51 protein-coding genes (1 of these 51 only partly in view) are annotated in these 57,671 nt (G+C 44.5%); 46 read left to right on the forward strand and 5 right to left on the reverse strand.

Annotated elements, in window-relative coordinates:
- The first annotated feature begins 213 nt into the window (after positions 1-213).
- The 5 genes from KYS23_RS02185 to KYS23_RS02205 are packed head-to-tail and all read left to right on the forward strand — an operon-like array spanning position 214 to position 4,721.
- Positions 214-936: a cytidylyltransferase domain-containing protein gene (locus KYS23_RS02185; protein ID WP_218417986.1), complete on the forward strand. Its 723-nt coding sequence runs from the start codon at positions 214-216 to the stop codon at positions 934-936.
- On the forward strand, positions 933-2,000 hold the full coding sequence (locus tag KYS23_RS02190) for a polysaccharide pyruvyl transferase family protein (protein ID WP_159529353.1): 1,068 nt from the start codon (positions 933-935) through the stop codon (positions 1,998-2,000). Before KYS23_RS02185 ends, KYS23_RS02190 begins: the two co-directional genes overlap by 4 nt.
- Positions 1,997-2,986 (forward strand): N-acetylneuraminate synthase family protein, encoded by a 990-nt coding sequence (locus KYS23_RS02195; protein ID WP_159529355.1) that lies wholly within the window; start codon positions 1,997-1,999, stop codon positions 2,984-2,986. The genes KYS23_RS02190 and KYS23_RS02195 overlap by 4 nt, the downstream gene beginning before the upstream one ends.
- Positions 2,983-3,915: a glycosyltransferase family protein gene (locus tag KYS23_RS02200; protein WP_159529357.1), complete on the forward strand. Its 933-nt coding sequence runs from the start codon at positions 2,983-2,985 to the stop codon at positions 3,913-3,915. The genes KYS23_RS02195 and KYS23_RS02200 overlap by 4 nt, the downstream gene beginning before the upstream one ends.
- A 35-nt stretch (positions 3,916-3,950) precedes the next feature.
- Complete coding sequence (locus tag KYS23_RS02205; protein WP_159529359.1) at positions 3,951-4,721, forward strand: class I SAM-dependent methyltransferase; 771 nt, start codon at positions 3,951-3,953, stop codon at positions 4,719-4,721.
- A gap of 19 nt (positions 4,722-4,740) precedes the next feature.
- Here KYS23_RS02205 and KYS23_RS02210 read toward each other — a convergent pair whose 3' ends face one another.
- Entirely contained in the window at positions 4,741-5,784 is a 1,044-nt protein-coding gene (locus tag KYS23_RS02210; RefSeq protein ID WP_159529361.1) for a glycosyltransferase family 52, read from the reverse strand.
- Positions 5,785-6,132: 348 nt separating this feature from the next.
- On the opposite strand from KYS23_RS02210, the gene KYS23_RS02215 reads away from it, so the two are divergent.
- From KYS23_RS02215 to KYS23_RS02385, 35 genes are all read left to right on the forward strand, one after another.
- Positions 6,133-6,930 carry a flagellin gene (locus tag KYS23_RS02215; RefSeq protein ID WP_218395592.1) on the forward strand — a complete coding sequence of 266 codons (798 nt, stop codon included), beginning with the start codon at positions 6,133-6,135 and terminating at the stop codon, positions 6,928-6,930.
- A 155-nt stretch (positions 6,931-7,085) separates the two neighbouring features.
- Entirely contained in the window at positions 7,086-8,537 is a 1,452-nt protein-coding gene (locus KYS23_RS02220; RefSeq protein ID WP_159529363.1) for a sigma-54 dependent transcriptional regulator, read from the forward strand.
- A 131-nt stretch (positions 8,538-8,668) separates the two neighbouring features.
- Positions 8,669-9,832: a sensor histidine kinase gene (locus tag KYS23_RS02225; protein WP_159529365.1), complete on the forward strand. Its 1,164-nt coding sequence runs from the start codon at positions 8,669-8,671 to the stop codon at positions 9,830-9,832.
- Positions 9,833-9,850: 18 nt separating this feature from the next.
- A complete protein-coding gene (locus KYS23_RS02230; RefSeq protein ID WP_013785108.1) occupies positions 9,851-11,191 on the forward strand; it encodes a sigma-54-dependent transcriptional regulator in 1,341 nt (446 codons plus the stop codon).
- A 441-nt stretch (positions 11,192-11,632) separates the two neighbouring features.
- Positions 11,633-11,962: a flagellar hook-basal body complex protein FliE gene (gene fliE, locus KYS23_RS02235; RefSeq protein WP_159529367.1), complete on the forward strand. Its 330-nt coding sequence runs from the start codon at positions 11,633-11,635 to the stop codon at positions 11,960-11,962.
- A 12-nt stretch (positions 11,963-11,974) separates the two neighbouring features.
- Complete coding sequence (fliF, locus tag KYS23_RS02240) at positions 11,975-13,669, forward strand: flagellar basal-body MS-ring/collar protein FliF (protein WP_159529369.1); 1,695 nt, start codon at positions 11,975-11,977, stop codon at positions 13,667-13,669.
- Between the two features lie 13 nt (positions 13,670-13,682).
- Positions 13,683-14,723: a flagellar motor switch protein FliG gene (fliG, locus tag KYS23_RS02245; protein WP_013785105.1), complete on the forward strand. Its 1,041-nt coding sequence runs from the start codon at positions 13,683-13,685 to the stop codon at positions 14,721-14,723.
- An 87-nt stretch (positions 14,724-14,810) separates the two neighbouring features.
- Positions 14,811-15,596, forward strand: a complete 786-nt coding sequence (gene fliH, locus KYS23_RS02250; RefSeq protein ID WP_218417987.1) for a flagellar assembly protein FliH — start codon at positions 14,811-14,813, stop codon at positions 15,594-15,596.
- Positions 15,589-16,923, forward strand: coding sequence for a flagellar protein export ATPase FliI (gene fliI, locus KYS23_RS02255; protein ID WP_159529373.1), 1,335 nt, complete (start codon positions 15,589-15,591; stop codon positions 16,921-16,923). Before fliH ends, fliI begins: the two co-directional genes overlap by 8 nt.
- 6 nt (positions 16,924-16,929) lie before the next feature.
- Positions 16,930-17,376, forward strand: a complete 447-nt coding sequence (gene fliJ / locus KYS23_RS02260; protein ID WP_013785102.1) for a flagellar export protein FliJ — start codon at positions 16,930-16,932, stop codon at positions 17,374-17,376.
- 268 nt (positions 17,377-17,644) lie between these two features.
- Positions 17,645-19,921, forward strand: a complete 2,277-nt coding sequence (locus KYS23_RS02265) for a flagellar hook-length control protein FliK (RefSeq protein WP_159529375.1) — start codon at positions 17,645-17,647, stop codon at positions 19,919-19,921.
- A gap of 150 nt (positions 19,922-20,071) precedes the next feature.
- The gene (gene fliL / locus KYS23_RS02270) at positions 20,072-20,608 is read left to right on the forward strand and encodes a flagellar basal body-associated protein FliL (protein WP_159534395.1); all 537 of its coding nucleotides are present in this window, start codon (positions 20,072-20,074) and stop codon (positions 20,606-20,608) included.
- A gap of 13 nt (positions 20,609-20,621) precedes the next feature.
- Complete coding sequence (gene fliM, locus KYS23_RS02275) at positions 20,622-21,680, forward strand: flagellar motor switch protein FliM (protein ID WP_159529377.1); 1,059 nt, start codon at positions 20,622-20,624, stop codon at positions 21,678-21,680.
- 17 nt (positions 21,681-21,697) lie between these two features.
- Entirely contained in the window at positions 21,698-22,099 is a 402-nt protein-coding gene (gene fliN / locus KYS23_RS02280) for a flagellar motor switch protein FliN (protein ID WP_013785098.1), read from the forward strand.
- A 28-nt stretch (positions 22,100-22,127) separates the two neighbouring features.
- The gene (fliO, locus tag KYS23_RS02285; RefSeq protein WP_062087066.1) at positions 22,128-22,547 is read left to right on the forward strand and encodes a flagellar biosynthetic protein FliO; all 420 of its coding nucleotides are present in this window, start codon (positions 22,128-22,130) and stop codon (positions 22,545-22,547) included.
- Positions 22,540-23,298, forward strand: a complete 759-nt coding sequence (fliP, locus tag KYS23_RS02290; RefSeq protein WP_159529379.1) for a flagellar type III secretion system pore protein FliP — start codon at positions 22,540-22,542, stop codon at positions 23,296-23,298. Before fliO ends, fliP begins: the two co-directional genes overlap by 8 nt.
- Positions 23,299-23,306: 8 nt before the next feature.
- A complete protein-coding gene (fliQ, locus tag KYS23_RS02295) occupies positions 23,307-23,576 on the forward strand; it encodes a flagellar biosynthesis protein FliQ (protein ID WP_218395510.1) in 270 nt (89 codons plus the stop codon).
- 1 nt (position 23,577) lies between these two features.
- Positions 23,578-24,357: a flagellar biosynthetic protein FliR gene (gene fliR, locus KYS23_RS02300; RefSeq protein ID WP_218395508.1), complete on the forward strand. Its 780-nt coding sequence runs from the start codon at positions 23,578-23,580 to the stop codon at positions 24,355-24,357.
- Positions 24,358-24,375: 18 nt separating this feature from the next.
- Positions 24,376-25,506 carry a flagellar biosynthesis protein FlhB gene (gene flhB, locus KYS23_RS02305; protein WP_218395506.1) on the forward strand — a complete coding sequence of 377 codons (1,131 nt, stop codon included), beginning with the start codon at positions 24,376-24,378 and terminating at the stop codon, positions 25,504-25,506.
- 185 nt (positions 25,507-25,691) lie between these two features.
- Positions 25,692-27,791, forward strand: a complete 2,100-nt coding sequence (flhA, locus tag KYS23_RS02310) for a flagellar biosynthesis protein FlhA (protein WP_013785092.1) — start codon at positions 25,692-25,694, stop codon at positions 27,789-27,791.
- Positions 27,792-27,820: 29 nt separating this feature from the next.
- Complete coding sequence (gene flhF / locus KYS23_RS02315; protein ID WP_218395503.1) at positions 27,821-29,212, forward strand: flagellar biosynthesis GTPase FlhF; 1,392 nt, start codon at positions 27,821-27,823, stop codon at positions 29,210-29,212.
- On the forward strand, positions 29,209-30,075 hold the full coding sequence (locus KYS23_RS02320; protein ID WP_159529387.1) for a MinD/ParA family protein: 867 nt from the start codon (positions 29,209-29,211) through the stop codon (positions 30,073-30,075). Before flhF ends, KYS23_RS02320 begins: the two co-directional genes overlap by 4 nt.
- A complete protein-coding gene (locus KYS23_RS02325) occupies positions 30,072-30,803 on the forward strand; it encodes an RNA polymerase sigma factor FliA (RefSeq protein WP_013785089.1) in 732 nt (243 codons plus the stop codon). Before KYS23_RS02320 ends, KYS23_RS02325 begins: the two co-directional genes overlap by 4 nt.
- A 36-nt stretch (positions 30,804-30,839) precedes the next feature.
- Positions 30,840-31,223, forward strand: a complete 384-nt coding sequence (cheY, locus tag KYS23_RS02330; RefSeq protein ID WP_013785088.1) for a chemotaxis response regulator CheY — start codon at positions 30,840-30,842, stop codon at positions 31,221-31,223.
- Positions 31,224-31,257: 34 nt separating this feature from the next.
- A complete protein-coding gene (locus KYS23_RS02335; protein WP_159529389.1) occupies positions 31,258-32,022 on the forward strand; it encodes a protein phosphatase CheZ in 765 nt (254 codons plus the stop codon).
- Positions 32,023-32,034: 12 nt separating this feature from the next.
- Complete coding sequence (locus KYS23_RS02340) at positions 32,035-34,254, forward strand: chemotaxis protein CheA (protein WP_218417988.1); 2,220 nt, start codon at positions 32,035-32,037, stop codon at positions 34,252-34,254.
- 30 nt (positions 34,255-34,284) lie between these two features.
- A complete protein-coding gene (locus KYS23_RS02345; RefSeq protein WP_159529393.1) occupies positions 34,285-35,415 on the forward strand; it encodes a protein-glutamate methylesterase/protein-glutamine glutaminase in 1,131 nt (376 codons plus the stop codon).
- Between the two features lie 71 nt (positions 35,416-35,486).
- On the forward strand, positions 35,487-36,251 hold the full coding sequence (locus KYS23_RS02350; RefSeq protein WP_057793285.1) for a ParA family protein: 765 nt from the start codon (positions 35,487-35,489) through the stop codon (positions 36,249-36,251).
- 6 nt (positions 36,252-36,257) lie between these two features.
- Entirely contained in the window at positions 36,258-37,109 is an 852-nt protein-coding gene (locus KYS23_RS02355; protein ID WP_159529395.1) for a chemotaxis protein CheW, read from the forward strand.
- On the forward strand, positions 37,084-37,575 hold the full coding sequence (locus KYS23_RS02360; protein ID WP_013785082.1) for a chemotaxis protein CheW: 492 nt from the start codon (positions 37,084-37,086) through the stop codon (positions 37,573-37,575). Before KYS23_RS02355 ends, KYS23_RS02360 begins: the two co-directional genes overlap by 26 nt.
- A gap of 89 nt (positions 37,576-37,664) precedes the next feature.
- Entirely contained in the window at positions 37,665-38,105 is a 441-nt protein-coding gene (locus KYS23_RS02365) for a DUF2802 domain-containing protein (RefSeq protein ID WP_159529396.1), read from the forward strand.
- Positions 38,106-38,205: 100 nt separating this feature from the next.
- Positions 38,206-39,144 carry a homoserine O-acetyltransferase MetA gene (metA, locus tag KYS23_RS02370; protein WP_159529398.1) on the forward strand — a complete coding sequence of 313 codons (939 nt, stop codon included), beginning with the start codon at positions 38,206-38,208 and terminating at the stop codon, positions 39,142-39,144.
- Positions 39,145-39,147: 3 nt separating this feature from the next.
- The gene (locus KYS23_RS02375; RefSeq protein WP_159529400.1) at positions 39,148-40,215 is read left to right on the forward strand and encodes a homocysteine S-methyltransferase family protein; all 1,068 of its coding nucleotides are present in this window, start codon (positions 39,148-39,150) and stop codon (positions 40,213-40,215) included.
- Between the two features lie 8 nt (positions 40,216-40,223).
- A complete protein-coding gene (metH, locus tag KYS23_RS02380) occupies positions 40,224-42,848 on the forward strand; it encodes a methionine synthase (protein WP_218417989.1) in 2,625 nt (874 codons plus the stop codon).
- On the forward strand, positions 42,841-43,437 hold the full coding sequence (locus KYS23_RS02385; RefSeq protein WP_159529404.1) for a DUF938 domain-containing protein: 597 nt from the start codon (positions 42,841-42,843) through the stop codon (positions 43,435-43,437). Before metH ends, KYS23_RS02385 begins: the two co-directional genes overlap by 8 nt.
- A 25-nt stretch (positions 43,438-43,462) precedes the next feature.
- On the opposite strand, the gene KYS23_RS02390 is transcribed toward KYS23_RS02385, so the two are convergent.
- Together KYS23_RS02390 and KYS23_RS02395 are read right to left on the reverse strand one after the other, a co-directional pair.
- Entirely contained in the window at positions 43,463-44,353 is an 891-nt protein-coding gene (locus KYS23_RS02390) for a LysR family transcriptional regulator (protein WP_159529406.1), read from the reverse strand.
- 107 nt (positions 44,354-44,460) lie between these two features.
- Positions 44,461-45,405, reverse strand: a complete 945-nt coding sequence (locus KYS23_RS02395) for a hydrogen peroxide-inducible genes activator (protein WP_159529408.1) — start codon at positions 45,403-45,405, stop codon at positions 44,461-44,463.
- Between the two features lie 137 nt (positions 45,406-45,542).
- On the opposite strand from KYS23_RS02395, the gene KYS23_RS02400 reads away from it, so the two are divergent.
- The 4 genes from KYS23_RS02400 (at position 45,543) to betI (ending at position 51,119) form a co-directional block, all read left to right on the forward strand.
- A complete protein-coding gene (locus KYS23_RS02400) occupies positions 45,543-46,190 on the forward strand; it encodes a carbonic anhydrase (RefSeq protein ID WP_159529410.1) in 648 nt (215 codons plus the stop codon).
- A gap of 35 nt (positions 46,191-46,225) precedes the next feature.
- Entirely contained in the window at positions 46,226-47,863 is a 1,638-nt protein-coding gene (locus KYS23_RS02405) for a SulP family inorganic anion transporter (RefSeq protein ID WP_159529412.1), read from the forward strand.
- A gap of 185 nt (positions 47,864-48,048) precedes the next feature.
- Positions 48,049-50,463 (forward strand): TonB-dependent receptor domain-containing protein, encoded by a 2,415-nt coding sequence (locus KYS23_RS02410; RefSeq protein WP_218395498.1) that lies wholly within the window; start codon positions 48,049-48,051, stop codon positions 50,461-50,463.
- Positions 50,464-50,537: 74 nt separating this feature from the next.
- On the forward strand, positions 50,538-51,119 hold the full coding sequence (betI, locus tag KYS23_RS02415) for a transcriptional regulator BetI (protein WP_232370582.1): 582 nt from the start codon (positions 50,538-50,540) through the stop codon (positions 51,117-51,119).
- A gap of 164 nt (positions 51,120-51,283) precedes the next feature.
- On the opposite strand, the gene KYS23_RS02420 is transcribed toward betI, so the two are convergent.
- Together KYS23_RS02420 and KYS23_RS02425 are read right to left on the reverse strand one after the other, a co-directional pair.
- Positions 51,284-53,362, reverse strand: coding sequence for a M13 family metallopeptidase (locus KYS23_RS02420; RefSeq protein WP_159529416.1), 2,079 nt, complete (start codon positions 53,360-53,362; stop codon positions 51,284-51,286).
- On the reverse strand, positions 53,359-54,633 hold the full coding sequence (locus tag KYS23_RS02425; protein ID WP_218395495.1) for a GNAT family N-acetyltransferase: 1,275 nt from the start codon (positions 54,631-54,633) through the stop codon (positions 53,359-53,361). Before KYS23_RS02425 ends, KYS23_RS02420 begins: the two co-directional genes overlap by 4 nt.
- Before the next feature lie 104 nt (positions 54,634-54,737).
- Here KYS23_RS02425 and KYS23_RS02430 point away from each other — a divergent pair, with 104 nt between their 5' ends.
- Both KYS23_RS02430 and alaS read left to right on the forward strand, forming a co-directional pair.
- A complete protein-coding gene (locus KYS23_RS02430) occupies positions 54,738-55,187 on the forward strand; it encodes a regulatory protein RecX (RefSeq protein WP_159529420.1) in 450 nt (149 codons plus the stop codon).
- A gap of 231 nt (positions 55,188-55,418) precedes the next feature.
- Positions 55,419-57,671, forward strand: partial view of an alanine--tRNA ligase gene (gene alaS, locus KYS23_RS02435; RefSeq protein WP_218417990.1) — the 5' portion only. Its footprint extends 345 nt past the window's final position; the window shows 2,253 of its 2,598 coding nt (coding positions 1-2,253); its start codon is at positions 55,419-55,421; the stop codon falls past the right edge of the window.

Below are 57,671 nucleotides of genomic sequence, written 5' to 3' on the forward strand. Positions count from 1 at the left end.
CTTACCTGCCACCTCATCCGAAGCCCAAAATTCGTCCTCGCATTTAAAGCAAAAGAATTTTAAAAAGCTGTCGATATAATAAAACAATTGAACGCGTTTTAGGGGGGATGTATTCCAAAAGTCACTTTCATTTAGAAACGAACTTTACGAAGCCCTAAAGTTGCTGGCATAACTTTTGCTGAAGTCGATTATGAAAAATAAGGCGTCAAAAATATGAGAATACTGCCAGTCGTATTTGCTAGAGCCGACTCTAGCCGGCTTCCTGGAAAGGTATTATCGCCAATTTTAGGCAGTCATTCCGTCATTGATTGTATTATTACGCAAGTTCGCGCTCTGGCCTATGAAGAGAGTGCAATAGCAGAGCCAGTAATAGCCACATCAACTCGCTCTGTGGATGATAGTATTGCACGATATGGAGAAGGCAAGGGTGTGCAAGTTTATAGAGGCGCCTTGTCGCCCATGCTTAGGTTGTGTGAGTTAGCGAGTGCAAATGTGGATGCGTGGCTATGGCGGCTTAATGCTGATAGTCCGCTCATTTTATTCCCTCTCATTAAGCACATCGTTTCAAAATTGAGCGATATGGATGACGCCACGCAATTGATCACTAACTTGAATAAGAGGACATTCCCTTATGGGATCTCTTTAGAAATGTATTGTTCACGATGGCTACGTGAAATAGTTAACAGCAGCCATACAGAAGAAGAAAGAGAACATATTACGCCAATTTGTAAGAGGCTAAATAACGACAATATTTGTAACATCGAGGCCAATGATTTAAGCATTCCAGATTTTGACTCAACCGTACGCTTAACCATTGACTATGAAGAAGACGCCGACTTTTTTGGTTCGCTCTGGCTACATCCAGTATTTGATAGTACTGAGGTTGGAAGTATTGAGCGAATTACTATGGCATACAAAGAACGAATTAAATTATGAGATATAATATTTACCACATTTGTCCATTTGGACATGGCTTTAATATAGGTAACTTCCTGATTCAGCAGGCGGTTCGACGAATGGTGGAGCGACAATGTAACGGCGCGGTGAATTTCATTACCATACCTGCTGCGGGGTTTGGTGCAAAGTCAGGCCTAACCAAAAAAACAATATACGATATAAATCAAACGGCATCAGGCGTCATTATCGGTGGCGGCAACCTCTTTGAAAATGGCGAAATAGAATTTGATAAAGGGGCATTAAGAGCGCTGAGAAAGCCTATGATGGTTTACTCAACGTCTTACGGAAATATTTACGGTTCAGATTTATCGTATGTAAGGCGAACAGATGCAATCAATGACGGCGACTTGGTGACGCTGTTGGAGCATGCTGATGTCGTTCTCTCAAGAGATGCAGCAACGTATAATCATATCGAATCGCTCATGCGCCATCCCGATCATCTTGTCGGTGGGTGTCCTTCAGTCTACATTTCTGATTTAGCTAACAGAGAATTTTCAAAAGATGGTCAGCAAGAAGCGCGTTTCCCGTTGCTTGCGGTACGTAATCCCGATCAGATGAATATTCCCCTATCTCAAAAAATGAAGATGCACCATCTGTCAGAGCGGTGTCTTGATTTACTTGAATCACGAACCAATAAACCGGCGCGCGTACTGTGCAACGATCAAAGAGATATTGAATATGCTATGTCGTTTGGACGAGATATCCTATACACAAGCGACGTGTATGAATACTTCAATATTTTAAATAGCGTTGAAGCCGCTATCTCATTTCGTGTACATACAAGTCTACCGCTTTGGTCGCTTAGAAGACCTACTCTAAACCTTTCTTATGATGAACGTTCGGAAAGCCTGATTAACACACTGGGAATGGAAGCGTGCGACTTAAATATTATTGAGCGCCGAGAAACAATCTTCGAAGATTTAAAAAATCATGTTGAGAATATGCCAGAATCTGTCGCGATCCCCCCTTGTTGGGATACCCTTCATGATATTCAAGTCGAAGGAATCAATCGTTTCTTGACTAAATTGAGGCCGGTAAAATGAAAATAATTGCTGAAGCGGCCATGAATCACTTTGGTTCAGTTCCTTTGCTGTGGACCAATACAGAGGTTGCGTTAAATGCTGGTGCTGATTACGTAAAATTTCAACTAATACGCGATGAAACCCTATATGCCCCAGGTGATTACGAATATGGCACCTACGATATTGATGATGTTCGTTGGTTAAGGCACCACTCTCGAATTCCTCATGAACAATATAAAAGTATTGTAGAGCGTGCATCCACTAAAAGGGGATATCGCTGTGTTACATCAACCCCTTTCGATTTGTTATCGCTTGAAGAGCTTATCGAAACAGAACCTCCATTCATAAAGATTGCGAGCGGTGATAACAATTACAATGATCTTCTTGATGCTGCTGGATCCAGTGGCTTTCCAGTAATTCTCTCCACCGGTATGTCAACCATTGAGCAAATAGATCAATCGGTCGAACGGTTATTGAGTCATACTTCCAATATCGTTCTCATGCACTGTGTGGCGGAATACCCCCATGATTTGTCTAACGCCATGTTGGGCACTATTCCTTGGTTACAAAATCGATACGGTATTCCTATTGGTTTCTCTGACCACTCTGACGGTTACGCCGCCGCAGTTTTAGCGGCTTCTTTAGGGGTCGAATGGATAGAAAAGCATTTTTCATTATCACCCGCAAATGGCGGTCTTGATGTAAAGCACTCCCTAGACGGGGAAGCGCTCGCTGTGTTTTGTAAAATGGTAAAAGATACCCAAAGTGCGATGCAAAGTGTACGCTCAGAGCCAACTGAAGCGGAACTTTATACCGCAAAAAGAGCGCGCAGAGGACTTTACTTCAGGCACGCACTGCCTAAAGGTCACGTTATTACCAAAGAGGATATAGCTTATTTGCGTCCAGAAAGGGACTTTCCTCTGGAGTCATTAGATGTGGTTGTTGGTCAGACTCTGCTTACTGATGCCACTGCAGGTAAGCCTATAGACAAAACAGATATTAAATGAACATTGTTGCAAGCGTACTCATCGTTGCCGAAATAGGAAAAAATGTGGGGTGGGGCCATGTTGCTCGCGCTCAACTTTTGAGAGAAATACTTTCGCCTAAAATGGCTGTAACGTTAAAAGTCGTTAATCGAGAGCCGTGGGGTGATCCCTTGCTCGAAGATGAGTACGCGCTGCGCAATATTGTTGATGCCGATATCGTTTTTCTCGATGGATTATCTCTAAAGAAAGAAACTGAATGCTACGTAAGGGCGCCGAAGAAGATATCGCTGTCTTATATTTCAGATGTTAATGAAGATGTCGATTACGTTGTTGCACCTAGCTTAAATGGGATGACTGCACCAGCTCACTTTCTCACGGATTTGTCTGCTGTGCTATGCAACATCCCTTCGTCGAAATGGATGGAAAGTGCTTCGAAGCCTATCAAAGCCCGTAATACACGACTGATAGGTGTTTGTATGGGGGGAGGTGATGCAGATGGAGTGGCGCCTTCTATCGTTGATGCGTTAGCTGAGCAAGGATATGAGCCACTTGTTTATCCACCTCAGAAAAATAAATCGCTATCGCTTAACGAGTTTTTACACCGTAAGCTGAAAGATAAAGAATCGCAAGCTTTCTCCTATAGTGACCTAAAGGCGTGCAACGCAGTTATATGTCAAGGTGGTCTTAGTGCTGTTGAATTAGCGTTAATGGGAATGCCGACCGTGATTCGTCGGCGAACAAACTTTAGTGAGGCATATCGCTTTTTGTATTCATATGGGTGTGCACTGCCATCAACAGAAAATACTATTCCATCGCTGATAAATGCTATTGAGAAAATTGCCGATGACCCTCAATTGCGTCAGCGTATGTCGTTGGCGGGTAAATCGCTTAACACACACGTAGATAAATCGTTTTGGTTCTCGTTAACCAATAGACTGATGAGTAATTAATTATGAAAATATGCCGCTTCTGTCAGGGTAGTGATTTGAAAATTTGGACGGGTAATTATTATCGGTGTAATGACTGCCTGTATATTTGCACGGTACCTGTACCAACGCCAACTGAAATTAGTAACCATTACGCGCATTACCATGAAAAAAATCATCAGGCTTCGGAAGTAAAAAATAAGGCGCGCGCAGTATCTTACATACAAGAAGTGGATTGGATTAAAAGCCAAATTACCGATCCATTAGAAGGGCCTGTATTTGACTATGGTGCCTCTGGTGGCTACTTCCTAGATGCCTTGGTTGAACACGGTGGAATTAAAAACGTACGGGCCTTTGGAGATGACTTATCCATTGGCGCGGTAGAGACATTGACACAGAAAGGATATCACTTGAGTGTTGATAAAGTAGGAAAGGGGACGATGAACCTTGTCGTTCTGCGAGGAGTGTTAGAGCACTTGGTGGACTTTAGGGCGTTATTAAAACAGCTTACGGATTTAGTGTCAGAAGAGGGATATTTCTTTATCACTGCAACACCAGATTCGAGCTCTACGGTCGCCAATTTGTATCGGGATGAATGGGTTCAACATCATTATCCTAGCCATTTTCAACATTTTTCAGCGGCATTGGTTGATGAATTGTTTGCTGAGCTAAATTTTGTACTTGCTGATCATGTGGATCTCTATCGAGACTCTGTCTACCGTTCAGATCAGGACAATGAAAACTGGTTATCTTCCGTGCACAAACGAGATTCACAAAAGCGACACGCTTATTGGGGATCTATGATGACCAGGCTTTATAAACGCGCATAATTTCTGTTGTTTTGCAGCTTTATTTCAATAAATGTACTGGCAAGCGTTTTTCGTAATAGTCGTAAATAAGATTAATAAATTCTAAATCTGTTACATGACTGCTTCTCGAACGATTTTTTGCCAGTTTTTCGTTAAATCTATGTGCTGGTATTTTGAAAGCATGAACGTCTATCCCTTTCTGAAATTTAACAATATTCCAAAGCGACGTAGATAAAAAACCACACACTGTTTTAGGCGCGTGGGTTTGACTTATCAGGAAATTCTCGGCTGTTAGTTCAGTGTGTATAATCGTAATTTTTCCCGTTGCTGCAAGTGATTCGATCAAAGTATGATCTTCTCTCGGGTGTGGCAGGTAGAGCATTCGCTTACCTTTGAACTGGTCACAAATCTCATTTAAACATATTTCGTAATCGCTAGCGGTCATGTGATTTATTTTTACAAACGGTTGACCCAAAAAAAGAACGGAATCAGATTTCTGGTCATCATGGGTAAAACACAGTTGCTTCATCGGGTTGTTCACGACGTTAAAATAATCACAAGCTTCATAATCAAACACGGTAAAGAGGTCATATCTAACGGGCTTTAAGTTCCATAGACCATATTTTATTTTAACAGCTTCAATAGTGCGTTGCCTTTCAATGTTGCGGCTAACTGACATGTCATAATAGAGGCCATACCTCGTTAAACTGTGAATTGCTAATAATGTTCCAGTGCCATCATCCATGAGGATGGTCGAGGGATTTTGAAGAGAGTTGACGATATCCACAAAAATGTAGAGGCGTGCATCAGCAAAAAAGACAAAGTCTAAAGACTCTGCTTTCAAGGTATCTAAATGTTGAGCATATGCCTTAGTACCTTCTTCAATATCGTGATCATTACGAGTACAAAATATAGTTTTTGCATGGGGAGGCAAAAGTTGTTTTATCATTAACCGCCATTTAGGGTTGTGATCGCTTGCCACGATAAAAAAGGTACTTTGTTCAATATTAAACTCTGTTATTGCTTCTAGCGCATTAATAACATGTAGCGGAGTTTGAACTAAAAATAGGGCAGTGCGTGCCATCAGTATTTTACCTTTCGTATATTTATAGTGTGACTTAGAAGGTCTTTTCAGAACACGCTCGACGACTGATAAAAACCGCCAAAAAATCCTTCATTATTAACTATACAACTATCTGTGAACAGAATAATAATTATAGCGGCGTGGTGGTGTCCTACTTTTCATTACGAACGCCTTTATTTCCTGCACTTCTCGTGATTCATTGGCAAATATTTTATCAATAAATCCTAGGTAAAAGGCAGGTTTATAGAAAGTGATATCAAGGTATGTCGGTTTATACGCTTAACTGGTTAGATGTTGAGCAGTATCATGCTATAATACATCATGGAAAAGTTTAAAATGGTGGCAATTATGCAGGTAAATAACAGCAGCACATCATCCTTATTCAATCAAATTCAAGATAAACAGACTGATCTGTTTGAAAAGTTAGCGTCTGGCAAAAAGGTCAATAATGCTTCAGACGGCGCAGCGGCCCAGCAGATTATTGACCGTTTAACGTCTGAGGTTGAAGGCAATCGTCAGGCTGTGAACAACGTTTATGATGGCATTTCGTTAGCTCAAGTCGCTGAAGGCGGTTTAAGCAACATTAACGATGATGTAAATCGTATACGCGAGCTTACTATTCAGTCTGGTAACGGTGTGTTAAGCGACGGCGACCGTCAAGCGCTGCAATCTGAAATATCACAGCTTCAAGAGAATATCAGCTTTACCATTGAGCAAACCAATTTTGCCGGTAAACCTTTGTTGTCTGACAATGGCGCGTTGAGTTTTCAAGTTGGGGCGAATGGTGGCAACTCAGTTGATGTCAAAACCCAAGATATTGGTAGCCAACTATCTGACGTACTTTCTATCGATTTAACTTCTGGTAGCAGTATTGATGATGCGTTAAATGCTACCGACGAAGCGATTGAAATTTTAGGTGGCGCACGTGGCGATTTAGGTGCTACGCAAAATAGTTTGGCTAGTACTGCTCGAAATTTAACCCAATCCAATGTGAACACGGCAGAAGCACGTAGTCGAATTCAAGATTTAGATTACGCTCAAGCAAGCTCTCAACAAGCGGCAAATAATGTCCAAGGGCAAGCGGCTTTAACGGTTCAAGCCCAAGCGAATCAGCAGCAAGGGCAGGTTTTGGCACTGCTCAGTTAAACATTAAATTTGAGTGAGTTATTCGAAAGAAGCAGGGAAACCTGCTTTTTTTATTGCTACATTTCCGAAAACACCAGTTGCGCTGCGATCTTTTGTCGTTACAATTTACAAATGCGCTAAACTGTAAATAATAACAAAGCGTTCTCGGGGATTTGATGAAGGATATTTTGCTGGTTAGTGATAGCCAGGAACTAATTCATAGCTTAGAAACCATAGTCACCTTTTTGGGAGAGTCGTGTCAGTCACGAGGGCTTTCTGACTGTGAAAGTTACCTGAAAGAAAAGGGTGCAGATGCCGTACTTATTGAGTACGCGTCGTCGTCAGTGGTGAATTCACTGGTTGCTCGTTTTCCACACATACCATTCGTCGCCATTTTACATTCAAATGGTGAAGTGGCCGCTTCGTGCAATTTAGTCAGCGTGATCACCTTACCGCTTACTTACCCAGTACTTACGCAATCAATTCACCGATGCCAAGAATATAGCCGCAGAAAGCCGGGTAAAACCCGCGCTGGTGGCTCTAAAACCCGCCTGTTTAGAAGTTTGGTGGGCAAGAGCGATGAAATTCAGGTTGTGCGTCGTTTGGTAGAGCAAGTGGCTCCTACAGAGGCAACGGTGCTAATTTTGGGGGAGTCTGGTACGGGAAAAGAAGTGGTGGCACGTAATGTACACTTCTTGTCAGAACGTAAAGATGGCCCTTTTATTCCCGTTAACTGCGGTGCTATACCCGGCGAGCTTCTTGAAAGTGAATTGTTTGGTCACGAAAAAGGCGCCTTTACCGGTGCGATTAGTGCTCGAAAAGGCCGCTTTGAATTAGCTGAGGGTGGAACATTATTTCTAGATGAAATTGGCGACATGCCGTTGCAGATGCAAGTCAAACTGCTTCGGGTACTGCAAGAGCGTATTTACGAGCGAGTAGGTGGTAGCAAGCCTCAACAATGCAATGTTCGTATTATTGCGGCTACCCATCGTCATCTAGAAACTATGATCAAAGAAGATAAGTTTCGTGAAGATCTCTACTACCGCTTAAACGTGTTCCCTATCGATAGCCCTGCATTACGTCAACGAAAAGACGACATCCCGTTACTGCTGCAAGAACTCAACAGCCGTATTCAAGGGGATGGTGTAGATAGTGTGAGGTTCACTGAACGCGCAATAGAATCGTTAATGGAGCATAATTGGGCGGGTAATGTTCGTGAGCTATCGAATCTAGTTGAGCGCCTGAGTATACTTTATCCCGGTCAAATCGTTGATGTGGCCGACCTTCCAGAGAAATACCAGTACGGTGAAATTCAAGCGTACGAACCAGATTACCCCGAAGAATTGCTAGAGCGAGACGCGTTTAATGCGCTTTTTGCAGAATCAGCTTCGCAAGATCACTTTGATGAACCTGAGGAAGAGAACAGTTTACCTCTTTCTTCTTCGCTGCCTGAGGAAGGGGTTAATCTAAAAGAATACTTGTCTGAACTTGAAATTACCCTCATTCGCCAAGCCTTAGAGCAGCAAGAATGGGTCGTTGCTCGCGCTGCGGATAAGCTCGGAATGCGCAGAACCACCCTTGTTGAGAAAATGCGTAAGTACGATATTCAGCGTATGGAAGAAGTTTAACGTCAATTACCTGACGTTAAACTTCTTCCTTAATTTATCGTAACCATATGATAAATATAGTATAAAAACTGGCATGTCTTCTGCAAAGTAAAATCATATACACAAACCGTCTTTAAATTGACGAGAGCCATATGATTTTTGATAGCACACACGACAGCAGTACTTCGTCTTCTGAACAATTCACTTCATCTTATGATGTGCCTAGTGTCGAGCATGCGCTTGAGGCTACAACACCGTCGTATGTGAGTGAAGCAGAAGTGAGCTCACTTCGTCGCCAAGCCAGTCGTTTGGAAAACTTGCTTCAAGTCATGCCGGCAGGCGTCATCGTTATTGACGGCAAAGGGGTTGTACGTCAAGCCAATGACTTAGCTAAGGCATTGCTGGGTGAGCCGCTAGAAGAACAAATATGGCGTAGCATCATTGCTCGCTCATTTAATCCTCGTGCAGACGATGGTCATGAAGTGTCATTGGTAGATGGTCGTCGCGTTAAACTTTCTATAACGCCACTTGAAGACGAACCAGGGCAGCTGATTGTTATTACAGATTTGACGGAAACACGTCGGCTTCAAGCCAGTGTCAGCCATATGCAGCGTTTATCTTCATTAGGCAAAATGGTGGCATCCCTTGCGCATCAGATTCGAACGCCTTTATCCGCAGCGATGCTTTATGCCTCCAATTTAACGCGAAAAGATTTACCCCAGCATGCATCTGAGCAATTTGCTCGAAAGATGACAGACAGACTTAAAGAGTTAGAAAGCCAAGTTAATGACATGCTGTTGTTCGCCAAGTCTGGTGAACAACAAGTTGTGAATACCTTATCGCTTGCCAGCTTGCGAGAAGCAATTGAGCCTAATGCGCAAACCATCACTGCGCAGCAAGCACAGCAAATTGCTTTTAATGGCTTCGATTCAACGGATGCACTTATCACTGGGAATCTCACCGCGCTGCAAGGTGCTGTGCTGAACCTTATTCAAAATGCGAGTCAAGTTACGCCCAAGGGCTACACGGTTTCGATTAATGCAGTAGTACATGAAAATAGGGTGCTACTTTGCGTTAACGATAAGGGACCAGGTGTACCCAATACCCTAATCAATAAAATATTCGAGCCGTTCTTTACCACCAAAACCCATGGCACAGGGCTGGGGTTAGCCGTGGTGAAATCGGTAGCTAAAGCACATAACGGTTCGCTTAGCATGGTAAATCTTAATGAAGGAGGTGCTTGCTTCACGCTTGCATTGCCTTGTAACACTCAGGCTATCGGGCAACACAATAAGCCTCACTCAAATGTCGCTTAATTGCTAGGAGAATTAGAAATGTCTAAAACAACTATTCTTATCGTGGAAGACGATGCTGGATTACGCGAAGCGTTGTACGACACCCTATTACTAGGCGATTACGATGTTGTAGATGCCGACTGTGCCGAGGCTGCGTTAATGGTCTTAGCGGGTCGAAAGATAGACCTTGTGGTGAGTGACATCCAAATGGGTGAAATGAGCGGCCTTACTTTATTGAAAAGTATTAAGGCGAAATACCCTCAACTGCCTGTATTGTTAATGACAGCGTATGCCACCATCGATGATGCCGTGCAGGCCATGCGAGATGGGGCAACTGATTATCTGTCTAAGCCATTCGCACCTGAAGTGCTACTTAATCTTGTTGGGCGCTATGCACCTGCTCAAAAAGTAGAATCTTGCACGCCTATTGTGGCTGACCCTTCTAGTTTAAAACTACTCGAATTATCAAGAAAAGTGGCGAAGTCAGAAGCGACCGTGATGGTACTGGGTCCAAGTGGTTCTGGTAAGGAAGTACTTTCTCGCTATATACACGATCAGTCTACTCGCGCCGATGCGCCTTTTGTGGCAATTAACTGCGCCGCTATTCCTGAAAATATGCTTGAAGCTACCTTGTTCGGTTATGAAAAAGGCGCGTTTACCGGCGCGATTCAAGCGTGCCCAGGTAAATTTGAACAAGCCCAAGGCGGTACACTGCTATTAGATGAAATTACCGAAATGGATTTAGCACTTCAGGCGAAACTACTTCGTGTTATTCAAGAGCGTGAAGTAGAACGACTGGGTGGGCGCAAAACGATTAAACTAGATGTACGGGTGATTGCCACCAGTAACCGCGATTTACGTAAAGCGGTAGAGCTAGGAAACTTCCGAGAAGATTTATATTACCGCTTAAATGTTTTTCCTATCACATGGCGGCCACTTGCTGAGCGTCCAGGTGATATTGTACCGCTAGCTGAACACCTGATTAATCGTCACACTAGCGTACAAGGCTTAGGCAATGTTCGCCTCAGTGCCGCTGCACGAAATAAATTGGCGCAATACACTTGGCCAGGTAACGTGCGAGAGCTTGAAAATGTTATTCAGAGGGCACTCATACTGTGTGAAGACGGCAGTATAGAGTCTGGTGACTTAATGATTGATATGGCGGTGCATGACGAGATGGCAGTAAAGCAGGACGAGCCCGAAGATAATAGTCGTTTAGGCTCAGAGCTTCGCCAGCAAGAACATCAAATCATCCTCGATACACTTACCCTGTGTAACGGTAAGCGTAAAGATGTGGCAGAAAAACTCGGTATCAGCCCTCGAACCTTACGTTATAAATTGGCCCGAATGCGTGAAGATGGGATTGAATTACCTGCTTAACATATCAAACTAGCTTGGTAACAAAGAGGGGGCTTTTATTCTTTATTTTAGGCCCTTATTTTTTAGCGGGATATCTACTTTGCTGTAGTGTATCTTGCCTTGCCTTGCCTTGCCTTGCCTTGCCTTGCACTTGGTTGTGCGTCACGGTAACGTGCGGAGCGTTTTGCGCTGCTCCGAACTATTTTACATTGCGCATTTACACCACTTTACACCTATTCACTTTCTTGACGCTATTTCCCCCTCTCTGTCATAAAATTGGCTACTTCCTTAAAAAATTGCGTAAGTCATTGCTTTAAAATGGATTTTGTATGAATTTCAAAGTTGGCTTGCCACTTGCTAGTAGTCTTATAGTTATAAGTAGTTGTCTTATAGTTAAGTGTTAGTCATCAGAGCGCATTGTCATTAAACGACAATTCCCCATCAATATTCTAAGGAGTGGTTATGGACGTTAAAGCCAATAGTTTATACCAAGAAATGCAGAGCATGATTGGGCAAACTCGTATGCCTTCAAACGAACTTCAACCCTCAAATGAGATTAACCCCTCAGCGAGTGATTTTTCTACCATGCTTAAACAAGCGGTAGATGGGGTTAATGGCATGCAATTAGAATCTAAAGATGCACAACAGCGGTTTGAAATGGGTGACCAGTCATTGAGCCTCGCTGAAGTTATGCTTACAAAAGAGAAAGCAGGCATAGCCTTTGAGGCCACAGTTCAAGTACGAAATAAAGTGCTTGAAGCGTATAAAACCATTATGAACATGCCGGTGTAGTTGGAGTAAGTCATGGCTGAAGCAACAGGCACAAATTTAACCGTTAACGACCCTTCCATGGGGAACGATAACGAGCCTGAGAATAAATCAGGATTCATGGATACCTTAGGCAGTGCTGACATGATGCGCCAGATGGCGCTAGTGGTAGTGCTTGTTATTTGTGTCGCGATTGCAGTCTTTATATTAATTTGGGCGCAAGAGCCTGATTTTCGTCCGTTAGCAAAAATGGAAACCCAAGAGCTTATTGAAACCTTGGATTATATGGACGCCAATCAAATTGAATATCGTTTAGAGGGAAACACGGTATACGTTCGAAGTGACGAATTTCAAACTATACGCTTGGGTATGACACGTCAGGGCTTAACCGGCTCTTCTGATGCTGGTACCGATATTATCATGCAGGACATGGGATTCGGAGTAAGTCAGCGGGTAGAGATGGAACGCTTGAAACATGCCCGTGAACAACAAATAGCCGCCACTATTGAAGATATCTCAAGTATACAAAAAGCACGCGTTTTGTTGGCTATGCCAAAAGAGAACGTATTTGCTCGCCGAGAGAAAAAAGCCTCGGCTACGGTAGTACTTACCGCTAAGCGCGGCAAAGTGATTGCGGGAGAGGAAGTTGACTCAGTTATCGATATTGTGGCGTCAGCGGTACAAAACATGGAGCCATCTGCGGTAACGGTGACCGATAGCAATGGCCGATTACTAAATTCGGGTTCACAAGACTCGCTAAGTGCTCGAGCACGAAAAGAATATGAAATTGAAAGACAGCGCGAACAAGAATACCTAGAAAAAATTGACGCTATTCTTATTCCTGTTTTGGGAATTGGTAACTACACCGCGCAAGCGGATGTGAGTATGGACTTTACTGCACTAGAGCAAACTCAGCGTAGCTATAACCCCGATTTGCCAGCTGTTCGCAGCGAAATGATCAATGAACAAAATAGTGTGGGTGGTGGTGCCATGGGTATTCCCGGCGCGCTAACTAACCAACCGCCGTTAGACTCGAATATTCCTGAAAATCCAGAAGCAGGCGCACAAGCTACTTTGCCAGGAAGTACATCGAAAGTATCTACTCGTAACTACGAACTAGACACCACCATTAGCCATACCAAAAAACAAAGCGGCGTAATCCGCAGGTTAAGCGTATCGGTGGCGGTAGACTATCTTCAAGTTGCTGGTGAAGATGGTACTACGTCGGCAGAGCCTCGCAATCAAGAAGCGTTATTAAACATCCGCCGTTTACTACAAGGCGGTGTTGGATTTGATGTGACTCGTGGCGACTCGTTAGAAGTGGTCAGTGTTCCTTTCACCCGCATGGATGATGGTGTTATTGAAGAAGCGCCAATATGGGAACAGCCGGCATTTTTGCCTATACTTAAGTTAGTCATTGGTGGTTTAGTTATTATTGTGCTTATCATCTTTGTGATAAGACCCATGCTACGTCGCTTGATTAACCCTGACGAGTCGAAAGAAGCTGATGACTTTGATGCAGACGAAGGCCTAGATCTTGGTGACGAAACCATTAATATGCTGTCTACTGACTTCGATGAAGGTCAGGTAGGCTTTGCGGCAGATGGCTCACTAATGTTGCCAGATTTACATAAAGATGAAGACGTATTAAAAGCGGTTCGTGCACTGGTTGCGAACGAACCTGAATTGTCAGCCCAAGTTGTTAAGGGCTGGCTGATGCAAGATGAGTAAGTGAGAGCGTATTATGGCTGAAGAACTTGCCACTACTGAAGAAGCGTCCTATGACGTCAGTAAGCTAGAAGGGGTTGAAAAAGCCGCTATTTTGCTTCTGAGTTTGTCTGAAGAAGACGCTGCACAAATATTAAAACATCTTGAGCCAAAGCAAGTTCAAAAGCTGGGCTCTGAGATGGCAAAAGTGGATGATATGACACAGACAAAAATTACGTCTGTGCATAAACACTTTATTGAAGAGATTCAAAACTACAGTACCATTGGCTTCCAGAGCCAAGACTTTGTTAAGCGAGCGCTCACCGCTGCATTAGGTGAAGATAAAGCGGCTAACTTAATTGACCAAATTCTGATGGGAAGTGGGGCGAAAGGCCTAGATTCATTGAAGTGGATGGACTCGAAGCAGGTGGCCAGTATCATTCGAAACGAGCACCCTCAGATTCAAACCATTGTATTGTCGTACTTAGAGCCAGAGCAGAGTGCCGAAATATTGGCGCAGTTCCCAGAAAAAGTGCGCCTAGACTTGTTAATGCGTATTGCTAACCTTGAAGAAGTTCAGCCTGCTGCACTGCAAGAGCTTAACGAAATCATGGAGAAACAGTTCGCCGGTCAAGCGGGTACGCAAGCGGCTAAAATGGGCGGCCTGAAATCTGCTGCAAATATCATGAACTACCTTGATACCGCTATTGAAGGTCAGTTGATGGATGCCATCCGTGAACAAGATGAAGAGATGAGCCAGCAAATTCAAGATCTTATGTTTGTCTTCGACAATTTAGTCGATGTAGACGACAAAGGCATTCAAGCTATCTTGCGTGAAGTGCAACAAGATGCACTGCTTAAGTCAATTAAAGGCGCCGATGAAGAGCTTAAGAACAAGATTATGAAAAACATGTCGAAGCGTGCGGCAGAAATGCTTAACGACGACCTTGAAGCCCTGGGGCCTGTACGTATATCTGAAGTTGAAACCGCACAGAAAGAAATTCTCTCTGTTGCCAGAAGACTGTCCGATTCAGGTGAAATTATGCTGGGCGGTGGAGGCGGTGAAGAGTTCTTATAACCCTTCATTATTTATTCGCCATTGTGGTTAAAATAGGCCTTTGCGTTAATTTTCCAAAGGCCTCATAAACGTTACCTGGGTAGATTGATGTCATCAAATAAAGGCTTCAGCGACGACGAATTAAATGATGCAAAACCTTGGGATTTGCCCTTCGTTGAACAGCCCGAAAAGCCACAAGATAAAGACAAAACCAATGCGTTAAATTTCCGTTCAGATTGGAAATACGAGCCTCCAGAAGAGGAAGAAGCTGAAATTCTTCCGCCTACCGCACAAGAAATCGAAGCGATTAGACAAGCTGCTCACGACGAAGGCTACGGACAAGGCAAAGCCCAAGGTTTCGAAGAAGGAAAAGCCGAAGGTATAGACGTTGGGCTTAATGAAGGTCGTGAGTCTGGTCATGCTGAGGGACTTGAGCAAGGATTAGATGAAGGTAAGGGGCTAATTTCTTCGCAAGTTGAAGTCTGGCAGCAACTTATTGAAAAGCTTCATACGCCATTATCACAAGCCAACGACGAAACCCGTGACCAATTAGTAAAGCTTGCAGTTACCCTTGCTAAATCGGTGATTAAAACCGAAATCACGTCGAATCATCAAGTGATTTTACAAGCCCTTAGCGAAGGAATGAAAGCCCTGCCGGTAAATCAAACACGGTATCAAATTCATATGCATCCTGATGATATAGCGCTAGTAACTGAACATTATTCGGAAGCAACGTTGAAAGAGAAAGAGTGGCAATTCATTGAAGCGCCTACCATGGAGCGCGGTGGCTGTGACATTGCGACTGAACAAAACGCCGTAGATGTTTCCATAGAACGCCGCTGTCGCGACGTAATCGATAAGTTCATGGTGAATCAGGGTTTATCAGATGAGTAGCCCTTGGCATGCACATTTTGATAGTTTGCAGAAACAAGTGTCATCGCCGCCTATTGTGGCCGCAGGCAAACTGGTCAGAGGCATAGGCCTTACACTTGAAGCTGTTGGGTGCCAATTACCCGTAGGTAGCCAGTGTCTTGTGCAAACCATTGAAGGCGAAATTGAAGCTGAAGTGGTGGGGTTTGGTGCCGATATCACCTATCTTATGCCTACCGAAGCAGTACGGGGCATCGTACCAGGAAGTCGGGTAATGCCACTAAACCGCCAAAGTGGTCTTGCTGTTGGCATGGGGCTGTTGGGTCGTGTGGTTGATGGAAACGGTAACCCTTTAGACGGGCTTGGCGAAATTCAAACTGAAACCCGCGTACCTACTACGCGGCCTCCTATTAACCCCTTAATTCGCCGCGCTATTACCCAACCTATGGATGTGGGTGTTCGCGCCATTAATGCACTGAATACCGTTGGGGTAGGCCAACGTATGGGGCTCTTTGCAGGCAGTGGCGTGGGGAAAAGTGTTTTACTCGGTATGATGACCCGGGGCTGCGAAGCCGATGTGGTTGTGGTTGGCTTGGTGGGAGAACGGGGTCGAGAAGTAAAAGAATTTATCCACGATATCTTAACCGAAGAAGAGCGTGCCCGTGCGGTAGTGGTAGCAGCGCCTGCTGATACTTCACCGTTAATGCGCTTAAAGGGCTGCGAAACGGCAGTTACCATTGCTGAATACTTTCGCGATCAAGGTTTAAAAGTATTACTGCTTATCGACTCTCTTACTCGTTATGCCATGGCCCAACGTGAAATTGCATTAGCAGTAGGTGAACCACCCGCAACAAAAGGCTATCCGCCTTCGGTATTTGCCAGGTTACCCGCATTGGTAGAAAGGGCTGGTAACGGTAGCGAGAAACAAGGGTCTATTACCGCATTTTATACAGTACTTACCGAAGGTGACGATTTACAAGATCCAATCGCCGATGCCGCAAGGGCGATTTTAGATGGTCACGTTGTGTTATCGCGAACGCTCGCTGATAGCGGTCATTACCCCGCCATCGATATTGAAGCATCTATTAGCCGTGTAATGCCTATGGTGGTCAGCGATGAACATCAACAAATGGCACGCAGAGTAAGACAAGTTTATTCGAACTATAAACAAAACCAAGACCTCATTTCTATTGGTGCCTATGCAAAAGGTTCAGATCCTCGCATCGATTTAGCCATTCGTGCAGAGCCTGCAATCAATGCGTTCTTGCAACAAGGAATGAAAAATGTGTTGCCTTATGATGAGTGCCTTGAAGGCATGGCTGCATTAGCGAAAGGCTTAGGGCAAGGGTAATCAATTATGTCTAAACAACTAGAGCGTCTGGCTGAGTTTGAACGAGAAAGAGAGCAGCGCATTGCGCAAATGTTCCAACAAGCGCAGCAAAATGTGATGCAGCAGAAACAAAAGCTGACAAGCCTTGAGCAATATAGAATTGATTACTTAAAAGGCATTCAGCAAACGGGAAAAGCGGGTGTTACTGCTACCCATTATCAACAGCATTTATCGTTTGTAGGCAAATTAGATAAAGCCTGCGAGCAGCAAATGAATGTGATAGCACAGGCTAATATGGCAGCCGATCAACGCAAGCAACTTTGGCTAAAGCAGCAGCAAAAAGTGAAAGCGGTAGAGTTGCTTCTTAATAAACGCCATTTAGCTAAAGTGGCAAAAGAAGCGAGGGCAGAGCAAGCCATGATGGACGAATTTGCCACACAGAAATTTTTTAGAAGCGGAAAAACATTCTTCTAGGCAGTTTATCCAATTTGCTACTTACCCCAAGTCGTTCAATCCTTTCGATTTTTTAAATATCTCGTCGGTTAACCTCCACAATGGAACACTCTTTGCAAACTCACTACTAATTAACGTGTTTATACGCCTAACTTGAATACCGATACGGGAACTTTTATTAGCTAAGTATCGGCCTGCAGCCCACGGACACAGGGGGTGTAGAGATAAAACGATTCAATCTGGGTTTTCATGGTTCTGACTTTCAAAGTCTTAGCAGGACGGTAAAAATATGATGCAACAAGTTGCCGCACAAAAAACAGACATTGCCGCGTTGCCTTTTTCGGCCTCATCAACGGCAAAAGCCGTAGAAGCAGGTATGGGTTCAGAAGATTCATCGCAGAATAATAAAGCGTTTGAAGCGGCTTATATCCAAGCAAAAGAATCGAGTACAAAGTCTCTCGAGGCCCAGAACAAAAGTCATTCCACGCGACACACCAGCGCATCGGTGAACAACAGTACAAACCCTGCTATTGATAAGAAATCCGCTGATAGACATTCTCCCGACCCAGAGAGGGGGAATGTTGATTTACCTCCGGTGAAAGATGATGAAACACAAGCACGAAATGGTGATCAAACAGACAAAAAAGCCCAAGAAGGCGAGTTAACATCACCTGACGAAGGCACGGATGAATTAATCATTGCCGATGCACAGTCACGTCGAATCGACACTGACGCAAAGAAAGATGGCTCACTCCTTATTGATGATAAAGGTACAGGCAAAGAGGACAGCCAAAATGGCGGCGACAACAAAAAAGACTTCTTTGGCGGCCATATTGATTTACCACCAGAAGAGTTAACAAGTATTGGAAACGGGGATAGCGAAAGCCCCACAGATTGGATTGAGTATGTCACATCCATGATGGGCGCGTCTGGCGATGACACCGTTACTTCAGATGCAGAGGCTACCGCAATTACTGATGATTTATTAGACGCAGGCGAGATAGAGGATGCCGAATTAGCCGCGAAGCAATTAGCACAAGCTTTGCTAGCGGGTGATGAATTGGCGGGCGAGGATGTATTAAGTGCGTTGGCGTCTAATAACGGTAGTAACGAAAGCGATGCAGTAGTAACCGGTGCATTAACCTCGAAGAATCTTCCGGAGGATGTTGATACAAGCTCTGCAACAGAAATAACCGCTTATTTAATGAACTTGCTAGAGAATCAAGCCGGTGATGAACTTGGTCAAGATGCAGGCGAAGGGCTTAGTAGTGAAACCTTAGAAGCAATAAAAGCACTCACTGCGGCCTTATTGGCTAAAGCAAATGAAAACACTGCACCGAGCGAAGTCGATACGGGGCAGTCTGAAAAAGTCGACCCCTTAGCTAACCTGCTTGCGCAGTTTTTGGGTGATGCTAGCGAAAATGAAGACGAAAGTTCTGATGCTCAGACGCAAATTTCAGAGCAAGATCTATTAGCCGAACAAGAAGCAAATGAACAAGCCTTGAGTGCCGATGAGGCGTTAGTATTAAGTCTTCTTCAAGAGCAAATTACTGCGCAAACTGACACCAAAGAAGCACTAAATGCAGCGCTAGCTAACGGTGTTTCAAGCCAATCTACTGCAACAACGCAAACGAATAGCAACCCTGTCGATACAGTCTCCACAGAAGCTAGCGATATACTTACCGATAGCCAAGGTGAGTCTTTATTGCAGTCAATTGCGATGATGTCACCAGAAAGTGCACAAAAGGCGGCTGAAGCATTTGCCGAGCGCGTAGCGGCATCTTTACCTACTGCGACAACCGCAGCCCAACAACAAGCGGTTAAGTCTAACTTGATTGCTGGTATTAATGAGTTTCAGCAACAAGTCGCTCAAGGACGGGAGCCTGGGATAGATCTTTCGGCACTTGTGGCCGATGCGGCTTCTGAAGCGGGGTTAACACAAACGCAAATGCAGAATGTAGCGGGGCAAACTGACGTACTAGCAGGGCAGTTTATGCAATTGGTAAACGGTACCCAACAAAGCGCTCATCAAGTACTGCAAAGTGAACTCGTTAGCATTGACTCTCTCATGAATGAAAGTAATCAAGTTCGTGCGGAGTCAACCAAGACCCAGCTTCAATTTGATGGCGCTGACAAACCCGTCAATATTTTAAAGCCCGAAGGTCAGCAACAATTGCATGAGAAAATTCGCTGGATGGTGAATGCGCGAAACAGTATGGCAGAAATTAGGCTCGACCCACCTGAACTGGGCAGTATGCAGGTACGAGTGAATGTATCTGGCGATGCAGCCAGTGTGAGCTTCATTGTGCAGTCGCAGCACGCTAAAGATGCACTAGCCGATGCCATGCCTAGGCTAAAAGATATGCTAGCAGAGCAAGGCATCAATTTAGGTGAATCAGAAGTACGTAAAGATAACTCGTCACAAAATGGTGATGGAAGTGGCCAGCAACTTGCAGGTAACGGTGTACCTAGCCAAGATATCGACGGTGAGTTCGACGAGGGTTCCACGGTGATAGAGCAGTCTGTCACAAGGGAAGCGAAAGGCGGTATAGACTATTACGCTTAGTAGGTTGATAGCGAAGGCAAAGACTTAAGTAGGGTTGATGTACAATTGCGCTATCTGCTATAAGAACTGCAAATTTATGCAGGCTTACGTTGCCATTTTCGTCGTAAGCCTGATAATACGAGTTCCTCGTGGGATATTGACGGATTAGACATGGCTGAAGAAGAGTTACAGATTGAAGAAGGTGGTAAAAAGAAAGGCAAAATGATGCTGATTATTATTATCGCCGTAGTGTTAGTTGGCGGTGGTGCAGCAGCCTATTTTCTTTTATTTGCTGGTGGTGAAGAGCCTGTAGCTGCAGAGCAACTTGCCGAAACCGACGAGCAGGTGGCCACTGAAGCAGCGGCCCCAGGGGGAAGTGCTGAAGTAGGTACCGCCTTATATGTCGCCATGCCACGCCCTTTCGTTTTTAACGTTCCGGGCTCAGGTCGAGACCGTTTAGTGCAAATTAAAGTGCAGCTTCTAGTGCGAGGCTCAGACAATGAAGAGTTGGCTAAAACCCACATACCGTTGATTGAAGGCACTTTGCTGCAAGTCTTTAGTACATCAAATGCCGATGATTTGGTGACTGAAGCAGGAAAAATTGAACTGCGTGAACAAGCGGTGACTGAAGTACAAAAAGTGCTTAAAGACATCGCGGGAAGTGATGTAGTTGAGCGTGTGCTCTTCACTGGTTTTGTGATGCAATAACAGGTAGATAACTGTGAGTGATTTATTATCTCAAGATGAAATCGATGCCCTCCTACACGGGGTAGACGATGTAGAAGAAGACGAGGTTGGCGAAGCCGACTCCGATGCTTCTACGCTAGAGTACGACTTCTCCTCACAGGATAGGATTGTTCGTGGGCGTATGCCTACGCTTGAAATCGTTAATGAACGCTTTGCTCGTCACATGCGAGTGAGTTTGTTCAATATGATGCGCCGTTCTGCGGAAGTGTCAATTAACGGTATTCAAATGATTAAATTTGGTGAATACATTCATACGTTGTTTGTACCCACCAGCTTGAATATGGTGCGATTTCGCCCGCTTAAAGGTACCGGTCTTATTACCATGGAAGCCCGCTTGGTTTTCATTCTGGTAGATAACTTCTTTGGTGGTGATGGCCGCTATCATGCAAAAATTGAAGGGCGCGAATTTACGCCAACTGAGCGGCGTATTATTCAAATGCTGCTTAAGATTATTTTTGAAGATTACAAAGAAGCGTGGGCGCCAGTAATGGATGTGTCTTTTGAGTATTTAGACTCAGAAGTAAACCCGGCGATGGCGAACATTGTGAGCCCCACTGAAGTGGTCGTGATCAGCTCATTTCACATAGAGCTTGACGGTGGTGGTGGCGATTTCCACGTGTCACTTCCATACTCAATGCTAGAGCCTATCCGCGAATTGCTAGATGCGGGTGTGCAAAGCGATAAAGAAGATACCGATTTGCGCTGGAGTAAAGCACTTCGCGATGAAATCATGGACGTAAAAGTGGCACTGACAACCCACATGCTTGATGTGGATGTGTCATTACGCCAAGTAATGGAATTTAAACCAGGTGAAATTATTCCTGTGGAAATGCCAGAAACCATTACGGTGCTAATTGAAGATTTACCTACGTTCAGAGCTAAGCTAGGTCGTTCACGAGATAACTTAGCCCTGAAGATAGTAGAAAAGATTGCAAGACCGACTTCTGTGAAGTCTGAGTTACAATTATTAACCCGCGGCGGGCGCATTATAGATAATGATGCCGAGCTGCAAGTACTCGAAGAAGACCTGTAAGGTGAGGGGAATATCCCATGAGTGAAGACGGTATGGACGATTGGGCTGCCGCCATGGCGGAGCAAGCCGATTCTGAAGCTGACGATCAGGAAAATGATGATGTTCAGGTTGCAGAACTCGACGAATTAACCGACGACACACCCATAACCCAAGAAGAGAAAAAGAAGCTGGATACCATTTTGGATATTCCAGTCACTATCTCGATGGAAGTAGGGCGTAGTCAAATAAGTATCCGAAATCTGCTACAGTTGAACCAGGGATCTGTGGTGGAGCTGGACCGAGTTGCTGGTGAGCCATTAGATGTATTGGTAAATGGCACGTTGATTGCTCATGGTGAAGTAGTAGTGGTCAACGATAAATTCGGTATTCGGTTAACGGATGTTATTAGTCAAATCGAGAGAATCAAGAAGCTTCGATAAATCTTCTTACATAGCAAGGGGTTGCGCAATGCTGCCCCTTATATTTACGCAAGTAGTGAATGCGCAATCTACCCAATCAATCACTAATCCCACCTCTGTAGTGTCAATTTTTCTATCACTTCTTTTAGTGGTTGGAATTATTTTTGCGCTCGCTTACCTTATGCGTCGATTTAATGTCGGTACCATGGGTGGTGGGCAAATGAAGGTGGTCGCCAGTATGGTGGCAGGCACGAAAGAAAAAATAATGGTTATTCAGGTGGGCGACGAACAACACCTAGTGGGCGTGACCAGTCATAATATTTCCCATTTAAGTAAACTTGAAAAGCACTTAGAAACGCCAGTGGCAAATGGGCAGCAGGGCAGCGGTGACGCATTTAAACAAAAGCTGGTTGCCGCCATGGCAGGTAAGCTGAACCCTTCAATAAAGGAAGATAAAAACGATGCGTAAGTTTTGGACCGCATTTTTTGTAGTGTTAGCTTCTTTGGCGATTGCTGAGCCTGCACTGGCACAGCAAGGCATTTCAGCTGTTACCGTCGTGACTAACGATGACGGTTCGCAAGATTACACCATGACGTTACAAGCGCTGTTTATCATGACAGCGCTCAGTCTTATTCCCGCGTTTATTATGATGATGACGTCTTTTACCCGTATCATAGTGGTGTTATCAATTCTGCGACAAGCCATTGGTTTGCAGCAATCTCCTTCAAACCAAATTTTGGTAGGAGTGAGTTTGTTTCTTTCTATGTTTATTATGGCGCCGGTGTTTGAAGAAATTAATGAGCGGGCATTACAGCCGTATTTGTCTGAGCAAATGACAAGCATGGATGCTATAGAGCAAGCTAAAGGGCCCATGCGTGCGTTTATGTTGTCGCAAACCCGAGTGAAAGATTTAGAAACCTTTGTGCGTATTGCTGGTGATGAGGGGAAATATGCAGATACAGACGAAGTACCGCTAACTATCCTTATTCCTGCCTTTGTGACCAGCGAGCTAAAAACCGCGTTCCAAATCGGATTTATGCTGTTTATCCCGTTTCTTATTATCGACCTTGTTGTGGCCTCAATATTGATGGCAATGGGTATGATGATGCTTTCACCCATGATTGTTTCTTTGCCATTTAAACTCATGTTGTTTGTGTTAGTCGATGGCTGGAATCTCATATTTGGCACACTAGCTACCAGTTTCGGTATGGGTGTGTAGGAGGGCTTATGTCACCAGAAGTCTTTGTTGAAATACTCCGTGAAGCCATGTTTATGGTCATCGTTCTGGTGTCTGCGGTAATTGTTCCAAGCCTCATTGTAGGGTTAGTGGTTGCCGTGTTTCAGGCGGCAACCTCAATTAACGAACAGACCATGAGTTTCTTGCCGCGCTTACTTGTTACCCTACTAGCGCTTAGCTGGGGTGGTAACTGGTTAGTACAAAAGTTAATGGACTTCACTTTCCACATGGTAGAAATGATACCTCAGGTTATTGGTTAATATGGTCGTTGAACTGGCTACCATCAATCAGTTTCTTGCTGATTTAATGCTGCCTTTTATGCGTATTAGTGGCTTATTTGTGGCAATGATTGGCCTAAGCGCACAATCTATTCCCCCACAAGTTCGTGCTCTGCTAGGCATTCTGCTTACGCTGATTATTATGCCGGTAGTGCCACCAGCCCCCGTTGATGATTTAGTCAATTTAGGCACCTTTATTCTAGGTATTCAACAGCTATTAATTGGCGTAGCTATCGGGTTTATTTCCATGATGGTGTTAAATACTTTTGTACTGGCTGGGCAAATTATTGCTATGCAAACGGGCTTAGGTTTCGCCTCAATTGTAGACCCAGTCAATGGTATTAACGTCCCGGCCGTAGGGCAGTTTTACTTAATTCTAGCTACCTTGCTTTTTTGGACGTTAGACGGGCATCTATCTATGATCCACATGATTGTGTTGAGCTTTCATGCGTTCCCGATAGGAGAAGCATGGTGGACAGGGGAGCAGTTTAGGGAAATTGCCCACTGGGGCGGGTGGATGTTTATCTCCGCGATTACGCTATCATTGGCGCCCATTGTTTCACTCCTTATTGTGAATTTAGCGTTTGGTGTAATGACCAAAGCGGCACCTCAACTTAATATTTTTAGTATTGGTTTTTCTATTGCACAGGTGATGGGCTTGCTCATCATCTGGATAACCCTAGATAACTTTACCGCGCATTTTGAAACGCAGTGGCTGCGGGCAGAGCAGTTTATGTGTCAACTTCTTAGGATTTGCCCATGAAAATAAGTCAGGTGATACATGGCTGATTCCGATTCTAGCGAAAAAACAGAAGACCCCACGGGGAAAAAACTCGAAGACACTCGAAAAAAAGGGCAGATAGCCCGATCCCGAGAACTATCGACAACTTTAGTGCTGGTGGTCAGTGCCTTTATGTTTTTGTTCGTTGGGGGCTGGATTGCAGAGTCGGTATTCAAGCTGACGCAACGTATGTTCGTTTTGTCGCGAGATGAAACCTACGATACCACCCATATGTTTGGCGCATGGGGCGAAGCCATTTCTACGGTCAGCGTACCTGTATTGGTTTATATGACGGTGGCCATGCTAGCCGGAATATACGGTTCTATCGCATTAGGCGGCTACAACTTTACGTGGGAAGGTGCCAAGTTCAAAGGGTCTAAAATGAGCCCGCTTAGTGGGTTTAAGCGTATGTTTGGCATGAATGGTTTGGTTGAGTTAATTAAATCCATCGCCAAAGTGGTTGTTATCGTTGGGATGGCGTTAGGCGCACTGCTGTTTTTTGAAGATGAAGCGCTACACCTTGATTTAGAGCTGTACCCAGGCAATATTTTTCACGCGTTAGATATGCTGAAGTGGGCCTTTATTATGTTGGTTTGCGGCATGATACCTATTGCACTTATTGATGTGCCTTATCAAATGTATAAGCACAACAAAGAAATAAAGATGACTAAACAAGAGGTGAAAGACGAGCGTAAAAACTCTGAAGGTGATCCTTTGGTAAAAGGGCGAATTCGTCGCTTACAGTATCAAGCTGCCACCAAGCGCATGATGCAAGAAGTTCCTCAGGCCGATGTAGTTGTGACCAACCCTACCCATTATTCTGTCGCAATAAAGTATGATGACAGCGGCAATCGCGCCCCAGTGGTTGTGGCAAAAGGTACCGATGAATTGGCGATGCATATTCGTAAAATAGCCACCGCCAACGATGTGCCACTTATTCCATCACCAATGCTAGCCCGCGCAGTGTACTACTCTACTGAAATTGATGGTGAAGTACCTAACGCCTTGTTTATGGCGGTAGCGCAAGTGTTAGCGCACGTTTATCAGTTAAAAGCACACAGAGCGGGTAAAGGAAAACGACCCAAGCCGCTTAAACGTGATTTACCCATACCACCAGAACTGCGCCGCTAAGGCGCTGCTATCAGCTTAAATTAACGCTTAAATCGAAGCTTATAGCGAGCCACTCTTAACTGTAGTTCTGCGAATTGCGGCCCCACTTACGTTTAATCGGTTTTGTATAAATCTGGCACGGTAGTTGTAATAGTCATTGAAAGATAGCGTTTAGCGTCAATTTTCCGATAGAGAGACTCCCTGCAATGCAGTTATCCGGTTACCTACAGCGATTCGATAAAAGTCAGCTGCAGAACATTACCAGTGGCTTAGGCGCTCCCATTGTTCTTCTTGCCATTATGGGCATGGTTATTCTTCCCATGCCGCCATTTTTACTCGACGTATTGTTCAGCTTCAATATTGCGCTGTCTTTAGTCATTATTTTGGTGGCGGTATTAACCCAAAAACCGGTTGATTTCGGTATTTTTCCCCTTGTGTTGTTGATTGCTACCGTACTGCGGTTGGCGTTAAACGTTGCCTCCACGCGTGTCGTCCTGCTATATGGACATGAAGGCGGGGATGCTGCAGGTAAGGTTATCGAAGCATTTGGTGCTGTGGTAATTGGAGGCAACTATGCGGTGGGGGTGGTGGTCTTTGCTATCTTGCTCATTATCAACTTTAAAGTAGTGACCGCGGGTGCAGGTCGAATTTCAGAAGTAAGTGCTCGCTTTACTCTTGACGCTATGCCAGGTAAGCAAATGGCTATTGATGCCGATTTGAATGCGGGTTATATCGACCAAGATCAGGCGCGTGCTCGCCGAGAAGAAATAACCGCCGAAGCAGATTTCTATGGCTCGATGGACGGTGCGTCAAAATTTGTGAAAGGTGACGCTGTTGCCGGCCTCTTTATCATGCTTATCAATATTGTGGGTGGCCTTTTTATTGGCATGATTCAACACGGGTTAAGTTTTGGAAATGCCATCGAGGTTTACACCATTTTAACCATTGGTGACGGTTTGGTGGCGCAAATACCCTCACTGTTACTGTCTGTGGCTACCGCTATTATTGTTACCCGAGAAAACGAAACCCAAGAAATGGGCAAAGAAATTCGTAGTCAATTGGGTAATAGCCAAGCCCTTTATATTGCCTCTGGTGTGTTATTCGTTATGGGTATTATTCCCGGCATGCCTCATTTAGCCTTTATTGGTTTTTCAGTGCTTATAGCCGGTTACGCCTACTGGCAGGGGGTTGCGGCTAAACGCGAGGCAGAAAAGCCTAAAACCCCAGCAAACATAGTGAAAGATGACACTGTTGCGCCTGAAATAAAAGAGCTTGGGTGGGATGATGTGCAGCATGTCGACACCATCGGCTTAGAAGTCGGGTACCGACTAATCCCCTTAGTAGATAAGTCTCAGGGCGGAGAACTGCTCACTCGTATTAAAGGGGTTCGTAAGAAGTTATCTCAAGAGCTAGGCTTTCTTATTCCACCGGTACACATTCGTGACAATCTAGATTTAGAGCCTAACCTGTACACCATTGCGATGTTGGGTGTAACCATTGGCGATGCGCAAATAAGCCACGATGAAGAGCTTGCGATTAATCCGGGTCAAGTATTTGGCAAACTGGAAGGTCGTGCTACCAAAGACCCTGCCTTTGGCTTAGATGCGGTATGGATCAAACCGAATAAGCGTGAGCATGCGCAAACACTGGGTTATACCGTGGTTGATGCTGCTACTGTGGTTGCTACTCACTTAAGTCAATTGCTGACAAACAACGCCTACCAACTACTTGGACATGAAGAAGCTCAACAGCTACTAGATATGCTAGCCAAGCAGCATCCTAAATTAGTTGAAGGGTTAGTCCCTGATATTCTGCCGTTGAGCACTATCGTTAAAGTGCTGCAAACCTTGCTATTTGAAGGGGTGCCTATTCGTGACATGCGTACCATTGTACAAACCCTGAGCGAATACGGCCCACGTAGCCAAGACCCAGATGTACTGGTGTCTGCGGTACGAATTGCGCTTAAACGTCTAATCACCCAAGAAATTACCCAAGGGGCGAAAGAGATACCCGTCATAACCTTGGCGCCAGAGTTGGAACAGATGTTGCACCAGTCATTACAAGCAGGTGGCGAAGATGGCGCTGGTATAGAACCAGGACTGGCCGATAAGCTGCAAAAATCATTGCAGCAAGCTAGTCAGCAACAAGAATTAGAAGGTGAGCCTGCGGTACTTCTCACTTCCGGTATGTTGCGCCCCGTACTATCTCGCTTCTTAAAGTATTCGGTCGCGGGTTTACATGTACTTTCCTATCAGGAAGTACCCGACGATAAGCAGATAAAAATAGTCAGTTCGGTCGGTCAATAATCTGACACTGGGTGATTGGAGAGTTTTCAATGAAAATCAGACGTTTCTTTGGCAAAGATATGCGAGAAGCTTTAAGCCAAGTTAAAGCGGAATTGGGTAGCGATGCCGTTATCATGTCGAACCGAAAGCTTGCTGACGGTATCGAGCTGGTAGCCGCTTACGATAAAGAGCCAGAAGCCAAACTGTCGATTAAAAAGCCTGCACCTAGAGCACCAGGTCAAGCGAAAGCGGCTGTACCTAGTCTTAGTGAAATCATCGGTGATGATGGTCCAGATAGCTTAAAAGCACTGTTGGAAAAACAACATGGTGGCAGCATTCAAAGCTCATCTTCAGCACCTAGTGCCAACGCTCAGCATGCCAATCAAATTGCCTCGCACTTAGACTTTTCAGAAGCCTTTATCGACGATGTAGAAGCAAATCAAAACACCTCTGAATTCCCTAGCCATCAGGCATCTAGCCTGAATGAAAGTATTGATAAAAGCAGAGCTCCTCAGTCTGACGAATTGTCTCAGATTAAAGAAGAGTTGGCGTCACTACGAAATGTACTTCAATACCAAGTGGCCGATTTGATGGAAGCAAAAAGTCGTCGTCAGCAACCTGTACATCACTATTTGATTCAGCGTCTAACCGATATGGGACTGAGTCAATCACTGGCAGAGCAACTAATTAGTTACACGCCGTCGCATTACAACGAGCGTGACGCTTGGGTTTATCTTTTAAACCTATTGGCTAATCGCATTAATGTGACAGGTAACGATATACTTACGCAAAAGGGCGCAGTTGCGTTAGTGGGTCCTACCGGAACAGGTAAAACCACCACAGTCGCTAAATTAGCTGCTCGCTATGCACAGAAATATGGTGCTGACTCCGTTGCCATGATTACGATAGATACCTATCGTATTGCAGCGTTTGAGCAATTAGCCACATATGGAAAAATTATTGGCTGCACAGTGCGTAAAGCACAAAGTAGTGAAGAATTATCAGATTTATTGTTTCAATTACGCCATAAGAGACTAGTGTTAATTGATACGGCAGGCTTTAGTCAGCGAGATAGTCGATTAATTAAACAGATAAATCAATTTGATAACGGTCAAATGCAGCCAGTGAAAAAATACCTAGTAGCGCAAGCGAATACCCAATATGCTGCGTTACAACGTATTATAGATGCGTACGAAGGGGTGGAACTTAGCGGTTGTATCTTTACAAAGCTTGATGAGTGCTACTCTCTAGGCGAAGTGCTTAGCGCAGCGGTGGAGTACCAGTTACCTGTCAGTTATGTAACAGATGGACAGAAAGTTCCTGAAGACATTAAGATTGCAGAAGCAAAATCTTTAGTATCTGCTGCTGCAAAGCTTTATAAAAAGTACGGTTTGAATCATACTACTAGTAACAATGTGGTTAAAACAGCACGAGCAGTATGATTGATGATCAAGCGAGTAGCTTACGAAAAATGAAGCAATCACGATTAATCAAAGTTATCGCCGTCACCGGAGGTAAAGGTGGCGTTGGTAAAACAAATATTACGCTAAACACGGCTATTGCTATGGCAAAGCAGGGAAAGCGGGTAATGGTATTGGATGCAGACTTAGGTCTGGCCAATGTGGATGTAATGCTAGGATTGCGAGTAGAGAAAAACCTCTCCCACGTATTATCTGGTGAGTGTACCTTGGACGATGTTCTCGTTACGGGCCCTCACGGTATAAAAATAGCACCAGCCACATCAGGTTCTCAATCAATGGCAGAGCTATCACCAACGCAGCATGCAGGGCTTATTAGAGCTTTCAGCGAATTGCGTTCGCCCATTGATGTGCTTATCGTCGATACCGCAGCAGGTATCTCCGATATGGTGCTAAGTTTCTCCAAAGCCTCTCAAGATATTATGGTGGTAGTGTGCGATGAGCCTACTTCACTCACCGATGCCTATGCGTTAATTAAAATTCTTAACAGAGAGCACGGTGTCTTTCGCTTCAAAGTGGTCGCCAATATGGTCCGCGATGTTAGAGAAGGGCAGGAACTCTTCAGCAAACTATCGAAAGTAACAGGGCGATTTTTGGATGTTGCGCTAGAATTGGTGGCAACGGTTCCTTTTGACGAGAACATACGACGAGCGGTACGTAAGCAAACGTCAATTGTAGATGCTTATCCAAGTTCTCCTGCGGCAGTGGCGATTAGCCAGCTAGCAGCCAAAGCAGCATCTTGGCCTATTCCTGCGCAACCAGGAGGTCACTTAGAGTTTTTTATTGAACAACTAATAGCAGATAAAGCAGTAGGAAGTCAGCGTTGAATAGCAAAGCAGCCGCTTATCAACAGCAAACGGACAAGTCACAGTTAGTTGAGCGTCACGCTTCGCTGGTGAAGCGAATAGCACACCACTTAATGGCGAGACTGCCAGCCAGTGTACTTGTCGACGATTTAATCCAATCCGGTATGATTGGACTGCTAGAAGCTGCACGAAATTTTGACGGTTCCAAAGGCGCAAGCTTCGAAACCTTTGCGGGTATACGTATTCGTGGCGCGATGCTTGATGAAATCAGAAAAGGTGATTGGACACCTCGTTCCGTGCACAAAAACGGACGAGCCATTACCGAAGCAATCTCTCAAGTTGAAGGTGAAACTGGTCGTGACGCGCGAGATGTTGATATTGCAGCTAAAATGAATGTAAGCATGCAAGATTATCATCAAATGCTTAACGAAGTGAATGCCGGTAAATTGGTGGGGATCGAAGATTTAGGGGTTTCTGAAGATGTTATTTCTACAGAAAAAAACCGAGGTAGCGACGCGCCGTTAGAAGATTTGATGCAAGGGGCTTTCCAAAAAGCGCTAGCACATGCTATTACTACATTACCCGAACGGGAAGCGATTGTACTTTCTTTATACTATGATGAAGAACTGAACCTTAGAGAAATTGGCGAAGTTCTTGATGTTAGTGAATCGCGAGTGAGCCAAATTCATAGTCAGGCCATGTTAAAACTCAAATCACGAATGAAATCGTGGCAAGTTGACGAAGAATAGAAATTAATAACAATTAACCCCTCATTGGAGGCTATTTTGGATAAAAGTATGAAAATTCTCGTGGTTGACGATTTTTCTACCATGAGACGTATCATAAAGAACCTGCTAAAAGATTTGGGTTTTGCCAATATCCAGGAAGCGGACGACGGTAACACCGCGCTACCTATGCTACAACAAGGTGATTTTGACTTTGTTGTAACAGATTGGAATATGCCAGGTATGCAAGGTATCGATTTATTACGCGCTATACGTGCAGATGATAAGTTGAAACACCTACCGGTTCTTATGGTGACAGCAGAAGCGAAGAAAGAACAAATCGTTGCCGCAGCGCAAGCTGGTGTGAATGGTTATGTTGTTAAACCTTTCACTGCCGCTACGTTGAAAGAAAAATTAGATAAAATCTTCGAACGTTTAGGTTGATCCAGACGCTCACCAGAGAAATGAGGTTTACTGGATGTCGACAAATGAAAGTGTCTCTATAACGCTCGAAGAAGCCAAAAAATTGGTAGCGTATCTTGAAGAGGGCGATAACGCATCAGCGAACGCTGTCTTAGAAGCTGTTTCGATGAAAGAGTCCATTGAGCTCTTTGCTGAAGTTGGTAAATTAACGCGTCAACTTCATGACTCGTTAAATAACTTCCAAATCGATGAACGTATTAAAAATTTAACCGTTGATGACATTCCTGATGCGCAAACGCGACTCATGTACGTTATCGAAGAAACGGAAAAAGCTGCCAATACCACCATGGATGCAGTTGAAGAGAGTATGCCAATTGCTGAAGTGCTCTCTACCCGCATCGAGAAAATCATGCCGGAGTGGAAAAAACTGATGAATCGTCAACTTGAGTTGGGTGAATTCAAAGTTTTATGTGCAGATTTAGACGAATTGCTAGAAGACGGATCGAAACAATCGGCTAAGCTTACATCATTGCTTACCGAAGTGTTAATGGCACAAGGTTACCAAGATCTTACCGGTCAAGTTATTCGCAGAGTGATTGAACTCGTAAAAGAAGTGGAAGATAGCTTAGTTAATATGCTTACGATGTTCGGTGAACCCGAACAGGCGGAACTAGGCAAGCCATCTGAAGCGAAAGTCGAAAAAGTTAACAAGATCGATAGTGTCGAAGCCGAAGGTCCAATTATTGATGCAGACCAACGCGATGATGTTGTATCTGGCCAAGATGACGTAGATGATCTTTTGTCTAGCTTAGGTTTTTAGGGGAGCGGGCGCATGGCGTTTGATGTTGACGAGGATATATTACAGGACTTTCTAGTTGAAGCTGGGGAGATCCTTGAACAATTACAAGAACAGCTCGTTGATCTGGAAAATAATCCTGAAGATGCAGATTTACTTAATGCTATCTTTCGTGGTTACCATACCGTAAAAGGTGGCGCCGGCTTTTTGTCGCTTACCGAATTAGTTGAAATTTGCCACGGTGCAGAAAACGTTTTCGATGTAATGCGAAACGGACAACGTACTCTTACGCCTGAATTAATGGACACCATTCTTCAGGCCACCGATGTAGTCGTAGAGATGTTTGAGCGTGTTAAAGCGCAAGAACCCCTAGTGCCTGCAGACGCAAAACTTGTTGATTTGCTACATAAGTTAAGCACCCCAGAAACCCCAGACGAAAATATCTTTGGTGACAGCAGTGACGCGGTTGAAACTCCTGTTGCCGAGGAAGAGTTCGCGTTGGAAGAAGCGCCCGTATCTGAAGGGCCTGCTGATAGTGGCGATGGCGGCATTGACGAAATTTCTGAAGATGAATTTGAAGCCTTGCTTGATGAACTTCATGGTTCGAGTGCGCCGGGCAAACCTGCGCCTAAGGCAGAACCAAAAGCGGCTGCACCGGCAGCCGGTGGTTCAGGTGATGATATTACCGACGATGAATTTGAAGCACTGTTAGACGAACTCCACGGCAAAGGTAAATTCAAAGAAGAAGAACCAGCGCCTGCGGCTGCACCGAAAGCGGCAGCACCTAGTGGTGAAGAAATTACCGATGATGAGTTTGAAGCACTACTTGACCAATTACATGGCTCAGGGCAAGGGCCTACGGCTCAAGGGACTGAGCCTGAAGCAAATACACCGCCTGTAGATAAAAAAGCGACGGAAGCGATTCAGAAGGCTAAAGCAGAACAATCTGCCGCTAGTACGCCTGCTAAATCAACGCCTGCCGGGAAAGCACCCGCACCTAGTCCAGCAGCTAAGAAGACGGCAGAGCCGGCTAAACCCGCTACTAAAAAAGACGATAAAAAAGCAACGCCTGCTCCTCCTCAAGCAGAAACCACAGTACGTGTTGATACCAAACGCCTAGACCAAATTATGAATATGGTTGGCGAGTTAGTATTAGTACGAAATCGTTTGCTGAGTTTAGGAATAACCAATGCCGACGAAAGTATGTCGAAGGCAATTGCTAACCTAGATGTGGTAACGGGCGATTTGCAGGGTGCGGTTATGAAAACCCGTATGCAGCCAATTAAGAAAGTGTTTGGCCGCTTCCCTCGCGTTGTTCGAGACTTAGCACGTACTTTGAAAAAAGAAATCACCTTAGAATTAGAAGGTGAAGAGACAGATTTAGATAAAAATCTGGTAGAAGCACTTGCCGACCCACTGGTTCACTTAGTGAGAAATTCGGTAGATCACGGTATTGAAATGCCAGATGATCGTGTGGCTACAGGTAAAACTCGAATGGGAACCGTGAGACTATCGGCTTCTCAAGAGGGTGACCATATCCTACTTACCATCGAAGATGACGGTAAGGGAATGGATGCAGAAAAACTAAAAGAGATTGCTATAAGCCGAGGTGTTTTAGACGCCGATGCGGCTGCGCGTATGTCTGATGTTGAAGCGTTCAACCTTATTTTTGCACCAGGGTTCTCAACCAAAACTGAGATAAGTGATATCTCGGGTCGTGGTGTAGGCATGGATGTGGTTAAAACAAAAATTAACCAGCTTAACGGTACTATTAATATTGATTCCCAGCTTGGAAAAGGTACTCGACTCGATATTAAAGTTCCACTAACGCTTGCGATATTACCTACCCTAATGATTGTGGTTGGCAAACAAACATTTGCGTTACCGTTAGGAGCGGTCAACGAAATTATCAATATGGACATCAAGAAAACCAATACGGTTGATGGCCAATTAACCATGATAGTTCGTTCTAAAGCGATACCACTGTTCTTCCTCGGAGAATGGTTGATCCGCGGACCTAAAAATATAAGCAAAGAAAAAGGTCACGTCGTCGTGGTTCAAATAGGCACCCAGCAAGTTGGATTTGTTGTTGATGCGCTAATAGGCCAAGAAGAAGTGGTTATAAAACCATTAGATGCCTTATTACAGGGAACGCCTGGTATGGCGGGAGCAACTATTACATCTGACGGTGGAATTGCACTCATCTTAGATGTCCCTAGCTTACTGAAGCGTTATGCTCGAAAGCCTTTAAAGTAATACGGCGTAACAGATAGGAAATTAACATCCATGGTCTTTAAAGTCCTGGTCGTGGACGATTCTACTTTTTATCGTCGTCGAGTTCGTGAAATTCTCGACGATGATAGAGAACTTGAAGTTATTGGTGAAGCTCGTAACGGGCAAGATGCTCTAGACAAAATAGATACACTGCTACCTGATGTAGTTACAATGGATGTGGAAATGCCGATAATGGATGGTATTTCGGCGGTAAAAGCCATTATGGAAAAACGGCCGGTGCCTATTTTGATGTTTTCGTCTCTTACGCACCATGGTGCGCAAGCAACGCTAGATGCGTTAGAAGCCGGTGCATTAGATTTTCTGCCAAAGAAATTCGAAGATATCGCCCAAGACCGTAAAGATGCAGCACGACTGCTCTGTACAAAAGTGAGATTGATTGCACGGCGTGGTGTCGGCATAAAACGCCCTGTATTAAAGCGTATTGAAAGTAGAAAGTTCCCTGATAACGCGCCAAAACAAGCGTTTTTCAAAAGTTCTAGTCTACTTAGCGGAAGGAAAGATGCCACGAGGCAGCCCACAGTTTCCTCGATTAAGGCTTCTGGTAAAAGGTATAAGTGTTTAGCAATTGGTGCATCTACGGGTGGTCCAGTGGCATTGCAGAAGATATTGGTATCACTGCCATCAGACTTTCCTTATCCAATTGTACTGGTACAACATATGCCCGGTACCTTTACTAACGCATTTGCACAGCGGCTTAATTCTCATTGCGACATTAGGGTTAAAGAAGCTGAACATGGCGACATATTAAAACCAGGGTGTGCTTATTTAGCCCCCGGTGGCAAACAAATGTTGATAGAGGGTTCCGGCTCTCATAAGAAAGTAGTAATTACCGACGCTAACCCGTCTGATAAAATCAATTATAAGCCGAGTGTTGATTTAACCTTCGGTTCGCTAGCCAAAGCTTATGGTGGCGATTTATTGGGTATTATTTTAACTGGCATGGGCGCTGATGGACGAGAAGGCTGCCGTTCGATGAAAGATAACGGCGCTACCATTTGGGCTCAAGATCAGGATTCATGTGTTGTTTATGGCATGCCTCAAGCGGTAGCTGCTGCAAACATATCGGTTAATAGTATAGATATAGATGACATGAGCAGCTGTATTCTAACCGAAATGAGATAGCTCAAATGCAGCGTTAGTGCTGTCTTTGAATGAACAACAACCCAAGTAAATATAAGCTGGGAATTAAAACGATGAAGGTGTGGACAGTTGCAAACCAGAAAGGCGGAGTTGGTAAAACAACAACGACAGTAACCTTAGGTGGTTTGTTAGCTCAGCGCGGGAAGCGAGTATTGATGGTTGATACCGATCCCCACGCCTCATTGAGTTATTATTTCGGCATAGATGCAGAGTTGCTGAGTCAATCTGTCTACGACATTTTTATTAAGTCTTCTGACATCACTGCCGATATGGTCATGGACTGTTTGTGTCCAACTAAGCTAGATAATTTGTACGTTTTGCCCGCTACCATGGCATTAGCCACATTAGACAGAACAATGGGAAGCGAGCAAGGAATGGGCTTAGTGCTGAAAAAAGCGCTGGCCAAAGTAGAGAATGAATTTGATGTCGTCATTATTGATTGCCCGCCAGTACTTGGTGTACTTATGGTCAACGCATTGGCAGCATGTAACAAAGTGATAGTGCCGACACAAACAGAGTATTTGGCGCTGAAAGGCTTAGATAGAATGATACGCACCATGGAAATAATGGGGCGCTCTCTGCAAAAGTCTTTTGACACTGTAATTATTCCTACTATGTTCGACAAACGCACTAACGCAGCACTTGAATCAAGAAAGCGTTTAATGAGCGATTATGGAGAGCGGGTTTGGCAAGGTGTAATTCCCGTAGATACGCATTTTAGAGATGCGAGTTTAGTACAGTTGCCAATTTCCGCAGCATACCCGAAAACCCGAGGGGTAACGGCTTACAGCAAGTTACTTGAGGTTTTGGAGAAGTAAAGTTAGATGAGCAATCAAGGACCTTTTGCACGGGAAGACGTTGTAGAGGCTTATCTCGATAGCCTATTAAAAGAGCCAGATGATCCGGCAGACGTTACTGCGCGAACGGCAAAATTGCTTGAGCAGGCAGTGCAAACGTTAGCCGAAGAGGCAACGATTGATGAAGCACCTACCACTGAACAAATAGTGGTTGAAGAAGCCATCATAGAAGCAGTGTCATCTAGCACAGGCAAAGATGTCGAAGAAACTACGCAATACGAAAAAAGCGACTACAATGAAATAGATAATGAGACTGCAGAGTCAGTCAATGCCTCCTCAGAAGAGGGGCAATCAGAAGAAAAAGAATTGTTGGTCGACAGCCTTGAAAATAATTTTCAGGCATTATTTTTTGAAGTGGCAGGGCTAACGTTAGCGGTGCCATTAACCACCCTAGGTGGTATACATCAAATTGAAAAGATAGGCCCTTTATTTGGGAAACCAGATTGGTTTATGGGGGTGATGATACATCGCGAAGAAAAGCTTAGCGTTGTAGATTCTGCAAGGTGGGTCATGCCAGAAAAGTATGATGAGCGTCTCGCAGAGTCATTGAACTACCGATATCTTATTATGTTAGGGGATAGTTCGTGGGGATTGGCCAGCGAGAAACTGGTCAACACGGTCACCTTGGCAAAAGCTGACGTCAAATGGCGTGAGTCTACCGGTAAGCGTCCCTGGTTAGCAGGGATGGTTAAAGAGAAAATGTGCGCGTTAATTGACGTTAACGAATTAATATCTATGCTTAACAAAGGCTTAGGCAGTAACGACCAGACGCCGAGTATTGGGAGCCAGGTTCATGAGCGACGAAAGAACGAACAGTAATACCACCGATAGTAATGATGAAGTCCTTCAATGGGTGACATACCGCTTAGGTGAAGAAACATACGGTATTAACGTAATGCAAGTGCAAGAAGTATTACGTTACACTGAAATTGCACCTGTACCCGGCGCACCTGACTACGTACTAGGTATTATTAACCTACGTGGTAATGTTGTTACGGTCATTGATACACGTGCACGTTTTGGGTTACCACCAACAGAAATAACAGATAATACCCGTATTGTTATCATCGAATCTGATGAACAAGTCGTGGGTATACTTGTTGATAGCGTGGCTGAAGTGGTTTACCTTCGCTCGTCTGAAATTGATAGTGCGCCAAACGTGGGTACTGAAGAAAGTGCTAAGTTTATCCAAGGGGTAAGCAACCGAGACGGTGAGCTTCTCATCCTAGTTGATTTAAACAAACTCTTAAGTGACGAAGAGTGGGATGAACTAAGTTCAATTTAGTCAGCCTACACGTCTAAAGGGCAGGTAACTGGGTTATCTGCCTTTTTTATTTCCGGTTTATATAGGTACGAATTAAGGCATCTTCGCATATGGATCTGCAGTTTATTGCTCCAACAGTCAACGAACTACTATTGCTTGCACTTGTAATAGTGCTTGGTATTTTTGCGATATGGTTGACGTTAAAAGAGCGAAAAAACCATGCGGCGATAGTTGAACTTCAAGACCTTGTAACTCGTCGTACCGACGATATGGATACCCAGATTCGAAATTTTGGTCATCAACAAAACGAAGCGCAAACCAGAAGCTTAGTGGTTACTCGCCATCTGCAAGCCCTTCAAGCTAAGCAAGATGATTTCGAAAATCAGATCCGCGAACTAAAACTCCAAGACCCCTCTTTGAGGCTCTATCAGCGAGCGGCCGAGTTAGTAAAGCAAGGCGCAAGTATCGAAGAAGTGATGGAAGCCTGTGATATTCCCCGTGCCGAAGCAGAAATGTTGTTTATGGTACACAAACAATCCCCTTCCCAATAATACACTCAAACGCACGTTTAGACGTCTAGACGTAAAGATGTTGACATCTGTGTGGTAATTGCCACAATACAGTCATAGTAATTTATGACTGGAGCCTTCTATGCCAATTCGTATACCAGAACAACTGCCTGCGCAGAATGTGTTATTGGGCGAAAATATATTCACCATGGAGAGCAATAGGGCGGCGAATCAGGATATACGTCCTCTTAAAGTGGGTATCTTAAATTTGATGCCTAATAAAATTGAGACTGAAGTACAGCTGTTGAGATTACTTTCTAACACGCCACTTCAAATTGATGTGGACTTTATTCGTATCGATAATCAGGCGCCCAAAAATACACCTCAGTCTCACATGGATGCTTTCTACCACGACTTTTCGCAAGTGGCAGACAAAAAATACGATGGACTTATCGTGACTGGCGCACCTCTAGCTTTGCTAAAATACGAAGACGTAAAGTACTGGGATACCATGACCACCATTTTAGAATGGGCACAGCGTCACGTTAACTCAACGCTATATTTATGTTGGGCTGCACATGCTGCCATGTACCACTTCTATAACTTTACCCGCACGCTGCGCAAAGAAAAGTTTTCTGGCGTGTTTGAGCATAAAGTAAATGACCCTCATAATGAATTATTGCGTGGCTTCGACCCGGTATTCTATGCGCCTCATTCCCGGTATGGTCATATTGATACCACGAATTATAATAGTGTAGATGGGTTACATGTGGTGGCAGAGTCTGAAGAAGTAGGCGCTTATATTGTTGCTTCAGAAGATAAGCGCATGGTGTTTGTTACGGGCCATCCAGAATATGATGCTGATACCCTTGGAGATGAATATTTCAGGGATGTTAAAGCTGGGCAGTCACCCGCCATACCAAAAAATTATTTTTCGGATAACGATCCGACCAAGCCACCCATCGTCAGGTGGCGCTCCCACGGGAGTCTGTTCTTCACAAACTGGTTAAACTACTATGTTTACCAAACAACGCCGTATGACTTAAATCAGTTAGCTGAAAAATCACAGCCAAAGAGGTAACGCGTGAGTCAACATCCAGATTCTAGCGCGCAAGCAACACTGCTAAGCGCTGCTCAACAACGTATTCTTGTATTAGATGGTGCGATGGGTACCATGATCCAGCAGCATAAGCTGGAAGAGGAAGATTATCGCGGCACCCAGTTTGCCGATTGGCATTGTGATGTAAAAGGCAATAACGACCTTTTGGCCATCACACAGCCAGATATTATCTACCAAATTCATTGCGATTACTTTGAAGCTGGCGCTGATATCGTTGAGACCAACACTTTTAACGCCACCACAATAGCCATGGCGGATTACGACATGGAAGCGCAGTCCCGAGATATCAACATTGCTGCCGCCAAATTAGCCAGAAAAGCGGCTGATGAGTTCACAGCGAAAACCCCTGATAAACCAAGATTTGTTGCCGGTGTATTAGGTCCAACGAATCGTACTGCGTCTATCTCTCCTGATGTTAACGACCCAGGTAAGCGCAACGTGACGTTCGACGCCTTAGTAGAAGCTTACACAGAGTCTACCGAAGCGCTAATCGAAGGCGGCGTAGATTTGATTATGCTTGAAACCATTTTCGATACGCTAAATGCTAAAGCGGCAGCTTTCGCCGTGGAAACCGTGTTCGAAAAACTAGGTAAGTATTTGCCAGTGATGATTTCAGGCACCATTACCGATGCCTCAGGCAGAACGCTTTCGGGGCAAACCTCTGAAGCCTTTTATTATTCAATGCGCCACATTAGCCCGTTTTCGTTTGGCTTGAATTGCGCTTTGGGGCCTGACTTGTTACGCCAGTATGTCGAAGAAGTCTCAACTATTAGCGAGTGCCTTGTCTCTGCTCACCCCAATGCGGGTTTACCCAACGAGTTTGGCGAATATGACTTAGAAGCGCCTGAAATGGCCGAGCATATCAAAGAGTGGGCAGCGTCAGGTTTAGTGAATATTGTGGGCGGCTGCTGTGGCAGTACGCCAGAACATATTCGTGCTATTGCCGAGGCGGTAAGCAGCATAGCACCAAGAAAGGTCCCTAAGTTCGAACCCAAAATGCGTTTGTCTGGCCTTGAGCCGTTTGTACATTAGGAGGCAGCGTGAGCGCACAATTTTCTACATTTATTAATATTGGTGAACGTACTAACGTTACCGGTTCAGCACGTTTCAAACGCCTTATTCTAGAGGGTGATTATGAAACGGCTCTTGATGTTGCCCGCCAGCAAGTGGAAAGCGGCGCGCAAATTATCGATATCAATATGGACGAGGCCATGCTTGATTCCAAGCAGGCCATGGTCACCTTTTTAAACCTGATTGCTTCAGAGCCTGATATCAGTCGGGTTCCTATTATGATTGACTCATCAAAATGGGAAGTGATTGAAGCGGGGCTAAAATGCGTGCAAGGCAAGGCGATTGTAAACTCAATCAGCCTTAAAGAAGGCGAAGAAAGCTTTCTTGCCCAAGCACAAAAAATCAAACGTTATGGTGCTGCCACGGTAGTCATGGCATTTGATGAAACTGGGCAGGCCGATACGCAAGCTCGAAAAGTTGAGATTTGTCAGCGCAGTTATAAATTACTGACAGAATCTATCGGCTTTCCGCCAGAAGACATTATCTTTGACCCGAATATCTTTGCGGTAGCAACGGGTATAGAAGAGCACGATAACTACGCCGTAGACTTTATAGAAGCAACTCGAAAAATTCGCGAGCTTTGCCCTTATGCGCATATCTCGGGGGGGCTTTCTAATATATCGTTCTCGTTTAGAGGTAACAACCCTGTACGCGAAGCGATGCACTCGGTGTTTTTGTATCACGCCATTCGTGCTGGTATGGATATGGCTATTGTGAATGCGGGGCAGCTTGAAGTTTATGATGAAATACCAAAGGAGCTTCGCGAAGCGGTAGAAGATGTCATTCTTAACCGCCGTAGTGACTCTACTGAACGCTTGCTCGATATCGCCCCTAACTATCAAGGCGACGGCAAAGCAGCGGCAAAAGAAGATTTAAGCTGGCGAGAGCAAGACGTCAATAAGCGTTTGGCCCATGCGCTTGTTAAAGGCATTACCGATTACATCATCGATGATACTGAAGAAGCCCGGTTACAAGCTGAGCGCCCGCTGCATGTAATTGAAGGGCCGTTGATGGACGGCATGAACATTGTTGGCGACTTGTTTGGTGAAGGCAAAATGTTCTTGCCTCAAGTTGTGAAATCGGCGCGGGTAATGAAAAAAGCCGTGGCTCATTTACAGCCTTACATTGAAGCCGAAAAATCCGATGGTACTAAGAGCAATGGCAAAATATTGCTTGCCACCGTGAAAGGTGACGTACACGACATTGGTAAAAACATTGTAGGCGTTGTGCTGCAATGTAATAACTTTGAAGTGATTGATCTTGGGGTGATGGTTCCCGCCGCCACTATCTTGCAAGTGGCAAAAGATGAAAACGTAGACATGATAGGCCTTTCTGGTCTTATTACGCCTTCACTTGATGAAATGGTGCATGTGGCAAAAGAGATGGAGCGCCAAGGCTTCGACTTACCGCTACTAATCGGCGGTGCAACCACATCTAAAGCACATACCGCGGTGAAAATTGAGCAAAATTACCATGCACCTGTAGTGTATGTTCCCAATGCGAGTCGCGCCGTTGGCGTATGCCAAAAGCTGCTCAACCGAGGTTCTCGGGATATTTACGCCGAAGAACTGGCAAAAGAATACGACAAAGTACGCGACCAGCATGCTCGTAAGAAGCCTCGAAGTAAGCCTGTGACCTTAGCGCAAGCGCGAGCTAATGCCTTCGCGCCAGATTTTACAGAAGCACCGGTAACCCCTAAAAAATTAGGCGTAACGCCAGTGGATGTAGATATCGCTACGCTGCGTCCGTATATCGACTGGACACCCTTCTTCCTAACTTGGTCTTTGGCTGGTAAATACCCACGAATTTTAGAAGATGAAGTGGTCGGGGAAGAAGCAAGATCTTTATTCGCCGATGCAAACGAGATGCTAGATAACATTATAGCTAACAATTCTTTAGCCGCTAAAGGGGTTATCGGCCTGTTTCATGCCAACCGCGTAGATGATGATATTGAAGTGTATACCGATGAGTCGCGCTCAGAAGTGCAAGGTGTAGCGCATCATCTTCGTCAACAAACGTTGAAAGATAAATTTGCTAACTATTGTTTGGCTGATTACGTTGCCGAGAAATCATCAGGCATCAACGACTATATTGGTGCCTTTGCCGTGACTGGCGGAATAGGCGAAGATGAACTTGCCGATAGTTTTATTAAGGCAGGTGATGACTACAACGGTATTATGGTGAAAGCCGTGGCTGATAGGTTAGCCGAAGCATTTGCCGAATACCTACACGAACAAGTGCGTAAAGTGTATTGGGGCTATGCCGAGAGTGAAAACTTAACCAATGACGATCTTATTCGTGAAAAGTACCAAGGTATTCGCCCTGCGCCAGGTTATGCCGCGTGCCCAGAGCATACCGAGAAGCAGCTTATCTGGGATTTATTATCGGCGGAACAACACACCGGCATGAAACTAACCGAAAGCTACGCCATGTGGCCAGGTGCGGCGGTGTCGGGTTGGTATTTCTCCCACCCTCAAAGTAAATACTTTGCCGTGGCTAAAATACAAAAAGACCAAGTGGAAGACTATGCCACGCGCAAAGGTTGGACACTGGAAGAAGCTGAGAAATGGTTGGGGCCTAATTTACATGACTGAGTCGTTCTCAAAGCCGTTTAGCCAAGCGTGCGAAAACAATAAAGCGCCAATTTTAGCTGTGCTTAATCGCACGTTTGCTAATTGTAAAGGCGTATTAGAAGTTGGCAGTGGGACAGGTCAGCACGCGGTATATTTCGCTGAAAACTTGCCGCATTTGCAATGGTACTGTAGCGACCAACCTGACTATCATGAAGGTATTATAGCCTGGTTAGAAGAAGCTTCGTTACTCAATGTCACAAAGCCCGTGGCGTTAACTATAGGTAAAGACAGCTTTCCATCGCTACCCATTCAAGGTATCTACAGTGCTAATACCGCCCACATTATGCAGCGTCATGAAGCTGAACTGTTGATGAAATCAGTAAGTGAATACTTACCTTCGGGTGGTGTTTTTTGTCAATATGGCCCCTTTACTATTGGCGGCGAATTCTCTTCTGAAAGTAACAGAGTATTTCATGAATCACTTATCGAACGTGGATATGGTGGCTATCGTGATATCAGCGAGCTGACAGCATGGAGTAATGATTTGGTGCTGCGTGAAATACATAAGATGCCTGCCAATAATTTATTGCTGGAATGGCATAAGCGGTAGTAACAAAATCGACGTAATGAATGTGTTATTTCAGACTGCTAGCTTTGGCTAAGGTTATAAATTCGTCAACAAACCCTATCGGGTCTACCTCTTTTCGGTGTCCTAAATACAAGGTTTTTTGTAAGCCCTTTTCACCTAAGGGCTTATACGTTAACACCGCACTTTCTTTCGCTTCATCAACCAACCATTTAGGTAGTGCGGTAACACCGCGCCCTGCGGCCACCATTTGCAAAATAATTTCAGTGGTTTCAATGGTTCTGTGTTGTTTTACGCTTGCGCCAGCTGGGGTAAGAAACCCAGCAAAAATATCTAAGCGATTGGTTTCCACCGGGTAGGTAATCAGCACTTCATTGGTCAATTGCTCTGGTTTAATGTAGGCGTATTCAGTCAAAGGGTGTTCATTGTGCATCACCAATACCTGCTCGTAATCTAATACGCCAGTGTAGCTTATTGCATCTAAATATAATGGGTCGGGCGTTAGCAATAAATCGATGTCGTAACCATGCAAGGCTTGTAAGCCTCCGAATGAAAAAGCACGTCTTACATCAACGTCTACATCAGGGAAGGCCTTTAAAAAAGGCGCAACGACTTTTAGCAACCATTCAAAGCAAGGGTGACATTCCATACCAATACGCAATATGCCTTGCTTGCCTTCCGCCATGCGACGAAGCTGTGCTTCGATATGCTCGAATTGAGGAAGCACTCGCTGAGAAAGCCCAACTAGGCTTTTGCCAGCTTGGGTTAACACTAACGTTCGCCCTTCCTTTTGCCACAGTGGCAACGAAAAGCTTGCTTCAAGCTTTTTCATCGAATGACTAAGCGCTGACTGGGTAACGAACAACGACTTGGCGGCTTCTGTCATTGTGCCGTGTTTATGAATAGCGCTAATTATTTTAAGGTGCTGACGTTCAATCATAATTTATGAATTTTTCTCATGCATTACCGTAAATATACCATTATTTTTAATCAATTTTGTCATGCTCGTGAGGTAGCTCGCGATAACATATAGGCATAGACAAGTGATTAATCGTTAATGACATCCACCGCAGTGGAAAGTCGGTTACCTATAATATCCCTTATCACAGAGGTAATTTCCCTAAAGGTTTTGCGACCGGGAGCGGTATTTCTCCATGCCAAGGAGTGCTGCCTTTCAATAGGCATGCCCTCTATTTCACAAACATGAAGTGCTTCAGGGTGATGCAACTCTGAATGAATATATAGCCCAGGCAAAAATGCTACGCCCATTCCCATTACTACCATTTGGCGCAGTGTATCTAGGCTTGTTCCTTCATAATCTCGTTGCAGGTTTGCGCCAATTTCATCGCAAATATGTTGCACTTGATGATGAAAGTGGTGTCTATCTTCTAGTGTGAGTACTTTTTCTCCAGCAATTTGCTCAGGGCGAACAAAGGCATTTCCGGCAAGCTTATGATCAGAAGGCACAACGAATTTAAGCGGTTCGTTAAACAGTGGCTCAGTTATAAGCTGCGAATATTCACTGGAAAGTGGTGAGATAATTAAGTCGTATTCACCGTGCAGCAATCCATGTTGTAGTGCCTGTGGTGCCGCTTCTCTTACGTAGAAACGAAGCCCTGGCTTGCGCTGATGCAATTCGGGTAAAATATGGGGCAACAAGTAAGGACCAAGCGTAGGGGGGATACCAAGGCGGAAGGTAACCACTTCACCTTCAGCCAGATCCCGTGCTATTTCATTGAAACGGTGATTCGCTTGAAGTACTTCTTCCGCCGCTTCGAGTAGCGCTTTGCCTTGAGGCGATAATAAGGTGCCAGTTCTTGAACGTTCAAATAAGACTAAATCCAAACTGCTTTCAAGGGCATTAATTTGACTCGTTAAAGTAGGCTGACTAATTCCTAGGCTTGTGGCAGCTTGACGAAAGCTTAAGTATTTAGCTACAGCAACAAAATAACGAATTTGGTTAATCGATGGAGTTTTACCGTTTAGTAACATGGTTATTACGTCGCCTAATTTTTATAATTCTTACGCTTGATAGGTGTAGGCTATCACGAGCTGGTATATTAAACTATTAATCTATCAGGCGACACTGGCGCAGACAGTAAAAAAATAATTATTCAATGGAGATATTTATGGATCACGTTATTTCAGGTGTAGCTAAATTCCAGAAAGAAGTTTATCCAGGAAAAAAAGCAGCTTTCCAAAAACTGGCGAACGGTCAGAACCCAGAAGTGCTTTTTATCACGTGTTCAGACTCTCGTATAGATCCAAACTTGGTAACGCAAACCGAGCCGGGTGAATTGTTTATCTGTCGTAACGCGGGCAACATCGTGCCGCCGCATAGCAACCAAACGGGCGGTATGACTGCCTCAATCGAATTTGCTGTTGCAGCACTAGGCGTTACGCATATCGTTGTTTGTGGACACACAGACTGTGGTGCAATGAAAGGCGCATTAAAGCCAGAAGGGCTTTCTTCATTGCCGCACGTTAAAGAATGGCTGGGCCATTGTCGCGCTGCGACTGAAGTTGTTAAAGAGCGTAGTGGTTGTTCTGAACTAACCCACGATCACCTAGAAGATGTAACGAAAGAAAACGTGGTACAGCAAATTCAGCATTTACGTACACACCCTGCTGTTGCCGCAAAAATTGCGAACAAACAAGTTACGCTTCATGGTTGGGTTTATAATATAGGTAGTGGCGAAGTGTTGTGCTACAACAGCGAGTCTGGTGAGTTTGAGGTAATGGATCAATCTCACGCAGAAGCGCAGCTTAAGCGATAAGCACTTTTGCGCGATAAGAATTTAGGAAACATTTCATGTTTAAGTTAAATGTAAGTAATTTACGTGGTGACATCACCGGTGGTTTAACCGCCGGTATTGTTGCTTTGCCGCTAGCCTTAGCGCTAGGGGTAGCCTCAGGACTTGGTCCGATGGCCGGCCTTTATGGCGCTATTGCGGTGGGTTTCTTCGCCGCGTTGTTTGGTGGCACACCCTCACAAATCTCTGGGCCTACAGGGCCTATGGTTGTTGTATTAGCAGGTTTGTTTGCCAGCCTCTCAGGCGATGCAAGCTTGATCTTTACCGCAGTTATACTCGCCGGTATTTTTCAAATTATCTTCGGCTTCTTAAAAGTTGGGGAATATATCCGCCTAGTTCCATACCCTGTTATTTCAGGCTTTATGTCGGGTATTGGTGCCATTATTATCATTCTACAATTAGGCCGCCTGTTGGGGCATGAGCCTCCAGGTGGCACTATTGGCGCATTAAGCTATCTACCCACAGCACTTGCAGATATTAATTTTGCAACGCTAGGCTTAGGTATTGGTACATTAATCATTGCCTACAAATGGCCTGCGTCACTAGGTAAATATGTGCCGGGTGCGCTAGCAGCACTTATCATTGGTACTCTTGCAAGCTTGGCGTTATCTGTACCTATCTTAGGTCAAATTCCTACGGGCTTACCAAGCATCCAAATGCCAGTATTCGAGCAAGGTACAGCATTATTAATTTTAGAAGCTGCGTTTATTCTTGCAGTACTTGGCGCTATCGATAGTTTGTTGACGTCATTGGTAGCAGACAACATGACCCGTACCCGTCACGATAGTAATAGAGAGTTAATCGGTCAGGGTATTGGTAACACTGTAGCGGGTTTCATTGGTGGTATTGCGGGAGCAGGTGCAACCATGCGAACGGTTGTGAATATTCGTAGCGGTGGTAAAGACCGTATTTCGGGTATGGTTCACGCATTGGTATTACTTGCGATAGTCTTGGGTCTTAGCCCGCTCGCGGCGCAAATTCCTCATGCTGTACTCGCTGGTATTTTGGTTAAAGTGGGTTTAGACATCATTGATTGGAGCTACTTGAAACGTGCTCACAAGGGGCCTCGTTGGGACTTCGGTCTGATGATTTTGGTACTTGCACTAACTGTGTTTGTCGACCTTATCACTGCTGTGGGTGTGGGTGTGGTATTTGCGGCTTTAGCTTACGTACGTCAAATTGCTCAGTTGCAACTTGAAGAGCTTCGCAAAATTCCAGAGTCACTTAACGATCCAGAAGAGAATGCGTTACTTGAGTCGCTTAAGGGCAAGGTCTCTATATTCAGCTTCGGTGGTCCATTGAGTTTTGGTGCCGCTGCTGATGTAGGTCACCATGTACGAGACAACGTAAAAGCGGGCTCAAAGGTGATGATCTTAGATTTCAGTCGTGTGCCTACTGTGGATGTGTCTGCAGCAATGGCGGTAGAGACAGTGACCGTGGATGCCATGGCGGCAGGTAGACAATTAGTGATTTGCGGTGCTAATACCGCGGTGAACGAAGTGTTAGAAAGTATCTGTGTGAATCATCCAGGTATCGTTATTTACGACAATTTGCACGATGCATTGCTTTATGCGAAAAAAAAAGTGACGCAACCACCAAATCAAGAAGTTAATTTTAACGCGATATCACAATCTTAACTTACTGATAATTAAGTTATTTAATAAAGGTCCTTCTCATGAAGGGCCTTTTTTTTGCACTTTTTTCATCGCCTGTCACTTTTTATTAATTGAATGTTCAATTTAACTTAACGTAACTGTCACATCCGCTTTTTAATCTACTTGGGTGAAAAACACTCAAGTAGATTAAAAAGGGAACAATACACATGACGCGTTACCATCTTATTGCACTTAGTGTGCTGGCCGGTTTATCAGGCACATCGAATAGCCACGCCGAAGCTATAGCCGAAGATAAATCTAATGAAATAGAAGAAATTACAGTTGTTGGCCGAAGCGTGTCATACGCTAATAACGCCGCCTCTGAAGATATGCAAAAACAACAAGCTAATTTAAGCAGTGTGCTTGCTGTGGTAGATAACTTACCGGGTGTGTTAATTAACGAAGGGGACACATTTGGGGCCGATGATTGGTCCACTTCTATTGTTATTCGTGGCTTTCAAGTTAACCTAAACGAACAACAAATTGGCATGACAGTAGATGGTATTGCCAACGGAAATTCAAATTATGGCGGTGGCGCTAAAGCAAACCGCTATATCGATACCGAAAACTTACAAACCATCGAAGTATCGCAAGGTACGTCCGATATTGCTTCTCGCTCTCACGAAGCGCTGGGTGGCACCCTAAACTTCACTACTATCAATCCTAGTGAGGAAGAAGGCTTTGTTGCGAGTGTTACGGCGGGTGAATTTGATGCGTCAAAATACTATGTGCGTTATGACACTGGCGAGATCTTAAAAGATACGTATGCCTGGATTAGTCTTTCTACACAAGAAAGCAGTGATTTCATGGATCAGGTAGCTGAAAACACCCGTGACCATCTAGCGCTGAAAGTTACCTCTATGGTGGAAAACGTTGCGTTAACTGGTTACGTCTCGTATGACGATACCCATGAAGATAACTACCAGCGTATCTATAGCCTGGAACAATATGCGCAAAACCCTGACTGGGATCAGCTTACCAGCGAGTGGACGGGAATTCCTTACCAAGATCAATCTTATCGTCGAGGCTGGTCTACGCTACGGGAAAACCTATTGGCTTACTTAAAAGCTGAATTCTCTGTTGGCGCGGTCGATATTTCTACTAGTGCCTATTATCATGAGAACGAAGGGCGTGGTGATTGGGTACCGCCTTACCTTGTAGACGTAAAAGATGACGGCACTGAAGGTCATTCAGAGTTGGTCAATGGGAATACGGTTTACGGTGGGAGCGCACTTGGCAATATTTATTTTGTCGACCGCGATGGCATGCAGCTTTCTCCTATTGCTGGCTGCGCAAGCTCAATTACTTTTCCTTATGGTGGCGCGGGCGCACAGTACGATCCAAGCTGTCATGAACAAGGTGCAATTCCCGTTGGCTCATACCGACACACCCACTACAACAAAGAACGTATCGGTTTTAATGCAGATGGTATCTGGTACGCTAAGTTAGGTGAATTCGATAACACGCTTCGCTTTGGTTTATGGTGGGAAGATTATGAGCGTGATGAATACCGAGATTGGCATAAAATTACCGACTCAGTGATTGGTTACGATTTTAATAACTCGCCTTACTGGGTACAGTATGACCGCAGCTTCCCAGTTGATACTCTAATGTATTATGTAGAAGACGAAATTGATTTCGGGGTAGCGAAAGTACGTCTAGGCGCTAAGCGTTTCAACGTTGATATTGCTAAAAACGATAATTTCGACAGCGCTAACAACCTAGATGTTAATTCTGATTCTGACACGCTATTTTCTGCCGGTTTTGTTGCGCCTATCGCAGTAGATGGCTTGGAACTCTTCGCTGGTTACGGTGAAAACTTCGCTTCAATTAAAGATGCACAACTTGAACGCGACGACACGGATTTACGCTTCATTGAACCAGAAACCGCAGAGAACATTGATGTGGGTCTTCGTTATTCAAGTGCTAAATTCAATGCTAATATTACTTATTACACCATTGAGTTTAATAACCGCATTCAATTCACCAGCAATGAAACTGCTAGCGGCATCGACTTCTTAGAAGCCGCGGCAGGTGGATATAGAAATGTGGGTGGTATTGAGTCTAGCGGTTTTGAAATGTCTGCAGACTTTGCGATTACCGATAACCTTACTGTATTTACGTCACTAACATTAAGCGAGTCGGAATACATTGAAACCATTGGTGGCACGGGTACGCAGTATGACTCACTGGCTAGCGCACAAGCCGCTATTGCCGATACTACTAACGCTGAGTCTTCACTGGTAGCCGTAAAAGGAAATACGGTTATTGGTACGCCAGATACCATGGCAGTTATTAGCCTAGACTGGAGTAAAAACAATTATTTCGCAGGTATATCGACAAAGTATGTCGACTCTCGTTTCATCGATATTTACAATACGGCTGAAGTAGATGACTATTTAGTTAGCGACCTTTATATTGGTGGTTACATTAGCAATATAGGTCAAGGAATGGAAGAACTTGAAGTTCGCTTAACCGTAAACAACGTGCTAGATGAAGATTATGCGTCTACCATTGCCCCTAATGCATTTTGGATAGGTGCGCCACGCGCGGTTGCCATTAATGCGCGTTTAACGTTTTAAGTCACTGTAAGACGAGCTGCTGTAACGCACATTTCGAGTGCGTTACAGCGGTTCATACGGTATGGAGTAGTTACATGCCTAAAGTAGGAATGGAGCCCATTCGAAAGAAACAGCTAATTGATGCCACCTTGGTGGTCATAGCTGAGTACGGGTTTCACAGCGCCACAATTAGTTTAATTAGCAAACAAGCGGGTCTTTCAAGCGGTATTATTAGCCATTACTTCGGTGGTAAGCAGGGGTTAATTGAAGCCGCTATGCGATACCTGCTTGAAAAGCTTAAACTCCAAGGGAGTTTTAGTAGTCATTTAGAGCGTATTGACACCATTATAGAAAGCAACTTTTCGGTTGAGCAGCAAGAGTCATCGGCAACGAATACATGGCTAAACTTTTGGGCTTTGTCGTTACATAATGAGGGCTTACATAGACTTCAGCGCATTAACCACAAACGATTAGAAAGCAACCTAACTTATAGTTTTACAAAGCTTATTCCTAGGGAGCATGCGAAAGAGGCAGCATTGTCTACCGCAGCCATGATTGATGGTTTTTGGTTACGTAATGCCCTTGAAGGTGAAGAGCAAAATACTAAGGAAAATGTGACTAAGGCAAGCAATGCAGTTAAGCGTTATGTACGATTGGTGCTATCTCAATATCAATAAACCGGTGTCTTATTACCAGTAAAATCGGTATGTAAGTCGCCGGGAAGGTGACGTTAAAAGCGAAGGTGACGTTAAAAGCCTTTAGTCATAAAAGCTGCAATTAAAAATTACTGTCATCAACGAAGCCCACACGGACCAAACGTCCGCATGGGTATCAATTTACGTTACCAAATACGAACACGCTCTTCTGGCGGAAGATACAAGTCATCGCCAGGTTGCACGTTAAAAGCTTCATACCAGGCGTCGTGGTTGCGTGGGGCTTGTGCACGGTAACGACCCGGAGCATGCGTTCCACCACGTAGCTGGTTTAACATGCTTTCCTCTGTACGCTTTTCACGCCACACTTGTGCCCATGCAAGGAAGAAACGCTGATCGCCAGTTAGGCCATCAATAACCGGCGCTTCCTCACCATTTAAGCTTAGTTTGTAAGCATGATAAGCCATCGATAAACCACCTACATCACCAATATTTTCTCCTAAGCTATTACGGCCATTAACGAAGTTACCTTCAATCGGCTCATATTGGTTGTATTGCTCGGCTAACATGTCGGCTTTTTTCTCAAATGCCGCGCGGTCTTCGTCAGTCCACCAGTTACGCTGAATACCATTAGCATCAGACTTAGAGCCCTGATCGTCAAAACCATGGCCCATTTCATGGCCAATAACCGCACCAATTGCGCCATAGTTCACTGCGGCATCAGCGTTAGGATCGAAAAACGGCGGCTGAAGAATAGCGGCAGGGAAAACAATTTCGTTAAACGAACTATTGTAATACGCGTTAACCCGTTGCGGGGTCATGCCCCAACGCTCACGGTCGGTTTTTTCTAGCTCTTTCGCAATGCCTTCAGCTTTGAAAAATTCTCTAAGGTTGCGCACGTTTCCTACCAAGTCATCGCTGTTAATGGTTAGGCCGTCGAAAGATTGCCATTTGTCGGGGTAGCCAATTTTAGGGCGAAACGCCATAAGCTTTTCTTTCGCGTTAACCTTGGTATCTTCACCCATCCAATCAAGGTTATCGATACGCTCATTTAGTGCAGTGCGTAAATTTTCAACCAGCTCTGCCATTTGTGCTTTCGAACTTTCTGGGAAGTACTCAGTAACGTATATCTTACCAATAGCAAACCCTAAAGATTCAGTACCAGCCATTTGGCTGACAGCTCGTTTCCAGCGAGGGCGAGGCTCTTGCTGACCACTTAACGTAGTGCCATAGAAATCAAAGTTGGCTAAATAAATATCTTCCGATAGTAAGCCTGCGTTGTTTTTAATGGTGTGGTAAGTCAGGTAAGCCTTCCAGTCATCAAGGCTGGTCTCATTGATAATATCAATGACATCTTTGATAGGCTCAGGTTGGGTGATATTAAGTTCAGGGGCTTGAAAGCCGGTTTGTGCTAGAAAAGTGTCCCAATCAAATTGAGGATAAGCATCGGTAAGTTTACTGCGTTCAATTTGATTCAATGTAAGGTCGCGGTCGCGGCGTTTTTCACGCGGCCACTGGATGTTTGCTATTTCGGTTTCAAGTTGAAGAATAGTGGCTGCTTCCTCTGCGGTATTTTCAACGCCTGCAAAGTTTAACATCTGTTCAATGTGCGCAAGGTAAGCTTCACGAATTTTTACGAACCTTTCGTGATCGCTAATGTAGTAATCGCGATCGGGTAAGCTAAGGCCACCAACACCAACGCTAAGCTGGTACTCATTAGGATCTAAACGGTTGTACCACATGCCAGTATCAATAGGGGAGCTAGCACCGGTGAGCCAGCTTTTACCAAATACTTCGGTCAAATCTTTAGTTGAAGCAATAGCATCAATAGAGGACAACACATCAGAAATAGGTGTAAGGCCTTTTTCATTAAGGGTTTCTACATCCATATAGGCGACGAAGAAATCATGAACAAGCTGCTCATCAGCGTTCAAGTTTTCTTTTTCCATTAACCCGTCAATAATATTTTTAACCTGCTCTTCACTGCGCTCGGCCAGGGCAGTAAAAGCACCAAATCGGGTTTTATCTGCAGGAAGCTCGTAATTGTCGTACCAGGTACCGCCAGCGTACATGAAGAAATCATCGCCAGGTTTAACCGCTTCGTTTCGGGCAGATAAATCTACGCCAAATGAACCGAGTTCAGCCTGACCCATTTCTTCTTCCATCGCCATCTTGTCAGCTGCTTGTTGTTTATTTTGTTCTGGCTGACCACAGCCTGCTAAACCCAGCGATGCTGCTATGGCTAGCGCGAGTAGTTTTTGTTTCATATCGTTTTCTCATTATGATTATTCACCGCTAATAAAGGATTAGGGGTGTTTGTCGTTTTAAGGGTAGGTGTTATATCGTTATTAAAAGGTAAAACATCTTGGGCCTGATTGAAATAAGCCACAATATGTTCTGATTCTTGTTGTAAAAATGATGCTACAGCATCATGAAAGGGGGCCGAAAATAGTTCATGTTGCGATTGGCAGTAGATAGGTTCAAACCCGCGAAGGATTTTATGCTCGCCTTGAGTGCCGGGGTTAAAAAGTGGAAGCTTTTTTTCAATGGCAAAAGCAATACCTTCAAAATAACAGCACGCAAAATGTAAGCCGCTGACTTCCTCTAACGCGCCCCAATACCTGCCATATAAGCCAGTATCATCAAAAAAGAACAAAGCGCTGGCTATAGGAGAGTCATGTTTGTATGCAGTGACAATAAGCATATTCTTGGCCATGGTGTTACGTAACTGCCGAAAAAACGTCTCGTTTAAGTAGCCTGTATGCCCGCTGCGCTTTAAATACGTTGCTTGATAACACTGCAAGAAAAAATCGAGGACCTCATCGGTTATTTCACTGCCGGTTAAATGGCGGTAGTGAATGCCTTGTTCAACAAGCTTTCGCTGTGTTTTTTTCATGTCTCGGCGCTTGCGTGATGTTAGCGCATTCAAAAAACTGTCGAAATTGGTATATTGATAATTGTGCCATTGAAATTGAACGGCGTAGCGGGTGAGCAAGCCTGAATGATTGGCGAGTAACGCTTGAGTGCGGCTATTAGTAAATAGCCAATGACAGGAAGAGACGGCTTCTTCGCCCATGGACTGCACGGTTTGAGAAATAAGGGCTAAAAGCGCGTCACTAAAGGGCGCCTTTTCATGCGTTAGTATTCGCGAACCAGAGACCGGCGTGAAAGGAATAGCGGCAACCCATTTCGGGTAATAAGGAATACCATGTTGATGATATGCATTTGCCCATGAATGGTCGAATACATATTCGCCGTAACTGTGCGTTTTTAAATAGCCGGGTATAATGGCTATTACCGTGCTTTCAACTGACGCGGAGAGTGTCTCTTCGTTAATCGAGGCTTGGTCATTAATAGGCACTTGCTCAATTAAAAGGTGCTGCGGTATCCAGCCTGACGCTTCATCGCAGCACGCGCTTTGTTCTAGCGCATTTAAAAAGTCGTAACGTAAAAATGGGCCTTCGCCTTCGGCAAGCGCATCCCATGTAGCTTGGGGAACATCCGACACCGCACTGACAACTTTTACCTTATATTCCATGCTTACGTTTACTTTATTCACTTTCGTTCAACGACGCTAAAGATTACCATTAATAGTAATATAACGAGATTGAAAAGTATTTTAAGAAGGTTTCGATTAATAAAATGTCAGAATTTGACAGGAAATTCATTACCGACGCGATTACCCGCATGCTTGCACGACGAGAGCATAGCTTTTCAGAGGTTTGCCGCAAGCTTTCACAAAAAGGCATCGAAAGTGATGCTTTTATGCCTGTACTGGAAGCCTTTAGGGAGGCAGATATTCAAAGTGACGAGCGGTTTGCCGAAAGTCGTGCCCGCGCTCTGTATATGAAGGGCTCTGGGCCAAGAAAAATTAAACTCGATTTGCAGCAATACGGGGTAGATGAACTTGCCGCTGAACGCGCCCTTGATGAAATAGAACCTGACTGGTTTGAAAAAGCAAAATGGGTTAAAGATAAAAAATTTGGCCACTTCAAAGAAACCGATTTTAAGCTACTGATGAAGCAAAAGCAGTTTCTCCAATATCGAGGTTTTTATAGCGAACACATCGAATTTGCCGTCAAGGGTGAATAAAAATCGCATAAAATTCATTTATGCCCTTTATAACGGGTATAAAAGGGCTTATTTATACTGCTAGAGCAGGCTATGGGCTTAACAAAAAAGCGCTAACCATGGTATTGTTGCGCACATCCGTGCGAGGGTATGAAATGCACCTTAAACTAGGCAATTGATAGAACGATTAATCTGCCAGTGGCATCAATCCCGCACATTTTCATTCAATGTATTAAGGAAGTTAGGTTTTCAATGACATTATCAACTGCTGACTTACGCCAAAAGTTTAAAGATTATTTCAAGAGTCATGGTCACCAGCCCGTGGCTAGCTCGTCTCTCGTGCCAGCAGATGATCCAACCCTTCTTTTTACTAATGCGGGAATGAACCAGTTTAAAGATACGTTTTTAGGTGCGGAAAAACGCAGTTATACCCGTGCGGTTTCTTCTCAGCGCTGTGTTCGTGCTGGTGGTAAGCATAATGATTTAGAAAACGTTGGTTATACCGCCCGTCACCATACTTTCTTTGAAATGCTAGGTAACTTCAGTTTTGGTGATTATTTCAAAAAAGAAGCCATTGAGTTTGCATGGAATTTCTTAACAAAAGAAATCGGCCTTCCCAAAGAAAAGCTTCTGGTTACCGTTTATTCAGAAGACGAAGAGGCCTTTGATATTTGGGAAAACCACATTGGTGTTCCCAAAGAAAAGATAATCCGTATCAGTACATCAGATAACTTCTGGTCTATGGGTGACACGGGGCCATGCGGTCCGTGTTCAGAAATATTTTACGACCATGGGGCGCATATTTGGGGCGGGCCTCCAGGAACACCAGAAGAAGATGGCGATCGTTTCATCGAAATCTGGAACCTGGTATTCATGCAATACAACAAGCAAGCTGATGGCACGATGGAACCATTGCCTAAGCCGTCTATCGATACCGGTATGGGGCTTGAGCGTATTTCAGCTATTTTGCAAAACGTGCATAGCAACTACGAAATCGACTTATTCCAAAACCTAATTCAAGCTGCGGCTACAATTGTTGGCAGCGAAGATTTAGAGAATAAATCTTTACGGGTTATCGCTGATCACATCCGTTCTTGTAGCTTCCTAATTTGTGATGGCGTAATGCCTTCTAATGAAGGCCGAGGCTATGTGCTTCGCCGCATCATTCGCCGTGCAGTACGTCATGGTTACCAGTTAGGTGCCAGCGATATTTTCTTCTACAAACTAGCATCGGCACTAAGCAAAGAAATGGGTGAAGCTTACCCAGAGCTTGTAGACCAATTACCGGTAGTTGAAAAAGTATTACGAGTAGAGGAAGAGCAGTTTAGTAAAACCTTAGCCCGTGGTATGGCAATGCTAAACGATACGCTAGAAACCCTTGAAGGTGATACTATTCCAGGTGACGTGGTGTTTAAGCTTTATGATACTTACGGTTTCCCCACAGATTTAACTAACGATGTTGCCCGTGAGCACGATTTAAAAATTGATGTGGATGGTTTTGAAAGTGCAATGCAGGCGCAGCGCGCCCGTGCGCAACAAGCCAGTAACTTTGGTGCCGATTATAACAATGCGCTTACTGTAGACCATGCGACATCATTCACGGGTTACAGTGATGTTGAAGGCGAAGCAAATATTGTAGAGCTTATTGCCGATAATGCGTTTTGTGAGCGTTTAGAAGACGGTCAGGAAGGGGTCGTAGTATTAGACCAAACGCCTTTCTACGCTGAAAGTGGTGGACAGTCTGGTGATAAGGGTGTGCTTCGGGTAGCAAATGGCGAGTTTGTTGTTACCGATACCCAAAAAATGGGTAATGCTTTTGCGCATAAAGGGAAAGTGAAGGGCACCATTACAAAAGGTGAGCGAGTTACTTCTGCGATTGATAATTCAAACCGTGATGCTGTGAAGAAGAATCACAGTGCTACACACTTACTTCACGCAGCACTTCGCGAGACGTTAGGTGACCATGTCACGCAAAAAGGTTCATTAGTAGAAGCGCAGCGTATGCGTTTCGACTTCTCTCACTTTGAAGCGGTAACACCCGCTCAGCTTATTCAGGTTGAGCGCAGAGTTAACGAAGAAATTCGTGCAAACCATGCGTTGAAAACCCAACTAATGGATTTAGATGAAGCCAAAGCATCAGGCGCAATGGCATTATTCGGTGAAAAGTACGACGAGAAAGTACGTGTAGTCACTATGGGGCCTTTCTCTGTAGAACTATGTGGTGGAACGCATGTTAACCGTACTGGCGATATTGGTTTATTCAAAATCACCAGCGAAGCGGGTATAGCATCAGGTGTACGCCGTATAGAAGCAATTACCGGTGAGCAAGCGCTACACTATGTTCAAGACCAGCAAGCAACGCTGATAGCGCTGTCTGGTTTGTTAAAAGCCGATACGCAAAACCTGGTTGAACGTGTTGCTGCGGTGCAGGCTCATACTAAAGAATTAGAGAAATCTCTCACTTCTGCGACACAAAAACTGGCGAGTCAGCAAGGTGCTGATATG

Origin of the sequence: Alteromonas lipotrueae, assembly GCF_019249255.1 — a bacterium.
Classification (GTDB): domain Bacteria; phylum Pseudomonadota; class Gammaproteobacteria; order Enterobacterales; family Alteromonadaceae; genus Alteromonas; species Alteromonas lipotrueae.

Bases quoted from the DNA above. Each gene is read 5' to 3' on its own strand.
- KYS23_RS02185 (WP_218417986.1), top strand. From the start codon at position 214: ATGAGAATACTGCCAGTCGTATTTGCTAGAGCCGACTCTAGCCGGCTT.
- KYS23_RS02190 (WP_159529353.1), top strand. From the start codon at position 933: ATGAGATATAATATTTACCACATTTGTCCATTTGGACATGGCTTTAAT.
- KYS23_RS02195 (WP_159529355.1), top strand. From the start codon at position 1,997: ATGAAAATAATTGCTGAAGCGGCCATGAATCACTTTGGTTCAGTTCCT.
- KYS23_RS02200 (WP_159529357.1), top strand. From the start codon at position 2,983: ATGAACATTGTTGCAAGCGTACTCATCGTTGCCGAAATAGGAAAAAAT.
- KYS23_RS02210 (WP_159529361.1), bottom strand. From the start codon at position 5,784: ATGGCACGCACTGCCCTATTTTTAGTTCAAACTCCGCTACATGTTATT.
- KYS23_RS02215 (WP_218395592.1), top strand. From the start codon at position 6,133: ATGCAGGTAAATAACAGCAGCACATCATCCTTATTCAATCAAATTCAA.
- KYS23_RS02220 (WP_159529363.1), top strand. From the start codon at position 7,086: ATGAAGGATATTTTGCTGGTTAGTGATAGCCAGGAACTAATTCATAGC.
- KYS23_RS02225 (WP_159529365.1), top strand. From the start codon at position 8,669: ATGATTTTTGATAGCACACACGACAGCAGTACTTCGTCTTCTGAACAA.
- KYS23_RS02230 (WP_013785108.1), top strand. From the start codon at position 9,851: ATGTCTAAAACAACTATTCTTATCGTGGAAGACGATGCTGGATTACGC.
- fliE (WP_159529367.1), top strand. From the start codon at position 11,633: ATGGACGTTAAAGCCAATAGTTTATACCAAGAAATGCAGAGCATGATT.
- fliF (WP_159529369.1), top strand. From the start codon at position 11,975: ATGGCTGAAGCAACAGGCACAAATTTAACCGTTAACGACCCTTCCATG.
- fliG (WP_013785105.1), top strand. From the start codon at position 13,683: ATGGCTGAAGAACTTGCCACTACTGAAGAAGCGTCCTATGACGTCAGT.
- fliH (WP_218417987.1), top strand. From the start codon at position 14,811: ATGTCATCAAATAAAGGCTTCAGCGACGACGAATTAAATGATGCAAAA.
- fliI (WP_159529373.1), top strand. From the start codon at position 15,589: ATGAGTAGCCCTTGGCATGCACATTTTGATAGTTTGCAGAAACAAGTG.
- fliJ (WP_013785102.1), top strand. From the start codon at position 16,930: ATGTCTAAACAACTAGAGCGTCTGGCTGAGTTTGAACGAGAAAGAGAG.
- KYS23_RS02265 (WP_159529375.1), top strand. From the start codon at position 17,645: ATGATGCAACAAGTTGCCGCACAAAAAACAGACATTGCCGCGTTGCCT.
- fliL (WP_159534395.1), top strand. From the start codon at position 20,072: ATGGCTGAAGAAGAGTTACAGATTGAAGAAGGTGGTAAAAAGAAAGGC.
- fliN (WP_013785098.1), top strand. From the start codon at position 21,698: ATGAGTGAAGACGGTATGGACGATTGGGCTGCCGCCATGGCGGAGCAA.
- fliO (WP_062087066.1), top strand. From the start codon at position 22,128: ATGCTGCCCCTTATATTTACGCAAGTAGTGAATGCGCAATCTACCCAA.
- fliP (WP_159529379.1), top strand. From the start codon at position 22,540: ATGCGTAAGTTTTGGACCGCATTTTTTGTAGTGTTAGCTTCTTTGGCG.
- fliQ (WP_218395510.1), top strand. From the start codon at position 23,307: ATGTCACCAGAAGTCTTTGTTGAAATACTCCGTGAAGCCATGTTTATG.
- fliR (WP_218395508.1), top strand. From the start codon at position 23,578: ATGGTCGTTGAACTGGCTACCATCAATCAGTTTCTTGCTGATTTAATG.
- flhB (WP_218395506.1), top strand. From the start codon at position 24,376: ATGGCTGATTCCGATTCTAGCGAAAAAACAGAAGACCCCACGGGGAAA.
- flhA (WP_013785092.1), top strand. From the start codon at position 25,692: ATGCAGTTATCCGGTTACCTACAGCGATTCGATAAAAGTCAGCTGCAG.
- flhF (WP_218395503.1), top strand. From the start codon at position 27,821: ATGAAAATCAGACGTTTCTTTGGCAAAGATATGCGAGAAGCTTTAAGC.
- KYS23_RS02320 (WP_159529387.1), top strand. From the start codon at position 29,209: ATGATTGATGATCAAGCGAGTAGCTTACGAAAAATGAAGCAATCACGA.
- KYS23_RS02335 (WP_159529389.1), top strand. From the start codon at position 31,258: ATGTCGACAAATGAAAGTGTCTCTATAACGCTCGAAGAAGCCAAAAAA.
- KYS23_RS02340 (WP_218417988.1), top strand. From the start codon at position 32,035: ATGGCGTTTGATGTTGACGAGGATATATTACAGGACTTTCTAGTTGAA.
- KYS23_RS02345 (WP_159529393.1), top strand. From the start codon at position 34,285: ATGGTCTTTAAAGTCCTGGTCGTGGACGATTCTACTTTTTATCGTCGT.
- KYS23_RS02350 (WP_057793285.1), top strand. From the start codon at position 35,487: ATGAAGGTGTGGACAGTTGCAAACCAGAAAGGCGGAGTTGGTAAAACA.
- KYS23_RS02355 (WP_159529395.1), top strand. From the start codon at position 36,258: ATGAGCAATCAAGGACCTTTTGCACGGGAAGACGTTGTAGAGGCTTAT.
- KYS23_RS02360 (WP_013785082.1), top strand. From the start codon at position 37,084: ATGAGCGACGAAAGAACGAACAGTAATACCACCGATAGTAATGATGAA.
- KYS23_RS02365 (WP_159529396.1), top strand. From the start codon at position 37,665: ATGGATCTGCAGTTTATTGCTCCAACAGTCAACGAACTACTATTGCTT.
- metA (WP_159529398.1), top strand. From the start codon at position 38,206: ATGCCAATTCGTATACCAGAACAACTGCCTGCGCAGAATGTGTTATTG.
- KYS23_RS02385 (WP_159529404.1), top strand. From the start codon at position 42,841: ATGACTGAGTCGTTCTCAAAGCCGTTTAGCCAAGCGTGCGAAAACAAT.
- KYS23_RS02390 (WP_159529406.1), bottom strand. From the start codon at position 44,353: ATGATTGAACGTCAGCACCTTAAAATAATTAGCGCTATTCATAAACAC.
- KYS23_RS02395 (WP_159529408.1), bottom strand. From the start codon at position 45,405: ATGTTACTAAACGGTAAAACTCCATCGATTAACCAAATTCGTTATTTT.
- KYS23_RS02400 (WP_159529410.1), top strand. From the start codon at position 45,543: ATGGATCACGTTATTTCAGGTGTAGCTAAATTCCAGAAAGAAGTTTAT.
- KYS23_RS02405 (WP_159529412.1), top strand. From the start codon at position 46,226: ATGTTTAAGTTAAATGTAAGTAATTTACGTGGTGACATCACCGGTGGT.
- KYS23_RS02410 (WP_218395498.1), top strand. From the start codon at position 48,049: ATGACGCGTTACCATCTTATTGCACTTAGTGTGCTGGCCGGTTTATCA.
- betI (WP_232370582.1), top strand. From the start codon at position 50,538: ATGCCTAAAGTAGGAATGGAGCCCATTCGAAAGAAACAGCTAATTGAT.
- KYS23_RS02420 (WP_159529416.1), bottom strand. From the start codon at position 53,362: ATGAAACAAAAACTACTCGCGCTAGCCATAGCAGCATCGCTGGGTTTA.
- KYS23_RS02425 (WP_218395495.1), bottom strand. From the start codon at position 54,633: ATGGAATATAAGGTAAAAGTTGTCAGTGCGGTGTCGGATGTTCCCCAA.
- KYS23_RS02430 (WP_159529420.1), top strand. From the start codon at position 54,738: ATGTCAGAATTTGACAGGAAATTCATTACCGACGCGATTACCCGCATG.